General features: G+C 69.2%; 39 protein-coding genes and 7 pseudogenes. 22 read left to right on the forward strand and 24 right to left on the reverse strand.

All coding sequences use genetic code 11. The annotated features are described in order from the left end of the window. Positions 1 to 264: 264 nt before the first annotated feature. A pseudogene (locus AC07A4_RS19005) lies at positions 265 to 510 on the forward strand (ISKra4 family transposase); the annotation flags it as partial. On the opposite strand, the gene AC07A4_RS19010 reads toward AC07A4_RS19005, so the two are convergent. Further along, positions 479 to 928, reverse strand: a complete 450-nt coding sequence (locus tag AC07A4_RS19010; RefSeq protein WP_478599810.1) for a GNAT family N-acetyltransferase — start codon at positions 926 to 928, stop codon at positions 479 to 481. The pseudogene AC07A4_RS19005 and the gene AC07A4_RS19010 sit on opposite strands and share 32 nt — an antisense overlap. Positions 929 to 1,404: 476 nt before the next feature. Between AC07A4_RS19010 and AC07A4_RS19015 the strand changes: the two genes are divergently transcribed. Beyond that, positions 1,405 to 1,797 (forward strand): ASCH domain-containing protein, encoded by a 393-nt coding sequence (locus AC07A4_RS19015; RefSeq protein ID WP_478599813.1) that lies wholly within the window; start codon positions 1,405 to 1,407, stop codon positions 1,795 to 1,797. A 44-nt stretch (positions 1,798 to 1,841) separates the two neighbouring features. Here the strand turns inward: AC07A4_RS19015 and AC07A4_RS19020 are convergent, their stop codons facing one another. Then, the gene (locus AC07A4_RS19020; RefSeq protein ID WP_478599815.1) at positions 1,842 to 2,282 is read right to left on the reverse strand and encodes a hypothetical protein; all 441 of its coding nucleotides are present in this window, start codon (positions 2,280 to 2,282) and stop codon (positions 1,842 to 1,844) included. A gap of 573 nt (positions 2,283 to 2,855) precedes the next feature. On the opposite strand from AC07A4_RS19020, the gene AC07A4_RS19025 reads away from it, so the two are divergent. Next, positions 2,856 to 3,638 (forward strand): helix-turn-helix domain-containing protein, encoded by a 783-nt coding sequence (locus AC07A4_RS19025; protein ID WP_478599817.1) that lies wholly within the window; start codon positions 2,856 to 2,858, stop codon positions 3,636 to 3,638. Positions 3,639 to 3,783: 145 nt separating this feature from the next. On the opposite strand, the gene AC07A4_RS19030 is transcribed toward AC07A4_RS19025, so the two are convergent. The 3 genes from AC07A4_RS19030 to AC07A4_RS19040 form a co-directional block, all read right to left on the reverse strand. After that, complete coding sequence (locus AC07A4_RS19030; RefSeq protein WP_478599819.1) at positions 3,784 to 4,416, reverse strand: LysE family translocator; 633 nt, start codon at positions 4,414 to 4,416, stop codon at positions 3,784 to 3,786. Positions 4,417 to 4,450: 34 nt separating this feature from the next. Next, the gene (locus tag AC07A4_RS19035; RefSeq protein WP_478599822.1) at positions 4,451 to 5,260 is read right to left on the reverse strand and encodes an HAD hydrolase family protein; all 810 of its coding nucleotides are present in this window, start codon (positions 5,258 to 5,260) and stop codon (positions 4,451 to 4,453) included. A 176-nt stretch (positions 5,261 to 5,436) separates the two neighbouring features. After that, complete coding sequence (locus AC07A4_RS19040; protein ID WP_478599825.1) at positions 5,437 to 5,784, reverse strand: hypothetical protein; 348 nt, start codon at positions 5,782 to 5,784, stop codon at positions 5,437 to 5,439. Positions 5,785 to 5,965: 181 nt separating this feature from the next. On the opposite strand from AC07A4_RS19040, the gene AC07A4_RS19045 reads away from it, so the two are divergent. Together AC07A4_RS19045 and AC07A4_RS19050 are read left to right on the forward strand one after the other, a co-directional pair. Next, positions 5,966 to 6,199 carry a hypothetical protein gene (locus tag AC07A4_RS19045; protein ID WP_478599828.1) on the forward strand — a complete coding sequence of 78 codons (234 nt, stop codon included), beginning with the start codon at positions 5,966 to 5,968 and terminating at the stop codon, positions 6,197 to 6,199. Between the two features lie 145 nt (positions 6,200 to 6,344). Continuing rightward, positions 6,345 to 6,551, forward strand: coding sequence for a hypothetical protein (locus tag AC07A4_RS19050; protein ID WP_478599831.1), 207 nt, complete (start codon positions 6,345 to 6,347; stop codon positions 6,549 to 6,551). A 115-nt stretch (positions 6,552 to 6,666) separates the two neighbouring features. On the opposite strand, the gene AC07A4_RS19055 is transcribed toward AC07A4_RS19050, so the two are convergent. After that, positions 6,667 to 7,149 (reverse strand): SRPBCC family protein, encoded by a 483-nt coding sequence (locus AC07A4_RS19055; RefSeq protein ID WP_478599834.1) that lies wholly within the window; start codon positions 7,147 to 7,149, stop codon positions 6,667 to 6,669. A gap of 80 nt (positions 7,150 to 7,229) precedes the next feature. Further along, positions 7,230 to 7,325 (reverse strand): annotated as a pseudogene (locus AC07A4_RS19060) (IS5/IS1182 family transposase); the annotation flags it as partial. A gap of 615 nt (positions 7,326 to 7,940) precedes the next feature. On the opposite strand from AC07A4_RS19060, the gene AC07A4_RS19065 reads away from it, so the two are divergent. Next, positions 7,941 to 9,968, forward strand: a complete 2,028-nt coding sequence (locus AC07A4_RS19065) for a hypothetical protein (RefSeq protein ID WP_478599837.1) — start codon at positions 7,941 to 7,943, stop codon at positions 9,966 to 9,968. A gap of 290 nt (positions 9,969 to 10,258) precedes the next feature. Here the strand turns inward: AC07A4_RS19065 and AC07A4_RS19070 are convergent. After that, a pseudogene (locus AC07A4_RS19070) lies at positions 10,259 to 10,561 on the reverse strand (DUF7426 family protein); the annotation flags it as partial. A gap of 1,040 nt (positions 10,562 to 11,601) precedes the next feature. Here AC07A4_RS19070 and AC07A4_RS19075 point away from each other — a divergent pair. Beyond that, the gene (locus tag AC07A4_RS19075) at positions 11,602 to 13,302 is read left to right on the forward strand and encodes a hypothetical protein (RefSeq protein WP_478599840.1); all 1,701 of its coding nucleotides are present in this window, start codon (positions 11,602 to 11,604) and stop codon (positions 13,300 to 13,302) included. Between the two features lie 152 nt (positions 13,303 to 13,454). Here the strand turns inward: AC07A4_RS19075 and AC07A4_RS19080 are convergent, their stop codons facing one another. From AC07A4_RS19080 to AC07A4_RS19100, 5 genes are all read right to left on the reverse strand, one after another. Beyond that, positions 13,455 to 13,922: an aminotransferase class I/II-fold pyridoxal phosphate-dependent enzyme gene (locus AC07A4_RS19080; protein ID WP_478599843.1), complete on the reverse strand. Its 468-nt coding sequence runs from the start codon at positions 13,920 to 13,922 to the stop codon at positions 13,455 to 13,457. Positions 13,923 to 13,980: 58 nt separating this feature from the next. Further along, positions 13,981 to 14,676: an ATP-binding cassette domain-containing protein gene (locus tag AC07A4_RS19085; protein WP_478599846.1), complete on the reverse strand. Its 696-nt coding sequence runs from the start codon at positions 14,674 to 14,676 to the stop codon at positions 13,981 to 13,983. Next, positions 14,676 to 15,608, reverse strand: coding sequence for a zf-HC2 domain-containing protein (locus tag AC07A4_RS19090; RefSeq protein WP_478599849.1), 933 nt, complete (start codon positions 15,606 to 15,608; stop codon positions 14,676 to 14,678). The genes AC07A4_RS19085 and AC07A4_RS19090 overlap by 1 nt, the downstream gene beginning before the upstream one ends. A 336-nt stretch (positions 15,609 to 15,944) precedes the next feature. Then, positions 15,945 to 16,640: an RNA polymerase sigma factor gene (locus tag AC07A4_RS19095; RefSeq protein ID WP_478599852.1), complete on the reverse strand. Its 696-nt coding sequence runs from the start codon at positions 16,638 to 16,640 to the stop codon at positions 15,945 to 15,947. Positions 16,641 to 16,646: 6 nt separating this feature from the next. Next, complete coding sequence (locus AC07A4_RS19100) at positions 16,647 to 17,921, reverse strand: hypothetical protein (RefSeq protein ID WP_478599854.1); 1,275 nt, start codon at positions 17,919 to 17,921, stop codon at positions 16,647 to 16,649. A 533-nt stretch (positions 17,922 to 18,454) separates the two neighbouring features. On the opposite strand from AC07A4_RS19100, the gene AC07A4_RS19105 reads away from it, so the two are divergent. Continuing rightward, entirely contained in the window at positions 18,455 to 19,516 is a 1,062-nt protein-coding gene (locus AC07A4_RS19105) for a hypothetical protein (RefSeq protein WP_478599857.1), read from the forward strand. Positions 19,517 to 19,537: 21 nt separating this feature from the next. Here AC07A4_RS19105 and AC07A4_RS19110 read toward each other — a convergent pair whose 3' ends face one another. The 4 genes from AC07A4_RS19110 to AC07A4_RS19125 all read right to left on the reverse strand — a co-directional run bounded on the left by AC07A4_RS19110 (position 19,538) and on the right by AC07A4_RS19125 (position 25,001). Further along, the gene (locus AC07A4_RS19110) at positions 19,538 to 22,297 is read right to left on the reverse strand and encodes an ABC transporter substrate-binding protein (protein ID WP_478599860.1); all 2,760 of its coding nucleotides are present in this window, start codon (positions 22,295 to 22,297) and stop codon (positions 19,538 to 19,540) included. 136 nt (positions 22,298 to 22,433) lie between these two features. Further along, positions 22,434 to 22,622, reverse strand: a complete 189-nt coding sequence (locus AC07A4_RS19115; protein ID WP_478599863.1) for a hypothetical protein — start codon at positions 22,620 to 22,622, stop codon at positions 22,434 to 22,436. Positions 22,623 to 22,776: 154 nt separating this feature from the next. Beyond that, on the reverse strand, positions 22,777 to 23,235 hold the full coding sequence (locus AC07A4_RS19120; RefSeq protein WP_478599865.1) for a hypothetical protein: 459 nt from the start codon (positions 23,233 to 23,235) through the stop codon (positions 22,777 to 22,779). A 668-nt stretch (positions 23,236 to 23,903) separates the two neighbouring features. After that, entirely contained in the window at positions 23,904 to 25,001 is a 1,098-nt protein-coding gene (locus AC07A4_RS19125; protein ID WP_478599868.1) for an IS630 family transposase, read from the reverse strand. Between the two features lie 79 nt (positions 25,002 to 25,080). Between AC07A4_RS19125 and AC07A4_RS19130 the strand changes: the two genes are divergently transcribed. The 11 genes and pseudogenes from AC07A4_RS19130 (at position 25,081) to AC07A4_RS19180 (ending at position 39,174) form a co-directional block, all read left to right on the forward strand. Beyond that, entirely contained in the window at positions 25,081 to 25,515 is a 435-nt protein-coding gene (locus AC07A4_RS19130) for a hypothetical protein (RefSeq protein WP_478599871.1), read from the forward strand. Between the two features lie 567 nt (positions 25,516 to 26,082). Beyond that, a complete protein-coding gene (locus AC07A4_RS19135) occupies positions 26,083 to 27,084 on the forward strand; it encodes a terpene synthase family protein (RefSeq protein WP_478599874.1) in 1,002 nt (333 codons plus the stop codon). A 195-nt stretch (positions 27,085 to 27,279) separates the two neighbouring features. Continuing rightward, entirely contained in the window at positions 27,280 to 28,629 is a 1,350-nt protein-coding gene (locus AC07A4_RS19140; protein WP_478599877.1) for a cytochrome P450, read from the forward strand. An 893-nt stretch (positions 28,630 to 29,522) separates the two neighbouring features. Next, the gene (locus AC07A4_RS19145) at positions 29,523 to 29,702 is read left to right on the forward strand and encodes a hypothetical protein (RefSeq protein WP_478599880.1); all 180 of its coding nucleotides are present in this window, start codon (positions 29,523 to 29,525) and stop codon (positions 29,700 to 29,702) included. After that, a complete protein-coding gene (locus AC07A4_RS19150; protein WP_478599883.1) occupies positions 29,699 to 30,106 on the forward strand; it encodes a hypothetical protein in 408 nt (135 codons plus the stop codon). The genes AC07A4_RS19145 and AC07A4_RS19150 overlap by 4 nt, the downstream gene beginning before the upstream one ends. A 47-nt stretch (positions 30,107 to 30,153) precedes the next feature. Then, a pseudogene (locus tag AC07A4_RS19155) lies at positions 30,154 to 31,688 on the forward strand (ISKra4 family transposase). Between the two features lie 822 nt (positions 31,689 to 32,510). Further along, on the forward strand, positions 32,511 to 32,828 hold the full coding sequence (locus tag AC07A4_RS19160; protein ID WP_478599885.1) for a PadR family transcriptional regulator: 318 nt from the start codon (positions 32,511 to 32,513) through the stop codon (positions 32,826 to 32,828). Then, a complete protein-coding gene (locus AC07A4_RS19165; protein ID WP_478599887.1) occupies positions 32,825 to 33,574 on the forward strand; it encodes a hypothetical protein in 750 nt (249 codons plus the stop codon). Before AC07A4_RS19160 ends, AC07A4_RS19165 begins: the two co-directional genes overlap by 4 nt. Before the next feature lie 356 nt (positions 33,575 to 33,930). After that, positions 33,931 to 34,269: a hypothetical protein gene (locus AC07A4_RS19170; protein ID WP_478599890.1), complete on the forward strand. Its 339-nt coding sequence runs from the start codon at positions 33,931 to 33,933 to the stop codon at positions 34,267 to 34,269. 398 nt (positions 34,270 to 34,667) lie between these two features. Beyond that, the gene (locus AC07A4_RS19175) at positions 34,668 to 35,234 is read left to right on the forward strand and encodes a hypothetical protein (RefSeq protein ID WP_478599893.1); all 567 of its coding nucleotides are present in this window, start codon (positions 34,668 to 34,670) and stop codon (positions 35,232 to 35,234) included. 307 nt (positions 35,235 to 35,541) lie between these two features. Beyond that, a complete protein-coding gene (locus tag AC07A4_RS19180; RefSeq protein ID WP_478599896.1) occupies positions 35,542 to 39,174 on the forward strand; it encodes an nSTAND1 domain-containing NTPase in 3,633 nt (1,210 codons plus the stop codon). A gap of 450 nt (positions 39,175 to 39,624) precedes the next feature. On the opposite strand, the gene AC07A4_RS19185 is transcribed toward AC07A4_RS19180, so the two are convergent. From AC07A4_RS19185 to AC07A4_RS19195, 3 genes and pseudogenes are all read right to left on the reverse strand, one after another. Continuing rightward, positions 39,625 to 41,004, reverse strand: a complete 1,380-nt coding sequence (locus AC07A4_RS19185) for a hypothetical protein (protein ID WP_478599899.1) — start codon at positions 41,002 to 41,004, stop codon at positions 39,625 to 39,627. Between the two features lie 319 nt (positions 41,005 to 41,323). Further along, positions 41,324 to 41,818: pseudogene (locus AC07A4_RS19190) on the reverse strand (transposase family protein); the annotation flags it as partial. Between the two features lie 34 nt (positions 41,819 to 41,852). Then, a complete protein-coding gene (locus tag AC07A4_RS19195; protein ID WP_478599902.1) occupies positions 41,853 to 42,512 on the reverse strand; it encodes an HAD-IA family hydrolase in 660 nt (219 codons plus the stop codon). Between the two features lie 106 nt (positions 42,513 to 42,618). Between AC07A4_RS19195 and AC07A4_RS19200 the strand changes: the two are divergent. After that, positions 42,619 to 42,954 (forward strand): annotated as a pseudogene (locus tag AC07A4_RS19200) (ISAzo13 family transposase); the annotation flags it as partial. Between the two features lie 315 nt (positions 42,955 to 43,269). Here the strand turns inward: AC07A4_RS19200 and AC07A4_RS19205 are convergent. Beyond that, positions 43,270 to 43,606 (reverse strand): annotated as a pseudogene (locus AC07A4_RS19205) (transposase). A 161-nt stretch (positions 43,607 to 43,767) separates the two neighbouring features. Here AC07A4_RS19205 and AC07A4_RS19210 point away from each other — a divergent pair. After that, positions 43,768 to 44,592, forward strand: a complete 825-nt coding sequence (locus tag AC07A4_RS19210) for a VOC family protein (protein ID WP_478599905.1) — start codon at positions 43,768 to 43,770, stop codon at positions 44,590 to 44,592. 1 nt (position 44,593) lies between these two features. Here AC07A4_RS19210 and AC07A4_RS19215 read toward each other — a convergent pair whose 3' ends face one another. The 3 genes from AC07A4_RS19215 to AC07A4_RS19225 all read right to left on the reverse strand — a co-directional run bounded on the left by AC07A4_RS19215 (position 44,594) and on the right by AC07A4_RS19225 (position 48,208). Beyond that, on the reverse strand, positions 44,594 to 45,055 hold the full coding sequence (locus AC07A4_RS19215) for a hypothetical protein (protein WP_478599908.1): 462 nt from the start codon (positions 45,053 to 45,055) through the stop codon (positions 44,594 to 44,596). Positions 45,056 to 46,500: 1,445 nt separating this feature from the next. Continuing rightward, the gene (locus tag AC07A4_RS19220; RefSeq protein WP_478599911.1) at positions 46,501 to 47,502 is read right to left on the reverse strand and encodes an aldo/keto reductase; all 1,002 of its coding nucleotides are present in this window, start codon (positions 47,500 to 47,502) and stop codon (positions 46,501 to 46,503) included. 559 nt (positions 47,503 to 48,061) lie between these two features. Beyond that, positions 48,062 to 48,208: a hypothetical protein gene (locus AC07A4_RS19225; RefSeq protein ID WP_478599914.1), complete on the reverse strand. Its 147-nt coding sequence runs from the start codon at positions 48,206 to 48,208 to the stop codon at positions 48,062 to 48,064. Between the two features lie 1,043 nt (positions 48,209 to 49,251). On the opposite strand from AC07A4_RS19225, the gene AC07A4_RS19230 reads away from it, so the two are divergent. Further along, positions 49,252 to 50,097: an IS5 family transposase gene (locus tag AC07A4_RS19230; RefSeq protein ID WP_478599917.1), complete on the forward strand. Its 846-nt coding sequence runs from the start codon at positions 49,252 to 49,254 to the stop codon at positions 50,095 to 50,097. Positions 50,098 to 50,211: the final 114 nt, after the last annotated feature.

Here is a 50,211-nt window from a genome sequence, read left to right on the forward strand (position 1 = left end):
CCGAGGCGTACTCCCAACCACCGTCAGGGCTGCTCAGGAGTCGAGTGGGTCCCTCACGGCCGGTCAAGATGGCACGGGTCACGTGATCTCCCTCGAGAGTGGCGATGCTCCCCGGGGCCCGGATTACGTGACCGCTGCTCTCCTCTCAGACGGGAGTGCTGGCTTAGCCCCCGTGAGCTGGTCGTCACGCATCCAAGCAGGGGCGGGCCGCGCGAGGCAGGGGGAAGCGTACACATTGGCTGAAAGGGTGGTCATGACAGTCCGGCTGAGACCTTCGCCGCCGAGAAACTCACCGCGATCCTGCACGGACACGCCGTCCGCGTCGCCGAGGAATTGACCACTCAGGCCGATGCCGGACACCTCACCCACGCGAAACACGACACGGTCACCACCAGCATCAACTACGTCACCGGGCACCTCGACCAGCTCCACTACGACACCGCCCTTGAAGCGGGCTGGCCCATCGCCACCGGCTCCGTCAGAGCCGCCTGCCGACACCTGATCGGCGATGGATGTAGCTCAGCCGACTCGGTGATAGAGGGATGCACTCCGTTCCGAGGGCCAGGCCATCAAGGTGTCCAGGCGGTTCTGCCGTCCATTTGTGGACCACTTCTTCCAGCAGTGTCTTGCCAAGACCATGGCCGCGGTACTCGGGGCAGACGTAGAAGTTGGTGACGTAGCCGAGAGTGTCTGTGTCGGTGCCTGGCTCGGGGACCTTCTCCTCGTGGTTCACAAAGACGTGCCGCGCACTTCGTTGTCGGTCTCGGCGATACAGGCTGTTCACGAGTCGGCCAGACGGGTGTGCATTCACTGGGTGCACTCGCGCATGAAAGCTTCCTCCGCACCACTCGGTCGCGGCTGGGTGCGGTTCCTTTCGGGGGATGGGTGGGTTGAACTGGGAAGACGCTGATTGGCGTGTGGTCGGCACCGTCGTGCTTCAACCGTGCGTGGCGAGGTGGAGGTTGGGCGCTGTGGTCTCGTCGCAGCAAGAGCTTGAGATACGGGAGGCCGCAGCCCGGCGGCGGGTGGAGGAACGTCAGGCCGAGGCAGCGGAGTTGGCCGTTCGGCTGGAGAGGGCCCGGGGTTGATGGCGGAGCCGCCATGGCGGGAGGGTCTGGTGGCCCAGGTGTTGCCAGACGTGTACCGGGACATCGTTGAGATCATCACTGATGCCCCGGGTCCGTTGCAGGCCAAGCAGATCGTGCCGCGGGTCGGCCTGCCCACGACAACCGGGAAGGTCGAGACCACGCGGTCGAAGCTGAAGCGTCGCTCCAGAAGAAGAGCGGAGAAGAGCCCCGATGGAACCGCTGTGCCTGCGTGTCGGGTCCGTTCTGTGGAACGCTCGGGGGCTTCCAGAGCGGGAGATCGGGGCCGGCCCCGCAGACCGGTACAGGAGGAGGCGTCATGTGGTCGCGGATCGACGGCTTGCGGGTGCTGGAGCTCGGGACGCCGGGTGCCTTCCGGGACGAGCTGAACTCCTTGGTCCTGGCCGGGACGAAGCGCGCCACGGCTGGTCTGCTCGCGGAGTACACGGCCGCATCCGAGCAGTTGGAGCACCCGGGCGAGCGGCTCGTGGTGACCGACAACGCGGGGGCCCTGGTGGCAGAGGTGGAGGTCACCTCGGTCGAGGTGGTCCCCTTCGCCGAGGTGACCGAGGAGTTCGCGCACGCCGAGGGCGAGGGGTTCCGCTCGGCCGGGCACTGGCGCGAGGGGCACATCCGGTACTGGGGCGCGGCCGGGGTGCGGGTGCACGCCGGCACGCGTGTGGTCTGCCTCTGGTTCCGGCTGGCCGGCTGACCGGCGGCGGGCTGAGAGCGGACCGCCGCCGCTCGGCCGGTGGTTCAGAACGTCCGGGTCGTGGACCAGGTGGCCTCGCTGCCGGGATGTGCCAGGTCGGTGGTGACCCCGCTCAGCCTTCGGTCGCCGCCGAGGGAGCCGATGTAGCGGCCCTCGCGGCCGTCGTTCCAGACGACGACGAAGGAGATGTAGGTGCCGTCCACGAAGCCCTGTTCGAGAGTGCCCGCCGCACCTGCTTCCGCGGCGGTGCCGGTGAGTTGGCCCTGGGCGTCCTGGCTCACCGTGAGCGAGGGGTTGTGCCCGTTGCTCTGGTGGGCGGTCCAGGTCCCCGAGGCGTCGAAGGCGGGGGCTTCGAATGCGGACCCCGCTGCCTGCGCGTGGGCACCGGAGGCGACCGCGGCGACCGCGCCGGGGGCGAGTGCGACACCGCCAAGGCCGAGGGCGAGCACGGCGGTGACGGCGGGGAGGGCGAGGTGAGTGCGCATGTGGAACTCCTTTGTCCGTGTACGGATGGGGAAGACTCCGGTCCATGGCGACCGGTTCCGCCTCAGTCAGCTGCCCGGGGGAGTCACGTTCTGACTGGGTTCGCGATGTCGGTTGGTTGCGAAGTCACCCAGGGGCTTGCGGTGGGACGGCGGGGCGTGTGAGCGGCGACAGTCAGGTCTTCGCGCTGTTTCGACAGGGCGAGCAGGCTGGCGGGCGCGGTTTTCCCGGTCGGTGCGGCCTGCTGGTGCGAGTGGCCGGCGCCGGGGCAGTCGCGGCGAGCAGCGCTGCGATCGCGTGTGCGGTGAGGCCGACAGCATGTGGCGTGAGGGTCCGAGATCGTGCGCCGGGTGGGCTCCCGCTCCTCTGCGCTGCCCTGCGGTGCAGTTTCACGCCGTTGCCTCCTCGTATGTCATGGAGTGCAATTGATGGAGCGACCAGGTCTGACGTGAAGAAGGATCTCCGCGTACAGGCAGCACGGCCAGGGTTCGGTCCGCTGAGCGGACCGGCACGTGTCCGAGGCATCAGAGTGGCGGCGAGCACCGAGGCTGGGGCCCATCGAGGAGTGAGCGGCGATGGACAGCAGGCCAGAAGCATCCAGAAACGGCGGGCGGGCGGTGCTGGAGGGCGCGTTCGCGTTGCTCGACGAGCTCAGCCGGGTCGGGGAGGCGGGTCTGACGCAGCTGGCGGCCGGTGCGAACCTGCCCAAGGCCACCGCGCACCGGCTGCTGGAGCAGCTCCTCGCGCTCGGCGCCGTGCGCCGTCACGCCGGCCGCTACCAGATGGGTTCACGCATGTTCCAGCTCGGCCAGTCCTGGCAGTCCTCCGCGCGCACGCTGCGCCTGGCCGCGGGCCGCCCGTTGCGGCAGCTGGCCTCGATCGCGCCGGGCACCAGCATCGGCCTGACCGTAGCCGAGACCGACCGCACCATGATCATGTGCGGGATCCTTGGTGAGGTCGACGAGATCCTTGCCTGCGGCCCGGGCACGCTGCTGCCGCCTGGATCGGTGGCCGAGCAGATCATGTCCATCGACACCCCTCGGACGGAGCCAGCACCGCCGTATTCCACCCGAGAATGGGGGCGGCTCCTCACCCGAGCCCGCGACCGGGGCCTGGCCGTCGGCCACCTCGACACGCTGGGCGTGCACACTGCCGCCGCACCCGTGCGCGCACCCGACGGGACCATCGTCGCTGCGGTCGGCGCCTCCGTGCTCGATGCCGAGCGCCTCACGGCCCTGGCCGACAACGTACGCCGTGCCGCGGACATGACCAGCGCCGCACTGCTGCAGCTCAACCGCCGCACCCGCGCAACACGCTCCGCACCACCGCCACCACCACCCTCCCGCTCGCTGCCATGACCAGGGACATCGCAGACCTATGTGAGCCTGGGATCGAGCGGCAGCGCGAGCCCACCAACGGCGGCCTGGCCGCCGCGCGGGTCCGCGGCCGCCGCTCAAGGTCCACCCCTGAGCGCACGGAGCCGGTCTCGGGGGGAGGGGGCTGTCACAGGGTCTCTGCGGCCGTCCCCAGTCCGAGCGCCACCAAGACGCCGCCTGTGGTGCGCTCCATGGCCGTGTTCACCCGGGGGCGGCGCAGCCAGTTGAGGAGACGGGCGGCGAAGACCGAGACCAGGATCAGCCAGCCCGCCGCGATAGTGGCGTCGACGACGCCGAAGAGCAGCGTCATGGGCAGCGCGGAGCGGTTGTCGGGGAGGAACTGAGGGACCACTGCGACGAAGAAGATCCCGACCTTGGGGTTGAGGAGGCAGCTCAGCAGACCCTGCCGGAACGCGAGGAACGCGGTCGGCGCGGGCACGCCGCCGGCCGCGTCAGTCGCCGTGGCCGCGGCACCGCGCCGGTGGGCCCACAGGGCTTGGGCCCCCAGGAAGACCAGATACGCGGCGCCCGCCAACCGTACGACGGCGAACGCGGCGTCCCACCGTTGCAGGGCGGCCGCCAGACCCACCGCGGCGGCGACCGCCCAGGCCAGGGAGCCGACGGCCGCGCCGAGGGCGGTGGCGATGCCGGGCAGACGCCCGCCGCGCACACAGTTGCGCAGGACCAACAAGGTGTCCGGGCCCGGTACGACCGTCACCAGCAAGGCGAAGAGAGTGAAACCCGCAAGGGCTGTGAACATGGCTTCTTCCCGTCCTGTATGGCTTCTTGCTGCCCTATACGGATTCCGTCAGCACGGGCGGCGTCGCGTTGTACGGGGCGGCGAGCGCACCACGGGCGAGCAGGGCGATCTCGGCAGCGACGGCCTGCGGATCGGCGGCCACGGAGACATGGGCGACGTCGTCCAGGCTCGGGTGGGAGCCGACGCGCACCGCCCGGCGCGCATGGCGCAGCAGGTCGAGATCGTTGATGTCGTTGCCGAACGCGGTGTAGTCGTCCAGCCCCAGCGCGCTGAGGGCCTGCCACTTCGTCGTCGTACCGGGCGCGATGTCGATGATCGCTTCGTCGAGGTGGTGGTTGACCGTCAGCCCGAGCGCGCGGACGGCCTCGGAGAGTGCCGCCATGTCGGACGCGCCGACGACGAGGAACTTCACCACGTCGGGCAGTTCCGAGATGGGCAGGCGGCGGGCGAGTCCGCCCTGGTCCACGCGGTCCAGGATCGGGTGGTCGCCGGGCCCGGTGTAGGCGTAGTCCCAGGGCCCGTCGGCGAGGTACTGCCCGTCGTAGCGCTCGACCTCCCGTAGCAGGGAACCGAGTTCGGAGGGCGTGAAGGCGGCCCGGGCGCGGACCTGGCCGCCGACTGACACGAGGCTTCCGTTACCACCGATCAACGTGGCGGAGGAGAAGGCCCCGTCGAGCACCGGCAGGAGGTCACGGACCGGTCGCGCAGAAGCGAAGACCAGCTGGTGGCCGCTGCCTTCACAGCTGCCGATCGCCGTGAGGATCCGGCTGTCGATGGTCCGCCCGTCGAAGCAGAGCGTGCCGTCGATGTCGAACACGGTGGTACCGGCGAGAGAGTTGATCATCAGCGGATCATATCCAGGTGACGATCAGCCGGCCCCCATCGAGCAGGTGCCTCGGGAGCACCGCCGTCAGGCCGACATCTCCCACACCGCGGGTCTACGCCGGGCCCGCGGAACACGCTCGGCATCGAGCGGCGCATAGCCATACGCCTGCGGGCAGTCGTCCGGGCGACGGACCATCACGTGCTCAACAGGCCCGAACAGCGCGCCTCTACCGTGGTGCCCTTCCTCATGCTGGCCTTCTGCTTCACGCTGGGAGCCTTCACGGCCGTGACGGGCAACAAGGAGACTGGCGGGGTCTTTCCCGGCATCGGGGTATTCGCCGTCGTGGCTTCTCCCGCCGCCGCGCCCTGCGCCTGCACGCCCGTACCGTCGCCGCGCTCCTGCACCAGGCCGAGGCCCGCATCGACACCGAGTCCCGCGACGCGCTCCCCGCCATCGCGGAGCTGCCGCTCACCATCGGGGAGCGGTACTACGAAGGACGCCTCGGAGCATGCGCCGATCCGGACCGCCTTGAAGGCATCCATCCTGTGCGGGACGGGAGGCTGTGGCGTCAGATCGCGCTCACCCTCACGGGTGTGCTCTGGAATACGTCGCGTCCACCAGAGCGCCGTAGGGCGGCCGCCGCCTGGGCGGCATGGACGCCCCCTCCCGGGCCGAGTGACCCGGCGCTACGCTCCAGGCAGGCAGGGGTGGAGGGAGGCCGCCATGGGGTGGATCGACCGGGAGTACCTCCCCGATGTCGCCCAGGGCCGCGGCCTGCCCGGCCGCTACCCGGCGTGGATGTATCAGCGGCTCGTGCAACTGTCGGAACGCCGCTTGCGGCGCGACCTGCTGAACCGGTTGGCCTCCGGACTCGTCAGGCTGCGGGAGGCGCGCGGTGGCGACGTGCACCAACTGCGCGGGCCAGGGCACGATCACGGTGAACGGCCACACTGTTGAGTGCGGCGCTTGTGAGGGGAGCGGAGCGGTGAACGCGCCCGCCGACAGGCCCGATGACCAGGGCAACGGGCACCATTAGGTCGTTTCTGATGGCTTGGACGGTGTCGCGGAGCCAGATGACGATGGCTGCGATGGTCAGTGTGCCGTGGAAGATGTAGTCACGCTTGTCGTATCTGCTGGCGACCGCGCGGAACTGTTTCCACTCGCTGACGCATCGCTCGGCGGCACTGCGGCGCCGGTACTGGGCCTTGTCAAAGGCTGGCGGGCGGCCACCGGCCCGGCCCTGCTGCCTCCGGCGTTCACGCTGGTCCTCGGGCTGGGCGATGGTCGCTTTGATGTGCCGCTTCCGTAGGTAGTTGCGGGTGTCACGGCTGGATTACGCCTTGTCACCGCGCAGACGGGCAGGACGCACTCGTGGGCGTCCCCGGCCGCGTCGCTCGCTCTCTGCTGGTGCGCGCCCGCCTGGGTCAAGGCGACGACGTTGCTGCCCGTGCGATCCGGGTGAGGGTCGTGCGCATGCCGTGGCCGTTCACGGCGACGCGGCGCTCCGGGGTGGTGCCGGCGAAGACGGTGCCGAGGAGGTCGGCAAGACGGGCGCCGGGACCGGTGCGCAGGTCCTGCCAGGTCTCGGTGACACGGGTGCCTGTTCCTTCGGCGGCGAAACGATAGCTCCAGCGGGCGATCGGCAGCCCGAAGACACCGACGTCGAACGTGAACTCCTCGCCCACCCGTGCGGCTGAGACCCGCCCTGTCGTGAACCAGACGAACGGCCCGCGCCGGTTGAATCCGACGAAGCGTGTGCCGGTGCGCACGGGAGGGCGCGGCACCCAGACCCGGCGGCACTCGGGACTCCAACGGCCCATGTCGGGAAGGTGGGCCACCAGCCGATAGACGACCTCCGGCGCGGCGTCCATCACAACGGACTCCTCAAGGTGCCGCTGACGCCCCATCGGTGACCTCCCTCGTCGCTCCGCCTAAGGACCCTACTGGCGGGTAGGGTAGCCGACTTCGATCCATCGGACTCATTCGTCAGGAAGGCCAGGTAGTGGGATGGTTGGTGCTCGTAGCGAGAGCTAAGGCGGTGGTAGCCGGTCAGCCAGGACAGGGTCCGCTCGATCACCCGCCTTGACGCCACCGCGAACGGGCCCCGCGCGGCTCGATGTTGCGGCAGACTCGTTCCCCCCACGGCCTTTGTGCTGGTCAGTGCGTCCTTGGTCAGAGCACAGGTTCAGCCAGTGGCCGTGGCCACATCAGGTAAATCCACTCCTGGGTGATCAAGTGCGGGATGCCATTCGAAGTCGGTGGATACAGGGCAAGTTGATTGATGCCGGGCCGGATTTACTCCTTTCCGGCCACCAGTCTCACCTTTTCCTCATTGTCTTCACTCGGTCTTCTCATCCAGTGCCACACCTGCCACGCTCACCCCGGCTGCCGGACCGCCCACAGCGTGAGTACTGCCGCGTCCGCAGGCACTTCTCGTTTCGCGACCAATTTCGAGAACAGGGGGAGTCACGTGCGCATCCGTCGTACTGCTCTATCCGCCCTCACGGCCTTCCTGCTGCTGTCCACCGGCCTGGTGGTCAACGCGCCGACCGCCGCGGCCGCTTCTTCCAGCCCGGCCAGTGCCCCGGCGCTGAGTACACAGGGAGCGCCAGAAGCGGCCCAGGGCGCACAAGAAGCACCAAGACCCCGAGGCTCGGCCGACCCCTCAGGGGGCCAGTACGTCCCGAAGAGGGCCCGTGTGCTGGACAACGTCGCGGTGGAACCCGGCGCGACGCTGACGGTGAAGCTGTCCGGTTCCGCGGGACTTCCGGCCACGGGACTCGAGTCCGTCGCCGTGAACGTGGCCGCCAAGGGCGACAGCGACTCCGGGACGGTGGTCGTCTACCCGTCGGGCGAATTGGAACCGGACGCGGCCAGCGTGAGCTACGACAAGGCCCACTATGCGTCCACGACGTTGGTGACCGGGGTCGGCTCCGACGGCCAGGTCAAGGTCGTCAACCAGGGCACGGCCAGCATGCGCGTATACCTGGACGTTCACGGCTACACCCTGCGACAGGACGACAGTCAGGGCTCTTCCTATGTGGCTCTGCCGCCCCAGCGCGTCCTGACCCCCACCAGCCTCGGCGGCGGGGGCAACCTCGAACTCAAGCCTCTCGGTAAGGGCGGCGTACCCGCGGCTGATGTCACCGCCGTCGCGCTGACCGTCACGGCCAAGAGCACCTCCACGGGCACCATTCGGGTCTACCCCGCAGGCGAGGGCTGGCCTGCCGACGCCACCATCGACTACCCGAAGGACGTGGCCCAGCAGAACTTCGCCATCGTCAAAATCGGTGCCAACGGCGCGGTCAACATCCACAACCTCGGCTGGGGCAGCGCCGACGTCGCGGTCGACGTGGTTGGCTACTTCACCCGCTCCACCGGCACCGCCCAGCGCGCCGGCCTGCGCTCGGTTCCTCCGGTCAGGGTCGCCGAGAAGCTCGTGATCCCGGCAGGCGGTGACAAGGTCGTGGACCCGCGCGGAGTGGCGGGCGTCCCCGTCCTCAACACCACGGCCGTCGGCATCGGTGTCACTGCCTTCGGCACTGGAACGGGCGGTATACAGGTGCACCCCACTCAGACCGCCGCCGCGCCGGGCCCCACGGTCAGCTACGTCCCCAACACCGAGGCCACGGGCTTCACCCTCGCCAAGCTCGGCGGTGACGGAAAGGTTAACCTCCACAACACCGGATCGAGCCCGGTGACCGTCTGGGTCGACGTCCTGTCCTACGCCGAACTCGTCGACCGCAGCTTCCCCGCCCCGTCCACCGCCGGCGAGGCCATCGAGAACATCACGGGCACCGCGGACGTCAGCGGCACCACGGACAGCGACAGCGAGAACATCGCCATCACATCCAAGACCGACGACTCGGGTACGACGACGGTGAAGGTGCCCCGGGACCCGCAGCAGGGCATCAAGGTCAGCAACGACGCGGGGACCACCACCCTCAAGCTGCCCGCCACCGGTACAGCCACCCGCACGGCCGGGGGAACCGTCCTCTACGACGGCACCAGCGCCAACCACTCCATCGGCGTGCAGCCCACCACCGACGGCGGCTTCCGCACCTTCGCACACCTCGACGACGCTTCCGCCCCGACCAGTTACTCCTTCCCCCTGGACCTGCCCACCGGCACCCGGCTGGCCGTCGACGAACTCGACGGCAGTGCGCTCATCGTCAAGGAGCACGCCAGCACCACGGAACCCGCGGTACTCCTCGAAGAGGTGACCCGGATCCAGAAGCCCTGGGCCAAGGACGCCAACGGGCGCTCCTGGCCCACCAGTTATGCCATCGATGGCAACACCCTCAAGCTCAACATCGATCTCACCCCGGCCACCGACGCCTCCGGGGCCGCCGTCACGCCCCGCTTCCCCGTGGTAGCCGACCCCTGGGTGAAGAGGAACTGCGGCATCGTCACCTGCTCCTGGTACTTCAGCAAGGCCACCACGCGCTGGATCAAATCGAAGTTCGACAACCACGGCTGGAAGGTGGCCACAGCCAGCACCGTCATCTGCGGCAACCTCCCGCACCCTGTGGCCAAGGGAGCGTGCGCCATCGCCATCGCCTACTACTACAACAGCGCCTTCAACAACACCCGCGCCGCGTACAACCGTGGAGGGTGCCTGGTGGTGAGAGTCAACGTCCTGTGGGGCGCGACGCCCGTCACCGCGTGGAGAACAGTGAGATTCGACAACGTTCCGCTCAGCAACCGGTACTGCTACAGCAGCTGACACGGCACCCGGCCGCGTCGATGGACTCGCCCACCGCGCTCACCTTTGCGGGCCGCGACGGCGACCCCCCCAAGGCCTGTCGGCCGTTACCGATGATGTGCGCAATCGACCCATGACGATCACCACGGGCGCGCCACCCACGTACAACAAGCCTACCGACCTCGCTGTGGGGTTCCTGATGGGCGGGGCGAAGGCGTTCAGGAGGTGTGGGTTGGGCCGGGGCGAGAAGGACAGCGTCAGCTCGCCCTGGTCCTGACCGTCCTCGCACAGGGGGAGGAGTCGCTGCCAGGTCAGGGACGGCGCTCGCATGCGCGGGGCCTTGCCGGGCGGGTACTCGTACCACTCGTAGAGCCCGGATGCGGCGTCGTACTCGCCCCGCCCGATCGGCGCTGCTGCCGGTTGGGCGGGGTCAGTCGAGAAGAGTCGCCACCCGCCGCCCACACCTGCTCGGCGGCGGCCTTGTGCTGGACGATCCACACGACCGCGGTCCGAGCGGAGGCCTTGAGCGCAGGCCAGCTGACACGGTCACGGAGCATCTGCTCGTAGGCGGTGCCGAGCACGTCGCGGTAGAGGTCGAGTTCGTCGGCGTCGCCGAGTACGGTCGTGGGGGGGGGGGGAGGGGGGGGGGAGGGTGGGGGGGGGGGGGGGGGGGGGGGTGTGTGGGGGGGGGGGGGGGGGGGGGGGGGGGGGGGGGGGGGGGGGGGGGGGGGGGGGCGTACGNNNNGTCATTGTGGGGGGTGTGGCTGAGCGGGTGGTGGGGGAGGTTGTGATTGGGGTTTCCTCGCCGGTGCGGTCGTGGAGACCCCCCACCAAACGCGGCCACGGCGGCGGTCTGCACGACGGCCTGCACGCGCAGGCCGGTCTTGGCGGAGGGGGCGGGGGTGGTGTAGCGGCGACAGGATGGGGAATCGCCTTGCGGGGCTCTTCCCGGGGAGCGTCACCTTCGCGATGTCGAGGTCGTCGGAGGCTCCACCGTCGGGCTCCCACGTGACCAGGGCGCGGCCCTCGTACGCCTCGGGGCCGAACCGGGTCACTCCGGCCTCGGCGAGGGAGTCGAGCTGTGCGTCGAGGGACTGTGGGGCGGTCGAGGCGCGGGCGTAGCCGAGGCGGGCGTGCCCGACCGGTTCGGCACCGTCGCTCACCGGCCGGGGCAGCTCAGTCCAGACCGATATCGGTGTGCGTACGGCGGGGGGCGCAGGTGGACATCGGGCAGTCGTGCGCTTCCACGCGCTGGAAGTCGTAGCTCACGACCCCGGACTGTTTCATGAGTGGTTGCAAACTAGCGAGCTATTTGCAACAACCCGTGAAACACGGTTCGCCCTGGACGCGTCCGCCGGGTGATGCTGTGTGACAGGCGGCTGCCCATGAACAGCGTCCCGGGACGCGCGCCCGCGATCAGACCGACCGGGTCATGCCCCGGCCAGCACCCACCGTACGTGGTCCGCAGCTACTTCCACGTTCGCTACGCCCTCGAATGGTGGCAACTCAACAGTTCCGCTCGATATCCCAGTACGTTTTGGCCTCTTATCGAAAATCGCGCATTTGAGTGCGATATTACTTTTATGTGCGTATACGCACTGTGTGCGGGCAAGCCTTCGATAGCCATGCCTCACTGCTATCAAGGAGAGCTGACGTGCCCGTATCCCATCGTTCCCTCACCGCCGCGCTGGCCTCAGCCGCCGTGCTGAGCGGCGGCGTAGCCCTGGCGGCCCCGGCCCGCGCCGCCGCGGCCCTGCCGTCCGGCTGTGCCCAGATCCCGGACGCGCCGGTAGCCACGTATGCGTGCACCGAAGGGCTTGCTGAGGCTTGGACACTGGGTGGGGGTGATGCCAGGGTCACCATCGAGGCCAAGAATCCAGGCGACGCCGCCATCACCTCAGAAGGATCATTCACCTATAACGGGAACGGCTCGATCACGATCACGGCCACCGGTAAGGACGGCAAGAACGGCCAAAGCGGCGGCGAGGACGCCCAGAAGGGCGGCGACGGCAACGACGGCACCATCACCATCGAGAAGAGCGCCACGAGCGCCTCCATCACGCTCACCGGCGGCGACGGCGGCACTGGCACCGAGGGAGCCAACGGCACCAACGGCAGCGATGGTGCTACGTCCACCAACGGCGGCACCGGCAGCGCCGGTGGGAATGCACGCGCTGGCGCAGACGGCGGCGCCGGCAACATCGGCTCCGTCACTGTGGACACCGCGAGCGCGAAAGTGAGGGCGTACGGCGGCAGGGGCGGCACCGGCGGCAGGGGCGGCAAGGGCGGGAACGGCGGCGTCGGCGGAAACGCGCCCCTCCTCGACTTCACCATCGCCGGCACCCGCACCCGCATCCCCATTGGTCGCGGTGGCGACGGCGGTACCGGCGCCAACGGCGGAAACGGCGGCGCGGGCGCTAACGGCGGCGCAGGGAACAACGGTCAAGTCACTGCGAACACGGTCATTGTGGCTGGAGGCGCTGCCGGAGCCGGGGGCCAGGCCGGAAGCGGCGGCTTCGGCGGGAACGCAGGCGACGGCGCCCCCACCTTCATTATTTCCGGCGGCCCCGGTACCGGCGGGAACGCGGGGACCGGCGGGATGGGCGGCCAGGGAGGGATCGGCGCCAGCGGCAACTCCGCATCGGGAACCATCAAGGCGAGCAACGCCGTGGAGGCAACCGGCGGTGACGCCGGCGACGGTGGCACCGGCGGCGACGGCGGCATGAACGGTGTCGGCGGCAACAACTCTTTCACCGGCAATCGCAACGCTCCCGGTAGCGCCGGTATCGCAGGGGCTGGCGGCACCGGCGGCAGGGGCGGTCATGGCAACTTCAACAACATCACCGCGGCCAACGGCGTCGAGACAGCCGGCGGCGACGGCGGCGACGGCGGCCACGGCGGCATCGGCGGCAACCGAGCAGGTGGGGCCTCGGGCGCTGTCGGCGGCGCGGGCGGCACGGGCGGAGACGGGACCCAGTCCGGGACCGTCACCCTCACCTACACGAAGACCAACGAACGTGTGAGCCTCAACCGCGGCGGCAAGGGCGGGAACGGGGGCACCGGCGGCAAGGGCGGCGCCGGCCGGTCCTTCGTCCAGGATTCCGTCACCGTGACGGTCAGTGGCGCCCCGTCGGGGCAGTCCGCCACCCCGGGCGGCAAGGGCGGGAACGGGGGCAACGGCGGGAACGGGGGCAACGGCGCTTGCCCGGCGAATTCCGTGCCTGACGATGCGGTCAACCTGTTCGGCCTCGGAGGCGAGGGCGGTGCCGGCGGTGCCCGGGGAGACAACAACACCAACGCCAGCGACGACGGCCGCAAGGGCAGCGAAGGAGCCGCCGGCAACCCCACCTGCTGAACCCTCCAAGAGACCACCTCGCTCCGAGGCGGCCCGTGTTCTTGAGGCTGCGGCCAGGCACCGACCGGTGCCTGGCCGCAGCCTCAAGAACACGGGCCGTGCCGCTGCCGGAGCGTACGCTGCCCGCGTACCAGTGATCGTGGCTTGAGGTCTCACATGATGCCGATGACGAGGCTCTCCGGGGCGGCTTCGACGACTTCTTTGGCCACAGTGGTCATCTGGTTGAAGTCCAGAACGTGTTCGATCTGGCAGCTCGACTCGAAAGTATCTCGGCAATATGGCAGCCCTCTCAGGAACTCCTCTGCGAATCCATTGCTGTCCCAGATCGGCAGTTCCGCGCGCATACGCCTGGCCCATTCAAGATCGGCCGTTACCGCGTACCCGAGGCGTATTCCGCCGACGCCGTACACCTTGCTGATGCTCTTGAGGACGAGCAGGTTTGGATGCTCGTCGAGGTGTGGGACGAGAGACCCCTCCGGTGCCTGGGCGAAGTCGACAAACGACTCGTCGACCACCAGGAGTACATCGGGGCCCACGCGTTCAGCGAGCTCGCGCAGTTCGGTCAGGGGCACGCCGACCGACGTGGGGTTCTTGGGCGACACCACCGCCGTGGTGTCCACGCCTCTCTCCGCTACGAACGCGGCGTACTCCGCGACTGCAGGGCGGACGCGCCCGTTCTCACGCCAGCAGGGCCGCGTATCCGCCCACTGCCGTCAGGGTCTCCACCGTGCCGTGGAAGCGGATCCTGCCGTCTGTGAGTACGAGTACGTCGTCGCAGGCGCCGGTGATGTCCTCCATGAGATGAGTGGCGACGACGATGGTCGCCGACTCGCCGATGGTGCGCAGCAGGGCGTGGAGGCGCTCACGCTGGGCTGGGTCGAGCCCGGTCGTAGGCTCGTCGAGGAGGAGCAGGTCGGGCTCGTTGACGATGGCCTGCGCGATGCCGACGCGCTGTTTCATGCCGCCAGAGAGGGTGCGCAGCCTGTCGTCGATGCGGTCGCTGAGACCGACCCCGCGTGTGGCGTCCTCCACAGCTGTGTGGATCCGGGTGCCTGGCACTTCCCGTAGCCAGGCGGCGTATGCGAGGAACTCGCGCACGGTGTAGCTGCGGAAGACCCCGAACTCCTGGGGGAGGTACCCCAGTCGACGGCGGATTTCCAGGCGCTGGGCGGGGACGCGAGGGCTCCTGCCCAGCAGTGTCAGGGTGCCTTCGGTGGCCGCCGCCGCGGTGGCGAGGACGCGCAGGAGCGTGGATTTCCCAGCACCGTTGGGACCGAGCAGACCGTGCACGCCGGGTCCCAGTTCGAGATCGACACCATCAAGGACAAGGCCTCGGCGGCGGTGTCGCACGCAGAGGCGCTCCGCTCTGATCATCAGGACTCCGGACGGCTGAAGGCGTGGCGGCGCAGGATCAGGAGTTCGGCCAGGACGGTGGCGGTGGCACTGAGTACGATCACGACCAGGTAGTCAACGAACTTCATCTGGACCTGGTTGAGGCTGTGGACCACCCGGTGGGTGAAGTCGCCGCCCGTGTCTTTCATGAATGGCTTCGCCAGCACGGAGACGAGCAGTAGCCAGCCGCAGCTCGTTGTCAGTGCGGCGGCCCAGCTGCCCACGTAGGAAGTGAGCAGCAAGGTGGCCAGGGTCACTGTCAGGCAAGGCAGCAGCCACCCTGCGGAGGTGTAGAGCGGGAGTCCTCCCCGAGGCATAAGTGCGGCGGTAGTGGTCAGCAACGGCACGCACAGCGCGAGGACTTGGCTGGTCCGGACGAGCAGCAGGCGAAGGCCTCCAGCAGGGGTTGTTCTCGTGACTTCCGCGAAAGGGTCGGCTTTTCCGCCGTAGCTGCCCGCGACACAGAGCAGGGGCAGGAGGGGGGCGAAGAGGAGAAGCATCAGGCGCGGTGCCGGTGATCCCCGCCAGTTGGCGAGGATCACGCCCACCGCGCACACGGCGACGATGGCCACGAGCCAGGGCAGGCGCAGCCCCTGTGTTACGCCCAGCCAGGGCAGTCGCCCGGGACGCCGCGCTGGCGGGGAAGGCGGGGGCTGGCCAGGGAGCCCGCCGACACGATCGAGCAGCGAGGTGTGGGCGGCGTCGAGCAGCCGCCCATGGGGCCCCTGTCGCACGGCCGTATCGACGGCGGCCGCGCACCGGCGGCACTGGCGCAGGTGCAGTTCGGTGTGGTCCAGGAGTGGGGGGTCCAGGACTCCGCGGGCGTAGGCGGTGACCCAGTGGCTGGGCAGGTGCCGGTCGTCGGCTCGCAGGGCGGCTGAGTGCGGGCTCGTGGGGGGTGCGGTGTCGTTCATGGCGCTGCTGCCTTCGTGCTCGACGGGAGAGCGGGGAGAGTGTCCCCGGCACGGACCGCGTTGAGGTGGTGCGTCGGCCAGGCGGTGTCGGCCTGGATGAGGTGGGTGTCCCGGGGGCTGTCGCAGGTGGCGCGTTGGGGGCGAAAGTGGGCGGTGGTCCACGCTGGGAAGGAACGAGGATGGGTGCGGGTGTGGTGGGCCACTGTGGGGGGTGCCTCCACGGCCGGGCCTGTTTCCCATGGGCTGGTTGTCAGGCAGGGCAGCAACTTATGCCCCTGCCCTGCGAAGGATCTCTCCCTTGCGCTGGGAGGTCGGTCTTGTTCCGCGGAGCGCCGCTCAATGCCGCGGGCGGGGAACTCTGAGGCCGGGGCCGTCATCGTCGTCACCTCCTTCTACGGGCCTGGTGCTCTCGGCCTCCTGTTGCGCGAGGAGCCACGCACGCAACTGTCCGCAGCCTCGCGCGGCCCGGGCTTTGACCGTGCCTTGCGGTACTCCGAGGTGTTCCGCGGTCTGGCGGACGCTGAGTTGATGGACGTAGCGCAGCTCGATCACCTCGCGATACGGCGAGGAGAGGCCGGCGAGGGCAACCGCAAGCGACGTGTAGCGAGTGGAGGACGCGAGCAGACAGTCCTCCGCGGACGGGGCAACCGCCGCATCCACACGCGTCTGTTCGCAGACCCTTTCGAAGCGGGCTCGTTCACGGCCCTGGAGCCGTTCGACGTCGATGGCGCGACGGAGTGCGATGCGGACGAGCCAGCCGATCGCATTGCCTTCGTGAAAGCTGGACGCGCTCTTCCAGGCGGAGAGGAATGCTTCCTGGACGGCGTCCTCGGCGGTATGTGTGAGGAATCCGCGGTTGAGGAGATGGGCGAGTACGTTCCCCGCGTGCCGGGAGAACAGTTCAGAGAGCGCTTCCGTACTGCCGTCGGCCATCGCGCGGACGAGATGGCTGTCGCAGAGCGCCTGGTCCTCGGGCGGGGGTGGAGCGGGCGGCGGGTCCGTGCAGGACCGGCACCCCGGATAGGTGGTCATGCGGCCTCAGGAATCGTTCGCGGTACGGGCCGCCAGATCCCCAGGGGCGGCCTTTCGGAGGGCTTGCTGTGTGTACATCGGCGCGTGAGGCAGATGCGGTTGCACGACGTCAACTGCCCTAGGGGGCGGGGGAAGGCTGCCGCCCTCCTGCGTCGCCTCGAGGCATCGGCTGAGCCATGCGGTGCGCGCCGCGGCGGGCAGGGCATTGATACGGCGCACAGCGCCTTCGTACGCCGGATCGCGTAGGTCTGCCGGGAGCATCCACTGGACCAGAGCGAGTTGGTGGGGTGGGACGCTCTCGTCGAGAGCCGGCGTGAGGAGGCTGTGCACGACGTCGTCGAACATCTGTCGTCGGTCCAGGTGCAGGTCAAGGTCGACCGTGTGGCCCGGCTCGTCGTCGACGGGACTGTATGAGGTGCGGTCGTTGCGGCCGGTGGTCACCTCCACGGAAACGTAGTGGGTCGGGCGGTTCCTGACGCCTCGGAGGCGGTGCTGCACATGCCGAGCCATCGCGAGTAAGCCGGCGGGAGGCCGCCGGGCGTCCCCTCCCGGCCAGCACACGACAGGCTCGCGCCCCGCGCAGAGCACAGTGACTCGCGCCTGGTGATCCGAGCGGTAGACAAGTGGCATCTGCCCTGCCCAGAACACGCCGACCGCGACGAGCGGGGCGACCACGGACACCCAGCGCCACCGACGGGCGTCGACCAGTACGGACAGCGCGGCCGCGGCGGCGAACAGCATGGCCAGGAACAGCAGCCGCCCGGCCGCGTCGGTGGAGCGCCACCAGGCGAACTGGGGGATGGCGGGGCCGGCGTACACGCCGGGGTTGCTTTCGATCAGCAGGCCCTGGTCCACGGAAACAAACTCCGAGATCATCGCGGCGACGACGGCCAGAAGCACGATGACCCTGTAGGACAGCAACCGCCCCAAGCCGTACGCCAGGCAGGCGTAGGCCGTGAGCCGTCCCAGGTCGTGGGCGAGCGAAGCGAAGGGCGGCGTGCCCGAGTGGGTGGACAAAAGGGCGCGGGTGTACAGCACCGTCGCGGCCAGCACGTACCCGGCCAGCGGCCACAGCACGGCAGGGGCGGTGTCCAGGAGTGTGCGCGCGAGGCGGCTCCGGGCGGCAGTCACGCCCAGCCACCGAGTCCCGCTGCGCGCGTGGAAACTCCCTTCCAGACAGGCGTAGCCGGACAAGATCGGTATCCCGACCACGTGCAGGCAACCGCTGACCCGAGCCCCCATGTCCGCCCAGTGAGCAGAGCCGAGGGCGGTGACCAGCACGGAGACGCACAGGAGCGCTGCCGCCCAAGGCCCAGCCCCGTGCCGCATCCGAGCGTGCAGGGGCACGGCACGCGAAATCGGCTTCATCACGCCGAGTACAACGGCGCGCGGCCCGGCCTCATCACCCCGCAGGCCAACCGCCACCGGCGGCCGGGAGCGCGCCACCACGACCGGTGCGCTCCCTGGCGCGTTCGGTGAGGTCCCCACCCTGAGCTACGGCCCGCGGGGCGCCGGAGGCGTCGTCACGGGATGCGCCACGGAGCAGGATGTCTACACAAACAGAATCTGCCTGCCCGAGCGAAGTCGAGTTACCGTGCGCCCTTGACACCTAGCAGACGAGGCACCAGAACGGGCCGTCTGACGGCGTCACCTGGCTGACGCTCGAACACGCCCACGAGCCCGAGCCGGACCGGCCCCATCTGACCCGGGACGTCCTGCGCCAGGCCGCCGAGGGCCTCCCCGGCGCACCCGCGCTGCTCACCGCCGACCGGCTGACCGAAGCGGCCGCGCGGACCTCACCGGCCACCTGGTCCGTGCGCACCGCGGTCCTCGCACACCCCGACGGCACCGTGCCCGCGCTCGCCCGCAACAGGGCCGCCACACCACAGCCCCGGCGCACCGCACCGGACGCCTCGGTGACCCGGACCCTGGGGCGGGTGCGCGAGGAACTGGGCCTCGCGGAGACGGAGCGCGAGAGCACGGCGGAGGCCGAGCAGGTGCTCGACGCGTTCCTCAGGCTCCTGGCCGACCGCATCCGGCGCCCCCGCCGGGACCGGCGCTTCCCCGACGGCGCGGCGGGCGGCACCTTCCGGGCCGAACTCGCCGACTTCCTGGGGACCCACGGAGTGACGGCACGGGCGGCACCGGACTTCGCCCTGCTCTGCCAGCCCCCGCACGCCACTGCCGCCCCCGCCGCGCCGGTCGAGGTCCGCAGCTTCGGCGACCCCTCCCGCTGGGTCAGACAGCACGCCGCCGAGGCGCGGCTTCCGCCCGAGAGCCTGACACCCCGCGCGCTGCTCGTGGTCCTCGACTGGCGCTGGGACACGCCGCGCCAGACGCTCGCCGAGCGGGTGACCAGCACGCGCGGCGTCGACGGCGTCGGCGTGGTGACCCTGCGCTTCCCGGGGACGCCGCCCGACCCCGGGCGCCCGAAGTCCGCGCGGGTGACGCTGACCGAGCAGATCGGGGAGGCGGTCGCCGCGTTCTGCGCGCAGGCCTCACAACCGGGGCCGTGGCGCACCCGACGCACCCTCGACGAGCTGGTGCGCGTCGGCGGCGGCATCCTCCCGAGAGGCCTGTCGGACCCTCAGATCCTGTCGGTGCGGCCGGCCCTGACGGCGCTGCGGCTGGCCCCGTACGGCCAGGAGACCGGTGAGGTGGACGTGCCCGTGACCCTGGAGGCGGTCGGACTGCTCCCGCCCCGGCCGTCTCCCGTCGCTGCGCACCGTGCGGGTCCTGTCCGGCTCGGCGGACGACACTGTGTGTTCGTGGCGATCCCGCTGCCCGTCGTCCTCACCTTCAGCTGGCACACCCCGCCGTCGAGCGGGCCCGTGGTGGAGCCGCGACGGGTCGAGGTGGTCGCCGACGGGGTGTGACGGGTCCGCCGGGCCGGCCGGTCAGGGGGTCGGGCACGGGAAGCGGCCGCCCCACTTCGCGGGGCTCAGCCGCTTCGTCAGCGCTCCGCACACCGCCTCGGCCCGCCCCTCGCCGCCCATCACCAGCACCAGCTTGTCGGCGGTGAACCGGCCGCCCCCGGCCGCCCCCGCCGAATCGACGCGGCCGGTGGCACCGTCGAAGCCGCCGTCGCCGAGGCCCTGGTAGAGCACGGCCTGCACCTGGGCGGGGCCGAGCCGGTCCTCGTCGCCGCCGAGCGCCGCCCGCGCCTCGTCCACCGCCTCGGACAGATAGCGCAGCGCGTCCCAGGCGAGCACGGGATGCCCGTCCGCACGCATCCGCGCACCCCACCGCTGCCGGGCGCTCACCCGGTCGTACGCGCGCAGGAACTGCCGGGCCTCGGTGGCCGACCGGCCCGCCGCCCGGTCCAGCAGGGGGGCGCTGCCGTGCGCGACGTAGTACAGGGTCAGGCCCGGGAAGCGGTCCTCGGGGTGCTCGCCCTGGAGCAGCGAGTTGGTCACGTCGTCGCCGCCGAGCACGGTCAGTCTCTGGCACGCGCCGCTCAGCCGGTTCATCTCGTCAAGGAAGGACGTGAACTCGTTGGCCCGCGCGGTCCACACCACTGCCGTGCGCGGTGTCCTCTCGACGGCCCGGCACACCTGCCGGGCCAGGTCCGGGGCGCTCGTCGCGAGCGAGCCGCGTACGGCGTTGGGCAGGCGCGTACCGTCGGAGTCGCCCTGCGGAGTGTGCTCCCACACGGTGGTCGGGGTGCGCCCGGCGGACCGCTGGAACTCCTGGGTCAGATCGTTGCTGTAGAGGTCCGTGGGGTCGGTGATCAGCTCGATCCGCTCGGCGGTGGCCCGGCCGTCGGCCACCGTTCTGCCGTGCCGCAGGAAGGACGCCATGACCTGGGCGATCCGGGCGTTGGTGGGGGCCAGCTGGTAGTAGTACGGGCGGCCGGTGCGCAGCAGGTCCACGGCGGTGCCGGACGTGCCCACCATGGGCAGGCCCGCCTCGTTCAGCACCTCGATGGCCTTCAGGGTGCCCGGCCTGCTCTGCCCGAGTCCGACGACGCCCACGATGTCCGGGTCGCGCTCGGCCAGCTGGGCGATCTGCTCGGCCACCTCCTCGGCGTCCTGGAAGCGGTCGCCCGCGTTCGCGATCAGCACGCGCAGCGGCACGCGGTCGTGGCTGCCCCGGGTGAGTTCATTGATCCGGGCCTGGGCGAGGGCCAGACCGCGCAGCTCGGGCAGGGTGCCGCCGCGCACCGGGTCCTCGGCTCCTTCACCGCCGCTGAACGGGCCGAGATAGACGACGGTGCGGTGCCGCGCGCCGCCGCCGTCGCGGTCCTGCCGGTCCCGCGTCGCCGCCTCGACGGCGCTGTTCTGTGCCTCGATGGCCTCCAGGGCCTTGCGGACGGCCTGCTCCTCCTTGCTCTTCTTGAACCCCTTGGCGGCCTCCGCGACGCCGATGCAGGCGCCGTCGGTGCCCAGGAACGTCTTGCCCTCGCAGGCGTCCCGCTCCGGGTCCCGGTCGAGCGGCGGCAGCGTGAAGAGGGCGGCGAGGACGACGAGCGCCAGGGCCAGGGTCCCGGCCGCTCCCACCACTTCGGTGCTCGGCGAGAAGCGGTGCTCGGGCGGTACGAGCCGAGGGTTGTGCCGCAGCCAGTACGCCGCCTGCTCGTCGGGCGGCGTGGCCTCGGCCGGTACGGGTACGGTCATTCCGGTCGGCAGGTCCGGTGGCGTCCCCCTCTCCCGGATCAGGTCCAGCTCGGCGCCCGCGTGGGCCAGATCGGACGTCTCGATGTCCGGGACGCGCTGGGCGAGCGACCGCACACCGGCCGCCACGACGAACACCGACGTGATGCACAGGTCCTTCGTCGCGGTCCGCAGCTCCCGTACGAAGCGCTGCGTACGCGAGTCGGCGTAACCGAGCTCTTCGAAGAGCATGACGAACCGCGTCATACGGCGCCGCCGCCAGGGGTTGAACACTCGTGTCCGGGCCGCCGTGTCCAGGTCGGCGAGGAGCGCGTGCACCAGGACGCGGTCGCTCTGCTCCGGATCAATCGCGCCACCGCCGCCCGAGCCGTTCGGCACGAGGTCCAGTGCGGAGCGGAAGAAGTCCGAGGGCGGGGTGCCGTGCTGCTGCCGGTACCACTGGGCGTACCAGCGGCGGTTGCGGCCGCTGCCGAGTATGCGCCGGGTGGCGCGCATCCCGAACAGCATGCATGGCAGGCGCTGGAACAGGGGGCCCGAGAAGAGGTTCCACAGCACCCCGATGACCCCGGCGCCGCCTGTCCTGTCCTGGTCGCCACCGCCGAGCTGCCACAGGGCGTTGGACACCGGCGACCACTGGCGGTGCACGGTGTAGCAGTGCTCGCGCAGCGCGCGATGGCGCTGTGCGAACTGCCCCTCGAAGTGCGGGGCGCTCAGGACGGCGTGCAGCAGCCGGTAGCCGGGCAGCTTGAGCCGTCCCGTGCCGGGCGGCATGGAGTCCACGAGTTGCTGGGTGAGCTGCTCGAAGAGCTCCAGCGGATCAGGGCCCTCGGGGACCGGTTCGACGTACGCGTGCGGCGCGAGCATGACGTCGTCGCCGCGCAGTCGGCCGCGCAGCCCCGTCACGATCCGCCGCCCCGCGAACCCGTCGCCCTGCTCGGTGAGCAGCACGGCGGGCAGGCGGCCCCGGTGGCGCCGCGGCTGCACCACCAGCTCGTCGAACGCCTCGATGAAGCGGTCCATGCCCGCGTACGACGGAATGTCCATCGATCCCCCATGCTGTGCCGTCCGCTGTGTCCCCCGGTAGCCAGCGTGTGCCGAGCGTAGTCCAACTGCACTGAACCCAGGGGCAGTTGGTGTAAGTGGGGTGCTGGTTGTCTGGTGGTGGTCGAAGGTCTTTCTCTCAGGTCGTGTAGATGGACCGCATCTTGTCGCGGAGGTAGTCACCCGCGCGGACGGGGGCGTAGGCCGTGCGGGCGGACGAGTCGGCGATCAGATCGCGCAGTTCCTCAACCGAGCGCATCTGACCGGTGCCGGGCGTCTGCTCCGCCTCGTCGCGACGGACCAGTGCGCTGAGGATGCGTTCGGCCATGGGGCGGCGACCGGGCCCGAGCTCAGCTAGGAGACGGTTGAGGTGCTGGGGTGAGGCCATACGGCGCTTGTGGCCGCCGCCACTGACAACGGGCCCCTACCGGACGGGCAGACGGGGCTCGGGGCACTGCCCGCCACCGCGGTGGGGAGAGTCCTCAGGATCCCTTCAGCTGGTACTCGCAGCCGCCGTCCTCACCGCCGGCGCTTTTGTCGACGACCTTGCCGTCGACGGTGATGGTGCAGGGCGGGAAGACATGCTGCAGCCCCTCGGCGGCCGGGACCGACTGAGGGCTCAGGGACAGCAGTCTGCCGGACTTCAGTTCGGCTCGCTCCAGCGAGACCGTGATGATCTTCTTCCAGGGCAGAGTGATCTGGTTCTCAAAGTGGTTGGTGTCCGCGGACCAGCCCAGCGACGGCTTGCCCTTCCCGCCGACCTCCAACGTCACCTCGAAGGACTGCGACGCTGCGTCGTCGCCGCTCTTGTCCTTGCGCGCCGAGGCCTTCGACTGCTCTGTGCTCTTGCTGTCCTTCGCCTTCCCGCTCTCCTCATCGCCGCACCCAGTCAGCAGCACGGCTGCCGTGACCACGGCTATTCCAGCGATCCTCTTGCGCATGCACTCACTCCACTCAGCTCACTGCGGCCCCGATACCTGCGGACCAGACGTTATCGCCTCACCGCTCTCCTCCCCGGACCCGGCAACCTCACGCCTATCGCCTGCAACCCAACAGCACACGGGAGTTGACACCCACGCGATGCGACGGCGTGGTGCCTGCCAGGGGCGGCGGCGCAGGCCCCGCTCAGTGCCACCAGCTGCCCAGTGGACCGATGATTCGGCGCGCCCGGTGGTCGAGGTCCTGGCGGGCACAACGCGGCATTCCACGGCCACGGTGGCCCGGTGTCGGTCCGTGTCCTGAACGGACGCTCCCCGGCCACTGGTCTGGACCGTGTCTCCGTCGTCGTGAGGCGGGCTCGTCCGCCCGGCTCCCCGCCCTGCGCGGGTCGTATGGCATCGCCTGCGGGACGAGGAGCGCGATCAGCAGTGCGAGTTGCGCCGCGATGACGGTGGCGGCGATCAGGCGCCAGATGCGGATGCCGCGGCCAGTGAGGTTGCCCAGGTGGCGGCAGACGAGAGCGGGGACGGCGTAGTGGCCACGGCGGTGGGGGAGACGGTGTTTGACCTGGCTGTAGGTGTGAAGCCAGCGCGGGCACGGCGGCATCGGGCCAGCACGGCGCCATTACCCACCCTGCAACTCCGCCGCTCCCGCGGGTACTGATGAGGATCTAGTGATCTGAGTCGGAGATTCGTCGGCAGTGGGTGGCGACTTTGTCGAGGATCTCGTCGGCGGTCTTCGTCCAGGCGAAGGGCTGGGGGCGCTCGTTCCAGTTGGTGAGCCAGCTGCGGATGTCGCGTTCGAGGGCTTGGACGGAGCGGTGGACACCGCGCTTGAGCTTCTTCTGTGTGAGTTCGGCGAACCACCGTTCCACCAGGTTCAGCCAGGACGAACTTGTCGGTGTGAAGTGCAGGTAGAAGCGGGGGTGTGCCAGCAGCCATTGCTTGATGGCCGGCGTCTTGTGGGTGACGTAGTTGTCGAGGATCAGGTGCACATCGAGGTCGGCGGGGACTTCCCTGTCGAGCTTGGTGAGGAACTTCTTGAACTCGACGGTCCGGTGGCGGCGGTGGAGGGAGCCGATGACCTTGCCGGTGGCGACCTCCAGGGCCGCGAACAGGGTGGTGGTACCGGCGCGGACGTAGTCGTGGCTGCGGCGTTCGGGAACCCCGGGCACCATCGGCAGCACGGGCTGGGACCGGTCCAGGGCCTGGATCTGCGACTTTTCGTCCGCACACAGCACCAGTGCCTTCTCCGGCGGGTCGAGGTAGAGCCCCACCACGTCACGGACCTTGTCGATGAACAACGGGTCGGTGGACAGCTTGAAGGTCTGTGACCGGTGCGGGGCGAGGGCGAACGCCCGCCAGATCCGCGAGATCGCGGACTGGGACATGCCCGTGGCCGCGGCCATCGACCGGGTCGACCAGTGCGTGGCGTTCTTCGGCTTCTCCTCGAGTGTCTTGACGATGACCCGCTCGACGTCCGCGTCGGTGATCTTCCGCGGGACACCGGGCCGCGGCTCGTCGGACAGGCCGTCCAGGCCCCATTCGAGGAAGCGTCGCCGCCAGGTGCGGACCGTGTCAGCGGTGACACCGAGCCGCCGGGACACCTCCATGATCGAGTGCCCCTCGGCGCACTCCAGCACGATCCGGGAGCGCTGAGCCAGGGCCTGGGCCGTCGAACGACGACGCACCCAGCCCTCCAGCACAGCCCGCTGGGCATCAGTGACCGACAACGGCGGAATCTTCGGACCCGGACGACTCACACCCAACCAACGACGAACCTCCGACTCAGGTCACTAGGACTTGTCCGGCCGATCATGGTTGTGGGCTGTCGGGCATGATGCCCGGGTGAGCATCATCGTGAAGTTCTTCCTGGCGCCGGACGATACTTCGGCGGGTCTGGCTCTCCGGACCGGTCCGGGACGGGCATTCGAGTCGCTCTCCTTCGGGAACTTCGATCCTGAAGAGGTTGTGGTCGAGTGGGAATGCCTTCTGGTTGGCGGCAGTTTCGAGGAACTCGTCGAAGCCGGTGAGCCTCGCATCGTCGTCGGCCAGGAGAATGACGGGTGCGTCGTCTTCGCGATGTCGCCTCGCCTGTTTGCTGCACTCACGGACGCTGGGCACTCCAGGTTGCGTGACGTCTCTGCCGCGTGGGCACAGTTGCGTGCGGAGGACGGCGATGCCATCGACACGGAGATCGCGGACGCGATCGTGAGTGATCTGGCTGATCTCGTCAGCAGCGCCCGGCGCCAGAACCAGGGCGTCTACTGCTGGGTCGGGTAGGAGCTCCTGTGCGGAGCCAGATGGCGACGGCCGCCGCGGTGGCGGTGCCGAGGAAGACGTAGCCGCGCTTGTCGTAGCGAGTAGCGACCGCTCGGGACTGCTTGAGGCCGTTGATCGCCCGTTCGACCGCTTGGCGTTTGACGTCTCTGATCGAATAGACCCCGACCTCTTTGGTGCCAATCAGAGTGTCCCGCGAGACTCGAACCGCCAGGTCACCGTGCCATCAGGTTCCAGCTACCGAGTCAGGGCACAGTCAGGTCGTTGAGAGCAGCCGAAGGCAGATAGGCGGGTCCCGCCGCGGAAGTCGGGCCGCATCCACACCCATTGGAGATTCTCCGCCACGGCGGACGTTGAGTGCTCCGTTCACGCCCCCGCGCTCTCTCGGGGATCCCGCGCGCCCAGGTTGCCGTTCAATTGGGATGGGTACCATCAGTACGGACGTATGGTGCATGCGTTTTGTGAAGTGATTCTCTGAACCCGCTGTTCCAGGGAGTGCGACGTCTCCGAGCGGGTCAGGGCACTTCCTCGATTTCCTTGTAATTCCACCGTCCAAAAAGGAATCGCACCATGCCACTTACCCGGTTCGAGTTCCCGTTCGACCTCCTCGTCGCTCCCGACGACGAGATCGAGGACGCGCAGCAACGCAGCTCCCTCTGGCTACGTGAACGGGGCCTGTTGGCCGGCGCCGAGATGGCCTCCTGGTATGACCGGTGGAACGTCGCTCGTCTCGCGGGATTGATCTACCCCCGGGCTCGCGGGGATGACCTGCTGTTGAGCGCGCAGGTGCTCGCCGTCCTGTTCCTCGTTGACGATCAATTCGACGGGCCCCTCGGAAGGGACCCAGCCCGCACGGCGCGGTTGTCCGAGGAACTGATCAGCGCCATCCACGGCGGCACGGAAGGGGCGGCGAAGTCGCCGTTGTACCTGGCGGTTACAGAGCTCTGGGCGCAGGTCGCCACCGGCATGTCGCAGTCCTGGAAGGGGCGCGCCGCCCAGTACTGGGAGCTGTTCTTCGCCACATACATCTACGAAGCGTTCTACCGGCGCTCCTCGGCCCCAGCGACCTGGGAACTGTTCCGGATCATGCGCCGGTTCTCGGGTGGCACAGACTTCCTCATCTGCCTGGCAGAGCGAGTCGAGCGGTACACCATCCCGCCAGTCGTTCACTGCAGCCCTCAGATCCAGCAGATGCTTCGCATCGCGACCGAGATTCCGGTCTTCACGAACGACGCGAACTCACTGGAGAAAGAGGGGGACGGTGAGGTGAACAATCTTGTGGTGGCCGTTCAGTACTATCGTGGATGTGCCCTCGACACGGCAATCGCCGAGGTGACCAGCATCATCACTGGACAGGTCCACGAGTTCCTGGATGCGAGACGGAGCCTCCTCGAAATATGTTGTCAGATGGGCCTCACCCAGGAGGAAATGCAAGGAACGATCCACTACGTGGACACCATGCAGAGCATGATGCGCGGATATCACGAATGGGAGGTGCAGACCGCTCGGTATCTGGAACCGCGTGCACGCGGACACCCTGATTGCTTCGAGGACCTCTTCGGTGCCGGGTAACCGGGCCGAAACCCGAGGCGCAGGACGGGCCGGAGGGCTCCGGACGGACTGTCCTCGAGCCGAGGGCCCAGGCCCCATGGGCGGCGCTTTCGCCGACAGACGCGGGCGTGTCGCAGCCATCAGTTGTCCCTCCTCAAGCACGTCGAGAACGACACCGCGCAACGGCCCGCCGTGGCACCGGAGGTGACATCCACCGTGGACCTCGCCTACACCCTCGCGACCGCCCCAGGCGCACTGCCCCTGGTCGGCCACACGCTTGCCTTGGCTCGGAGGCCCTTGGATTTCATCGCAGCACTGCCAGCTCACGGCGACCTGGTGCGCATCAAACTGGGCCACCACCCGGCATATGTGGCGTGTCATCCAGACCTGGCCCATCAAGTTCTGGTCGAGGACCGCATCTTCGACAAGGGCGGACCCTTCTTCGACAAGCTCCGGGCGGTAATGGGCGATGGAGTCGTATCCTGTCCGGCCCAAGCACACCGTCGACAACGCCGCCTGGTCCAACCGGCATTCCACAGCAGCCGACTACCCGGATACGCCGCGACGATGAGTGCCGAGATCGCCGAGGCCACCAAGTCTTGGCGCCCTGGCCAGGTGGTCGACGTACCCGCCGCTATGCTCCGACTCACCACGGCCGTCACGGCACGCTGCCTGTTCTCAGTCGACCCGGACGCGGCCGACGTCTCAGCCCTGGACCAGAGCATCGACGCGTTCGCCCGCGGTGTTACACGGCGGGTGCTCGTACCACTGCCGATGGCGGACAAGTTCCCGACCCCGGCGAACCGACGTTTCGATCAGGCGCGAACCTATCTACGCCAGCTCACCGATCGCCTGATCAGCACCTATCGAGCCCGAGGCGTTGACCACGGCGACCTTTTGTCGATGCTGCTGGCCGCCCACGACGAGGACGGCCAGGGCCTGGCCGATAGCGAGATCCACGATCAGGTCGTCACCTTCCTCATCGCCGGAGTGGAGACCACCGCAGATCTGTTGTCCTGGGCCCTGTACCTGCTCGGCACCCACCCCCGGATCGAAGCGCAGCTTCAAGCGGAAGCCGACAGAGTCCTCAACGGCCACGCCGCACAGCACTCGGATGTGCCCGAATTGGAAGTGACCCGCCGCATCGTCACCGAGACCCTGCGCCTGTACCCGCCAGGGTGGATGTTCACCAGGACCACCACCACGACCACCAACCTCGGCGGCCACCCGCTGCCTGCCGGTGCCACCGTCATCTACAGCCCCTACCAACTCCATCATTGTGCCGACCTCTACCCGGACCCCGAAACCTTCGACCCTGACCGCTGGTGCAAGGACACAAGGCCGCAACCCGGAACGATGGTGCCCTTCGGGGCTGGCGCCCGCCGGTGCGTCGGCGACGCCTTTGCCACCATGGAAGCGACGCTTGCCCTCGCCTCCATCGTCGCGCGATGGCAACTGCGGTCGATCACCGACCAACCCGTGCGTGCCGCTCGGCGGGCCGCACTGAAGCCCCACACGCTCATCATGAGCCTGACCGAGCGCCACCCAGCACGGCCGCATCGATGACGCCTGTGCCAATCCGAAGCCACTGCGCTCTCCGCTGGTCGGGGGGCGACACGAGGCCGGTACGGCTGACCCGGCGTCGCGATGCGTGGCCTGGGTGAAGGGCGGGATGCGTTGCTGCTGCGCAGCGCCGCCGACGATTTGCAGTGAAAGCGGTGGCAGTGGCGATTCACCGACCGGGCCGCCGTCCCTGGGCCACCTCGCCCCATGCCTCACCAACCGGAGCGTCCAGCCTCACCGGATTCCCGTCATGGACCTCCAGCGGCTCGTTCTTGTCCGCGTACCGAATGCGTAGTAGTCCGAGCACGCGAGCGGCGCGTGTACATGGCGAAGGAGACCAGCAAGTCAGCAGTAGACGTACTGGCAGGTCAGGAGGCTGTCGCCGGTGAATACCGGCGAACTTGACCCCGTTCTGTTCGGAGCGGAGGGTAGTCAAGATCCAGACCTGGGAGCCAGTGCCTCCCGCGCATGAAGGCATGGCCGTCGCGCTTCCCGAGTCGAGCCGATCTGACCGGGGGCGGCAGATGCCACCCCGCTCGCGTGATCTGCCGCATGCCCGTCAGGAACCCCCGAACGGCACCAGCCCTTCGACGAGTACACCCCCGGGCGGGGGAGAGCGCTCCCGTCTCGGCATGCCACTGGCCGGTACCTGCCAGTGGCACGTCATGCTCATGACGTATGACCCGTCAGGCTTCTATGGTCCTCGGCAGCCGCGAGTGACGTCGAGTCACCCTCTCGACATCGCTCATGCGTTCCCCCACACCGAGAGGACGCCATGAGGCGCAAGCTCATATGGGTGCGCCTCTTTCTCAGTGAGCTGGTGATGCCGTGCGCCGTTGCCGTGTGTGCGCGGAGGGCGGATCGTCGTGTCCTGAGGCGTGGTCTTGGAGGCGGCGATGGTGTCGTGGCTGGAGGAGATCGAGTGGCGGGAGGCGGCTGCCCGGGCCGAGATCGGTGAACTTCGCTCGCGGATGGAGGAGTTGGCTGGTCGTCTTGCCGAGCGGGAGGCTGTGCTGTCCCGGCTGGAGATCACACGGGAGACGATGACGGAGATCCTTTCCGGGGAGGGGCGGTGACGGTGTCCGTGGACGAGGCCGCGGAGGAAGTCCCGCTGCCGGTGGACCGGAGCCAGGCGGGATCGCCGGTCGGGGTGCGGCTGGTGCCGCAGTGGGAGCCGGGGGTTGAGGCGGATGTGCTGCCGCGCTCGTACCGGGACGTCGTCGAGGTGTTGCAGGACGCGGTGCATCCGATGCGGGCGCATCATCTGTGCGCCGCGCTGGGGTTGTCGACGGACAAGAACAAGGTGGAGGGGTTCCGTTCGAAGCTGAAACGGCTGGTGGAGCGGGGCTGGCTGGCCGAGGACGAGCCGGGCCTGTTCGCGTGGGGTGGTGCGCGGCGGGCGGGCGCCGGTGCGCCGGAGCGGGAAGCCGCGGCCGACGGGCGACGTCGCGCCGGTGTGGGGCCGGGCTCTCGTCCCTAGCGTCGATGGTGCCAACCAGATCGCCACTGTCCGAAGACGAGAGCCCGATGAACGCAGCGTATGAAACGGCCGCGGCGGCTGACCCCTTTGCCCGCGTGCTTTCTTCCCTCACTTTGCTGGCCACCCGCCTCTCCAGCCCCGAAGCACTCACCGCGACGCATGAACAGGCTGAGGCCGACGTCGAAGCGGGTTCCCGGGAGTTGGGGCGACTGCTCCTGCAGGCCCATCTCGAGTGGCGGGCCCGCCATGAGGAGGACCACCTGTCCGCCCTCGGTCCCAAGGAGCGGGCTGTGCTCGCCGGCGGCCGGAGCCGGCTGGAGACCGGCCATCATCGGCAACTGGCCACCGTGCTGGGGCCGGTGACCGGGACCCGGTGCGCTCTGCGCGGGGTGGGCATGGCCAACCTCTACCCCGCCGACGCCATGCTGGGCCTGCCCCACGGGCGGCACAGTCTGGGACTGCGCCGCCTCGCGGTCCTCGAGGCGGCCCGCGGTTCCTACGACACCGCGCTGGAAGCGATCGACCGCAGCTGCGGGGGCCGGGTGGTGGGCAAACGCCAGGTGGAGGATCTGGTGCGGGCCGCGGCCGTGGACGTCGCCGCGTTCTATACGGCCCGCACTCCCCACCCGGCCGTGGCCGGGACGCTGCTGGTGATCAGTGTCGACCAGAAGGGAATCGTGATGCGCCCGGGCCACCTGCGCGAGGCCACCGCGAAGGCCGCCGCCAGGGCCCGCACACCTTCCGCACCCGGCTGTCGACCGGGGAGAAGTCCTGCCGCAAAAGGATGGCCACCCTCGCCGTCGTCCACGACGCCGAGCCCGCCATCCGCCGCCCGCACGACATCATCGCCCCGCCCGGCGGCCGCACCGGAGTCCGCACCGTCCGCAAAGGACCCATCGCGCGGGCGAAATGGCTCACCGCCTCCGTCCGAGAGGACGCCGAAACGGTCATCGCCGCCGCGTTCGACCAGGCCGAAGCCCGCGACCCCGAACACCACCGGACCTGGGTAGTACTGGTCGACGGCGCCACCCACCAGCGGGAGTTGATCCAGACCGAGGCCGCCCGGCGCGGCGTCACGATCCACATCGTCCTCGACATCGTCCACGTGATCGAGAAGCTGTGGGCGGCCTCGCGGTGCTTCCACACCGCCACCGATCCCGCAGCCGAGGACTGGGTCGGCATGAAGGCCGCCCGGATCCTGGTCGGCGCCGCCCCCGGCGCCGCCCGTGACATCCGCACCGAAGCCGACCGCCACCACCTCAGCAACGACCAGCGCGCCTCCGCTGACAAAGCGTGCCGATACCTCGAGAACAACGCCGACTTCGTCCACTACGACCAGGCCCTGGCAGCGGGCTGGCCGATCGCCAGCGGCGCCGTCGAAGGAGCAGCCCGCCATCTGGTCGCCGACAGACTCGACATCACCGGCAGCAGGTGGACCGTCCCCGGCGCCGAAGCCGTCCTCACCCTCCGCACCGTCATCAGCAACGGCGACTTCCCCGACTACTGGATCTTCCACGCGCGGAAAGAGCACGAACGGCTCCATCCCTTACCCGACCAGCACATATACGCACTTCAAGCCTGACACGGGAACTCACTCAGACGGAGCCACACCCAAGCAGTTCTGCGACCGCGGACACCGGGCGCTGCACCTGGACAAGATCAACAGCGGCGGCCGGAGGAAGGAGCCGATCCCGCCGGCGGCCTGGGACGCGCTGCAGGCCTACCTCGACAGCCGCGGCAACCCCACCACCGGGTGGCTGTTCTGTGCGGCCAGCTCGACAAGGCGGCCGTGTGGCGGCTGTGCCCTTACCCGGCCCGGCGCGCCGGACGGCCTGTGCGCGGCCCACACGGAACCAAGGGCGACGCCATTACCCACGCCCTGGACGGCCGGACGCCCGCCCCGACAAGATTCAGCGGCGGACCGAGCACAAGTACAACCGCACCACCCATCGCTGCAAGCGGCACCAGGATGTCCTCGACGGCAGCTCCGCCTACGGCACCGGCGCCCACATAGTCGGCGCCCTCCCCCGCCCTGAAGCCGAACCTGCCCCGCACCGAGCGGCCGGTACAGGCGCGGTTTCGGGTGATGCCACAGGTCTGCTCGCTCAGCCGGTCGATGGTGGCGGTCAGCCCGTCGTGGTCGTCCAGGACGGTTTGGTGGAGGGCGGGGTCAGCTCGAGGGTGGGGGGCTGTGGAGGTGAGGTCCGTGATGGCGATCTCGATGCTCAGCGTTTGGCGCGGTCGGTGAGCATGGGGTCGCCGGGCACTTGGCCTGACGAGCAACGTCCCGCCAACTCTACCCAGACGTCGGCGAATACCGAGAGCACAGGGAGGGTTGCCGTCAGCGCCCCGGCCAACGAATGTCGTACTCGACACATGGTGGGTGAGATGCTTCACTCGTGATATGGCATCAATTCGCCTTACGCGCACAACACTTGAGGTCATCAAAGTCTTGCTGACGTCCACCGCCGACGATCCAGCATGGGGGCTGAAGATCTGCGAGGAGGCCGACCTCGGGTCCGGGACGGTGTATCCCATCCTTGAGCGCCTGGTCGACGCAGGATGGGCCACCCGGTACGAGGAGACGGGTGAGCACCCGGGGCGGCCGAAGCGGTACTACTACGAACTCACGGCCGTCGGTCAGAGCGCAGCCCTGCAGGCCAGGAAGCGAAAGCCCCGGCTCTTCGGACTGCACGCAGTGACCGAGGGGGGCACGGCATGAGCACCGACGAGCGCCCCGCTGAGGCCCCTCGTGCCGGGCTGGTGGCTGTTGTCGCCGTGCTGGCACCCGTGCTGTCCGGCGCGCTGGCAGCAGTACTGCTGCTCGGCGGCTACCTCCTGAAGACGCTCGACCCCGAACCCGCATCCGCGGACACCCTGCTCACTTCCGGGTGGCTCTTCGGCGCGCTCACTGCGGGCGCCATTCTGGTCGCCGCGGTCACCTCGCTGCTCACTGCCCTGCGCAACGGCACGCAGGCGGTGGAGGAGGAGCCTGAGCCAGCCGCGACGAGCACCCATATCCCGAGCAGCAGGGCTGGCCTGCGGACTGTGAACTTCGCTTCCTTTGTCGCCGGAGGCCGCAGGGCACACCTCCGCGAGGAGTGGGCGGCAGTCCTTGCCGGTGACCCCGGGAACGGCATCGTTCTCTCCTCGCACCGCAGGATGCGCTACGCGATCGGCTTCCTCTGGGCAGCGCTCCGGATGCGGATCAGCGACCTGGCTGCCCCCCTGTGGATGCCGGTGGACTGGCTGCTGTCCGCGGAGTCGCGTACGCATGGGTTCATCGCGCTGGCCGTCGGTGCACAGATTCTGTACATCCGGCACGAGGATGGGCTGCATGCGCTTGTCACTGAAGGGTGGGGCTGGTGCGCCGGGTGCGGAATCGCGCTGCGGCTGTTCATGGGCTGGCTTCGCAGAATTCGCGGCGTCGAGCTCGCGCCGACAAGCGGGGAGTCCACAGACCAGTAGCAACCTCCCACGGTGCGGGTGAATCGGGCCTTCGCACGGCGGTGTTCAACACAGAGGAGCCCGTCGATCGCCAGCAGCACGACGAGCTGCCACTCGCGGCTGTTCACAGCGCTTCCCAGAGGACTACAGGGCCTGCTGCGTAGCCTCAGGAAGAGTCGCGCTCTGCGCCGAGCGGGTGAACGGGCCGAGATCTGGCACGCTGCGGCTCGCCGATTTGGCCAGGTGGCGGGTGTTGTCTGTTGCCGGGCCTGAGGGACAACAGACAACGCCTTCAGCGAGTGGTCGGGAGGTGCGAAATCTCTAGGGCAGGCCGACGGACAAGGCGTCGGCCACCCGGGAGACGGAGGACAACCACCATGAACGCCATCAGAGGGAAGCTGAAGCGAAGCCTTGCCGGCGTGCTGTTCGCAGGAACAGCCGTCGCTGCCCTGGGACTTGCGGCACCGGCCCAGGCGGCCGACGGTGTGCAGTCCGCCTCGCCTGCGTCCGTCCAGTTGGTCTCGCCGCGCGACCCCGGCCACAGCCCCGAGTGCGGCAACGCCAGCCCTCCGTGCTGGAAGTACGAGACCTGGTATTTCAAGCTCGCCCACTGCAAGGCCGACGGGAGGGCATTGGTCGGCGCGGGGCCCTGGGACGCTTTCGACTGCGCACCCCATGGCCTGACCTACTGGCTGTGGCTGCACCGCAGCAGGTGAGACCGCCAGCCAGGGCTGACGGTAGGACGGTTCGGTAACCGGCCCGCGGCGCGTGTGCGCCGCGCTCACGGTGTTGCCGCAGTGGATCTCGCCGCTGCAGTGGCCGCGGCCACGGCTGTGACGGCGTCGCGGCCACTGCCGGCGCCACACAGAGCGGCTTTCCCGCACATGCGTACACGTCGGCCTGTAGCCCCCGATTCGGGGACTACCTGTCTCGAAGAAGTCGTACCTCACCAAGACGTAACACCGCCGCGGGCTGGCGAAGCTCATAGACCCCTGTGGGACTCCTGCGACTGCAAGGGCCGGGGAGGGCGTACTGGTTGGGGATGTACCGCAGTGCGTCCCAGCCGGTGACGGCCTGTGAGCTCCCGACTCGCGGCTCCAAGAAGGGAGATCATATGTTCACGTCGGGTATCCGAGGCCGTGTCCGCCGCGCGCTGGGCGTCGCCGCGGTCGCCCTGGCCGTTCTGTCGGCGGCTGGTACCGCCTTGGCGTCGACAGAACGGTCGGCGTCGTCCGTGGGCCGCGTGTGCCTGTTCAGTGCACCGGGCGAGCCTGCTCCGGCGGGCCACGTCGGCTGGGGCTATCGCTGGAACGACGGAAGCGACAAGTGGGACTTCGGAGCGACGCTCGGTCAGGGCAACGGCTGGGCCCGCAACGGCTCCACCCAGGCGATGCTCGACGCGTTCCGGAACGCCAGCGACGCCGGTGGCTACAAGTTCTTCCGGTGCGTCGACACCGTGGGACAGAACCAAGGCGCTGCCTTCCGCTTGATGAAGTCGATCAATGGCAGGGACTACAACCTCGTCACCGACAACTGCCTCACCAAGTCCATCCGGATCTTCAAGGCGTACGACAGCTCCGGTGGCCTGAATAGGTTGCCGGCCGGGAAGTTCACCGCGCCCAACGACTACTTCCACGAAACCCTCGACAACGCCCGCTGGGGCGCGATCCGCGCTCTGTAAGCAGTCCGCTCCACGAAAGGGCCGGCCGTTTCCAGCGGTCGGCCCTTTCGTGCGCGGTGCCCGCGTCCACGCCGGGGGGCGGACATCCGCCCCGTCTTGTCAGGGGGCAGTCATGCAAAGCAGGGCCGCCTGTCGGCACTGCCGCCGGCCACTACCTCCCTACCTCCGGTTCGGCGGCCCGCGTGGGGGCAACTGCGGTGCTGTCCGGTCACCCGATGGGACGGCCCAGCGGCGTTCGGGCCCCTTGCCGCGTCGGCGGGTCGGACCATGGCGGCAGGAGCGGGCGAGTGGCGAAAGCGGGCCTGGCGTGGGAGCAGATCGGGGGGAGCCGGCCTTCGGTGAGGAATTGCGGCGGTGGCGGACGGAGCGGGGACTGTCTCTGACAGGGCTGGCGGGGATCATTCACTACAGCCGTGGTCACATCAGCCGGGTGGAGCGCGGGGAGAAGTCGGCGACAGAAGAATTCGCCCGCCTGTGTGACCAGGCCCTCAAAGCGGAAGGCGAGTTGCTGGCGCTGGCGGTGCGGGCCGTCGCCGCGAAGTGTCCCTATCCGGGATTGGCATCGTTCGGTACGGAGGACGCACCCTGGTTCTTCGGGCGTGACCGTGCAGTGGCGGAACTGCTGGGCCTGCTCGCTGACCCCGAGTCGGCGGGGCATCCGGCGGTGGTGATCGGGCCCTCGGGGATTGGCAAGTCGTCGTTGTTGCGGGCCGGACTGGCCGTCGCGGTCGTCGGTGGGGCGCTGTCGGCACGGCAGCCCGGAACGCCGGGGGTCCTGTACATGACGCCCACGGCGCGGCCGGTTGCGGAGTTGCACGCTCATGATGACCGGCGGGAGCTTGCGTCGTACGCGCTGGTGATCGTGGACCAGTTCGAGGAGTTGTTCACCCTCTGCCCGGAGCAGGCCGAGCGGGAGGCGTTCATCGACGGCCTGTGCCGCAGAGCCGCTGATGGTCTGCCGGTCGTACTCGGCGTCCGTGCCGACTTCTACGGGCACTGCGTGACCCACCCTTCGCTGCTGGCCGCGCTGCGCGCCAGCGCTCTGCCGCTGGGGCCTATGACCGTTCCCGAACTGCGGCAGGCGATCACCGGGCCGGCGGCCGCGGAAGGGCTGACCCTGCAGCCGGGACTGGTGGAGGTGCTGCTGCGGGACCTGGGTAACGCGCCCGGCACCGAGCAGTGCGCCGCAGGGGCGCTCCCATTGCTGTCCCACGCCTTGCGCGCCACTTGGCAGCACCGTGAAGACGGTGTCCTCAATGTCGCCGGCTACGAGCGCACGGGCGGCATCCACGGCGCCGTCGCCGCCACCGCCGAACGCGTATACATGCAGCTCAGTCCCGAAGGGCAGGGGGTGGCCCGGGGTGTGATGCTCAGCATGGTGCGGGTGGGCGAGAACGAGGACGACGTCCGCCAGCCCGCCGATCGGGACGCCCTGATCCAGCACGACCCGGCAGCGCAGGCGGTCGTAGAGGCGTTCACCCGGGCCCGGCTGCTGACCGCAGATACCGAGCACGTGCAGATCAGCCACGAGGCCCTGCTCCGGGCCTGGCCCAGGCTGTGCGAGTGGATCGACGCCGATCGTGTCGCACTGCGCGCTCACCAGCAGCTCACCGCCGCCGCCCGTACCTGGACGGCGGAGGGCCGAGACCCGCACCTGCTGTACCGGGGCGCGCCTCTGGCCGCCGCACTGGAGCTCACGGCCTCGCGCCGCGTGGGCCCCCAGGAAACGAAGTTCGTCCAGGCCTCGGTCCAGCAGCAGGACGCCGACCGCCGGGCCGACCGGGCCAAGCTACGGCGTCTGCGGCTGCTCACGGCGGCCCTGACCGCCCTGGTTGTGCTGGCCGTCTCACTGGCGGCGTTCGCGGTCCATCAGCGGTCGGTGGCCCGTGACCAGACGGCGCATGCCCAGGCGCTGGGCCTGGCCGCGGCAGCAGCGGACGCCCGCAGCCGGGGCCTGCCGGAAGCCGCCCAGCTGCTGGCCGTGGGAGCGGTACGGCTGGACGGTGACGACCCGACAGCCCGCGGCGCACTGCTGAGCGCACAGGGCGACCTGCTCAAGGAGCGCCTGCCCGCGGCCCCCCGCGAGCACCAGCGAATCACGCACGTCCTGGCCGCGAACGGCCGCACGATGGGCACCTACGACCGCAAGGATCACGTTCAGCTCTGGGATCTCACCACCCGCAAGCCCGTGGGTACTCCCCTCCACACCGGTCACGGGTCGCTCTTCCCGCTGTCGTATCCGAGGTACTTCACCATCAGCGGCGACGGGGACACCGTCGTGGTCGGCAAGGAGCGCCGTCTCTGGGTTTGGCGGCGGGGAGCCACACGCACCATCACCCTCTCCGCCCCGGTGACCGCCGTGGCGCTCAGTCCCGACGGCCGTCGTATCGCCGTGGCCACCGACCAGAAGTGCCTGACCGTCACCGACCTGGATGCCAGCAACGGCACCGCACCTGCGCCCACCTGCGACAAGGAGGTCGCCCAGGGCCTCGCCTTCAGCCCGGATGGCACCCGCATCGCCACCGCCGGCCAGAAGGGGACCCTCACCTTGCGTGAGGCTTCGGACGGCAGCGTGAAGGACCGCTGGCCCCTCCACGAATCCGTTCCCAGCGCCAACCTGCTGTCCGTATCCTTCAGCCCCGACGGCCGCCGCGTCGCCGTGGTCGGGCACGACAACCTGGCGGCGCTGTGGGACCTCGGTCAGGACCGTAAAAAGGTACTCACCACCAGGGTCACCGGAAGCGCGCTGACCGCCGTGGCCTTCAGCCTTGACGGCGCGGTGATCGCCACGGCCGGAGACGACGTTCAGGTCACGCTGTGGAGCGTGGCCCGTGAACTGCCCCTGGTGTCGATCACCGGCCACACCAAGCCAGTCCGCGGAGTCGGCTTCACCGACGACGGCCACACCCTCGTCACCACGTCCGAGGACGGCAGCACCGCCCTGTGGGACCTCACCCGCGGCCCCCTGCCCGACGCCCGCGGCCAGCCGGAGGAGACGGTGACCTTCGTGCGCGGCGGACGCGCCGTCGTCGCCAGCGGCGGCGCAAGCCCCCGCATGTGGACCGCCGATCGCAGCCGCTCCTATCTCGGTGCCTTCACCGCTCGGCAGGGCAGCGTCTACCGCACCGCCGCCGACGCCGACGGCAGCCTGCTCGCCACCGCCAGCTGGGACGGCAGCGTACGACTGTGGAACACCACCCACCGGCGGCAGGAGCTGCTGCCCGCCCCACCGTCCAGCAGCGGCACCTGCGGCCTGGCAGTCAGCAGACACGGCCGCGTCATCGCCGCAGGCTCCTCGGACGGCACCCTCCGCGTCTGGGACCGGTCCGGCCGACCGCTGCGCTCTCTTTCGCTCCGCCATGGCGCCATCTGCGCGCTGGCCATTCACCCCGACGAACACCACATCGCCTTCGGCAACGACGTCAACGAGATCCACCAGCTCGATCTCTCCAGCTCGGCCCCACCGGCCCTGGTCGGCCGGCACGCCGACTCAATCCGCAGCCTCGCCTACAACCACACTGGCAAGCGCCTCGCCTCCGCGAGTGACGACCACGAGGTCAAGGTCTGGGACATGACCGCCCTAAAGCCCCGCCTGGCTCGCACCCTGGCTGAGTTCACCGCGGCCGTGCGCACAGTCGCCTACAGCAGCAACGGCACCTTCCTAGCCGCCGCCGGCCGGGACACCACCATCCGCATCTGGAAGACCACGACCTACGAGCCCTACGCCACCCTGACCGGCCACCAGAACATGATTGAAAGCCTCGCCTTCCATCCGCACCGCAAACAGCTCGCCAGCGCGGCCGTCGACGGCACAGTCCGCCTCTGGGAACTCGACCCGCACACCGTCCGCGCACGAGTGTGCGACAGGCTCCGGCACGCGGGCCCCACTCACTGGAAGCACCACGTCCGCGACATCCCCCAGCCAGACCGATGCGCATAGAAGGTGTGCTGCGCACCCGGAGCCGTCGCTGCCGAAACCCGGCCACAGGCCAAGGCAAAAAGGAGAGCTCTGCGATCGTCGGTAGGAAGCCGGACAGACGCTGCTCGCCGGAGGTACGGACAATCATGTCCAGGTCCGGCCGACCGGCCAACTCCCCTTGCCCCAGCGCGGTGTCAGCACGAACAGGTCGCCGCTGGCCGGGCCCACCTCACCCCACCCGGACGGAAGGGGCACATTGGTCGTGGGCTGATGGACGGCCTACACGCTGTCATCCGTACCGCCGACGCCCTGGACGCACGGCTGGCCCCTACCGTCGGGGGAATGCCTGACTGCTCTGCCCGCTTCCGCTGCGCGGTGCCGGGCACGCCACGTGGCGTGCTTCGGAGGCCGACCGACCCGTGAGCACCTCGTACACGGTGTTCATGGGGAGTGGCCGATCGCTGCACTGGGTCAGGTGAAGAACCATGCCGTGACCGCCCAGCCGACATCGCTCAGTACCCACATGCGGCGGGGTGACAGCGCGGCGACCGCGAAAAGGAAGCCGTACAACAGCCCGGCCAGCACCAGCATGGCCACACCGTCATTGGCCTCCGTCGACGCACTCTCATCGCTGAAGCCACTGACCTGCATGCCGAGGCGTACCAAGATCCGTCCCACTCCACCGGCGGCCACGAGGAGGGTGGAGCCAAACGCCAGCGAGATGAAGCTAAACCCCTCGAGGCGGTAGGCGTGGCCGAGCGCGGCAGCGACGGGGATAGATGCGGCAGCGCCGAGCAGGCCGATGACGAGAAGGCCGAGGCTGCGCCAGAACCCGTGTCGCCTCATCGGGCGCGGGGGCGGCGGTCTGAAGGGAGTCAGGATGTCAGCTACGCGCGCCGCGTCGAGGCGGTAGGACTCGGCCAAGCTGGTGGGCATGTCCGGGGCCGAGGGATTGGTCATGGGTACGTTCCCGCTGGCTGGACCATTGTTTCGATTGACTTCGGAGCCAAAGTCAATGTCGGCGAGGTCATCGTCAGGGGTGAGCACTTGTGAGGGGCGCACGGGGCCCGGTGTGATGCGTTCGCGCAAGGCGGCCAAGTCGGCCCTTTGAACGTCGAGCTCGGTGCTGGAGCGTTCCAACAAGTGATCGACTTCCCAGAGATCGGGAAGATCCGGGATGAGGGTGGTGCTGACGGGCGTCTCGTCTTCTTGCCGGGCCGCGGCGACCGCGCGTTCTCGCCGGCCGGCGGTGGACTCGGCGTCCAGGCGAATCTCCTCCGCCTCGCGCCGTTCACGGCGGGCCTGCTCCAACAGGCGCTCGGCGCTGGCGAGCCGCTGCCGAGATTCGCGAAGTTCCTGTTCGTCCCGGCCTTCGTTGAGTTCTTCAAGACGCTGGCACCTGTCCTGCAACGAGGTGACGAGCCGTAGCAGTGTGTGAACGAGTTGTTGCATGCGGAAGAGGGCGCGTTCTGCTTCCAGTTGAGCCTGGCGTGCATCGTCCAGGCGTGCCGCCAGATCGTTTACGGGTGGGGGCGCCAGTAAGACCCCCCGTCCCTGCTGGGCCTTGCGGGCGAGTTGCAACAGCCGTCGGCCTTCGGACAGGTGCCGCTCGCGCACGGTGGTGTCGCGTATGCACCGGTCCACGGTCGTCTGCAGCAGAGAGTCGGGAGGCAGCTTGGCACCGTTGCGATAGTGGCCCCACTGCGTGCGACTTACTGGATACACGTCAGCGAGCCGATTCAAGGTCCAGCCGTGCGTGACGCTGCGTAACCACATGGCGAAGGCGTTCGCCTCGGGTGTCTCGCCGCGTAAAGGCCCTTGTTTGCGCCCAGCCCTCGTCATCTCGTCCATCTCTCATTGGCCATGGACAACCCATGGTTTGACCACAGTTGACCTGCACGTCCCGACGAGACAATCAGAACGCGGTCCACCTTGTTGCCCGGATCGGTAATCACCCGACGAAAGGCCGGACCATGCGCATGCCCTCAGCTTCTTCTTGGCCGTATGTGATCGTCGCGATCGTGATCCTGTCCGTGGAGGAGGGCTGGCGCCCGGCGGACGTCGTACGCCTGACCGCTGTCCTGCTGGCGCTCGTCGCCGTTGTCGTCGCCGCCGGCGGAGGTAACGCACGTGACTGACGGTTGCACCCGGCCGCTCTGCTGTGGTCGCTGGCCGAGGATTGCTCCCACGCCTTGCAGTCGTTGCGGTTGCCCGGCACGGGGTGGCCGACCACGACGACCCTGCGGGTGTCGGCGTTGATGACGACCTGGTGGTTCGTGGAGTAGCGATAGTTCTTCGACTGCTCGGCCACGGCATGGTCTCGGGTGGGCACGAGGGTGCCGTCCACGATCAGCAGGGTGTCCTTCGCGAACCGCTGCCTGGGCTGGAGCGCGGGCTTGGGCCCCAGATGGTCGATGATCCGGTCGGCGGCGGACTTCGAAACACCGAAGAGCGGGGCGAGTTGGCGAAGCGTCAAGTTCGTGCGCCAGTAGGCCGCGATCAGAAGCACCCGGTCTTCCAACGGCAGACTCCAGGGCCGTCCGCGCCGTGGCTCGTCGGGGACCTGGCGCCGCACCACGGTCATCAACTTGCCGAAGCAGCGCGGGCTCAGCCCGGTGAACGGGGCTGTCCAGGACGGCTCGGACGCCGTGATCACACCAGCCACAACAAGATCATTCCATTGGGGCTTCGGCCTCCAGTCAGTCAGGAGCGGCCCCGGATGTGAAGGCAAGGATGTCTCGGACCGCCTCCCGCAGACTCCCGAAGTGACGGTGCACGCCGTCGACTAGCGCAGGGTTGTTGATGCCCCACACCGTCATCCCGGCGCGCAGCCCGGACTGCACCCCGGAGGGGGCATCCTCGATGACCAGGCAGTCCTCCGGCGCGGCACCGAGTTGTGCGGCCGCCTGCAGATACGGCGTCGGTGACGGCTTGCCCTCCGCCACGGCAGCTGCATCCACGACAACCGTCGGGACCGGCAAGCCCGTCCGTGCGAATCGTCCGCGTACCCGGTGCTCGTAGTTCGAGGTCACGAGCGCCCATGCCCCGGGCTCCAAGGCGTTCAGCAGTTCAGCGGCGCCATCGAAGGCAGAGTATGAGCCGGCTCGAACGTCCTCGTCCTCCAGCTCATGCAATGCGGTCAGGCACTCCCCGGGGTCCCGGTCAGAGGCAACCTGCGCGAACGTCTCCATCGGCCTCGTCCGCAGCGCCACTCGGTAGACCTCATCAGGGTCCAGTCCGTACCGCTCCGCCCACGTGTGCCAGACCAGACGCTGGTTGTCCACAGCGTCGATCAACGTGCCATCGACATCAAACAGGACACACCGCATCACGCCGGGACGGCCGGGTTCACTGATCACGCCCCGATCATGCCATCAGGCCCTGAGCAGGCAGTTTGCGGGACAAGCCTTAGGGCTTGCAGATCATCAAGGTGTTGCTTCCCGTGCTGGGGCTCGTTGGTGTGGTATGCGCATCCCGGACGAGGTTTGCACTCAACTCGCTGTGAAGTTTGCTGTGTTGTTCCCGCATCTGGACGAGCGGCAGCGGCGTCTGCTGTTGGACGCGGAGGCCCGGGTACTGGAGCATGGTGGCGTCCGGGCCGTGGCCCGGGCGGCCGAGGTGAGTGAGACGACGGTCCGCAAGGGTGTGTTCGAGCTCGAGGCTGGTGAGGAACCCTTGGGGCGGGTGCGGCGGCCGGGTGGAGGACGCAAACGGGTCGCGGATCTCGACCCGGGACTGCGGTCCGCGCTGCTGGCGCTGGTGGAACCGGACGAGCGCGGGGATCCGATGTCGCCGCTGCAGGAGCCGTGTTTTCCCGGCGCCGGGCGGTCTGAAGGGGAGGCGAGCGGGTCACGGCGCGTCATCTCCCATCAGGTCGAGGACATCGACGATGGCCAGGGCGAAACGCAGGACGTACCGGCACTCATGCTGAGGACGCGGCCTTTCGGCACGCGGCTCGATGAGGCACTGCATCGCGTCGACCGGGTACGGCTTGACGGTGTGCGGCACGAGCTCGATCAGCACACCCGTCACCTGACCGAATCGGTCGGCCAGTCGCCTGGCCTCCGCCGCGGTGGGGCGTGCGCGCTCGTCGAGCACGGCGTCTAAGACGTTGTTTCAGTTGGTGAGCCTGCGGTAGCTGGTGAGGGCTGCGGCGATAGCGACGAAGGCGAGGAAGTGGTCGGCCTTGCGTTCGTAGCGGCGGTGCAGTCGGCGGCATCCGGCCAGCCAGGACACCGTGCGCTCGACCGCCCAGGGCCTGGCTCCACTGGGCGAAGCGTCGGCAGACGGTGGGCCAGGCCGGGCCGAAGACCGGCGGCAACTGCCGCCAGGTACAGCCCGAGGTGGCCACGAAGATGACTGCCGCCAGCGTCTCGCGGTCACCTGCCCGGCGTCGGCCGCGGCCCTGCGGACGCTTGATCTCCGTGGGCGGCGCCACCCGCCGGAACAGCACCCACTACTCCTCCGGAACCAACCGCTCCACCAAGTCCGTCATGAGTCACTCAACGACCCACAAGCACCCAAAGAAGCCACGTCTAAAAGGCTTCTAGCGTGGGATTCATCCCCGGAAGAGATCCCTCCTCTTCCTCCTCTGTGAGTGTTGAGGAGCGTGTCATGGAAGCGCCCCCGCTGGACATGGTCTTCGGCTTCGAGATCGATACGATTGACGTCCAGGCGGTGAAGGACTTCTACGGCCCCTGGCTGGGCTGGGCCTTCACACCGGAGCCCGCCCCCGGCGCCGGCGGGGCCGCCCTCACCCGCGTCACGGCCCCGGGCGCCCCTGCCCCGATGGGGCAGATCCGACAGCACGCTGCCGGCACCGTGGAGGCCATCAGCCTGCGTGTCGCGTCCGCCGACGTAGTCGCCGACTCGGCCCGGCTCCAGCAGCTGGGCGCGACGGTGGTCACCCCTGCGGCCGAGGACGGTGACGGCACGGTCCGCGCCCGGATCACCGACCCGCGCGGCAACCTGCTGACCCTCGCAGCTCCCGCCGCCGGACTGTCTGCCCAGGCCCCACGGCCTGGCGCGATGGCCCAGTTCGAGCTGTCCACCACCGACCTGGCAGCGACCCGGGCCTTCTACGCCACGGCATTCGGCTGGGGCTTCGACTACGACCCCGGCTCGGTCGGCACGGCGTACCACGGCATCCGGACCCGTGGCCGCCAGCCTGTGCGTGGAGGGCGCTGCGGGCCTTGGGGTCCAGCGGCGCAGCGGGGTCAACAACAGCAGCTCGGCCAGGGAGTTGACGGCGATGGCGGCCACGACCGCGACAGCGCCGGCGAGGTCCAGGCGCGCGTCACCAGGCCAGGTGCCGGGCGAGCACGGAGGAGGGCCCGGGGCAACCGCGGAGTGTCTCTGGCCGCGTTGCGGGTGGGCCGCTCGTACATCAACACCGCGGACGGCATCACAGTGGATTCAGGTCGCAGACGACTCTCCTGAATCAACTGCCTGAGGCGTAGTCATGAGGCAGGATTCTGTCCCGCAGATACCGCGCACGGCTCAGTTCCCAGCGGTAGGCGAGGGCGACGAGTGCGGCATGAACGACGAGGAACCACCAGGAAAGCACCGTCAGCCCGAGCGCCAGGCCACCCGCCATGAGACAGCCGACGAGGACACTCCAGCCCATGTCATAGCCCTGATAGCGGCCCTGCGTGCTCCTTAGCATCACGTACCAGACCGCCGCCCTGGTGGCACATCCCACCGCGAGCCAGCCGAAGAACATCACCATGCTCAGGCTTTCCGCCCGCCCGGGACGGGCATCCAGACACTGCCTCAGATCAACGCAGCCAGGCCCCTGGAAGACCAGCGTCAAGACCACCGCGACAAAGATCCCGGAGACAGCCGTCCATACACACAGCCACACCCGGCTCCACAGCAGCGCCTTCCGCTGAAAGCTGTCCATCCCCTCACCATCAGCCACTGCTCCGGCGAGGGCAAGGGGCGCACCCTCTCCGGAGCGCGGAGGTCACATCGCGCACAGCAGCGAGGTGCCGAAGGGCCAACGGCCTCTCGATGGTGGCCCTGTGCCACATCCCGTGAAGGGTGCGGGCCAGTTGGCCACGTGATCGTTCACGGAAAGTGTCGAAGAGTCGGTCTTTTCCCATGCATGGCCGGGCAACTCCCCATCAGCGGCCCCCAATCGGCGGCCAGTTCAGCTCCCCGCCTCCGGCCCCGCAGGCACGGAGCGTCACCGGGGTCGTTCGTCCTCAGCGGCGCGGCATCGGTTCATCAGCCATGCTCCGGTAACTGTTCGTCTATGGGGCTCTTGCCCGTGACCGGATCAGACTCCCGGAATGGGTCGGAGCCCGTACACCATGTCCGTGGGCTCACCCGTACACCATGTCCGTGGGCTCAACCGCCTTGTGCCAGAGTGGTCGCGGATCAGGCAAGATTTTCGTGAGGACGATCACTGGGACGGGTGACGGCGGCCAAGACCGTTTACCTGCGTACGGCCAGGTTCTCCCCACGGGCGGTCCCCGCAGACGGCCAGTTGAGTTCCCCGTGCACGGCGGGTTGAATACGGAACGTGATCGCCATGGTGATCGCGCTTGGCTGGTATGGGGTTTCTGGATTCCTGGGCGCAGCAGTCTTTCGGCCAAGATCCCCAAGGGGTGTTTCCGGTTCGCTGTGTAGCGGTAGCTTCACCGTCTGTCGCGTGCGGGAGCTTCGGCGCGACGTCCAGCGCGACCTGGCCTGCGACGATGTGCGTGCCGTCGAGGGCAAGGGAGGCACGGGCGGACGCCGTCCTGCCGTGGCGGGCGCGCAGGCCGACGCCGTGCGTACCGCGTATTTGGATGGCTGCTCTGTCGCCGCTCTCGCACGTGACCGCGGCGGCAGCCGCGGTGCGATCCGCACGGCGGTCGCTGACCGCATGCCCGGCCGCGCGGCCATCGAGGAGGGCGGCCCCGCCCCGGAGTTGCCGGGCAGGGTCGTCGGCTTCCTTGGCGCGGCTGGCCTGGAGCCCGCCGAGCGGGCCGTGCTCGGCCAGGGAGGGGTGACGGTGCGGCGCGGCCAGGGTGCCCCCCTGTGCGTCAGGGCCGTCCGGCCGGGCCCTGCCAGCTCCGGCCCGCTGTCGGCCGCTCGACGGTGCCCAGGGTGTCCCGGCGGTCCCGGCCCAGCGCACGGCCCGCCGCGAGTACGAGAACAGGGGCAGCATCCGCGCGCCGACGGAATGTGATCAATCTCCGCGCCAGCCAACGGCTGCAGCGATGGTCCAGGCGCCAGAACTGGCGACACTTGGATACGCGAGCCCACCCGTACCAAGGCCGAAGACCGCTGTCAGGAAGCCCTGAAAGCTACTGGCGGGTTGCCTGTTCCATGGCGTCAGGCCCCGGCTCCGGGGCCGTATCAGCCGTGCCATCCCGCGATGCGTTGGATCATCTGGTACGGGTAGTTCGGTGTCAGCGGAGCGCTGACTTCGGTGAGTCGGGTGAACGCCTTGTCGTCAAGGTGCAGCGTGGCCGCGGCGAGTGACTCGCGCAACTGCGCTACGGTACGTGCGCCAACGATCGGGGCGGTGACGCCCGGGCGGTCGGCGACCCAGGCCAGGGCCGCCTGGCCAGGCGTCACGCCGTGCGCGTGCGCGACGGTGCGGAGCACCTCGATGACCGACCACACCTCCTCGGTGTTGCGTCGGTGCCACGCTTCACTCGTCTGTTCCCCGGCTCGGGCGACCCGTGTGCCGGCCTGTGGCTGCTGGTCGCGCTGGTACTTCCCGGTGAGCCACCCCTGGGCCAGCGGGCCATACAGCAGCGTGCCCAGGCCAGCGTCCACACCGGCCGGAATGACCTCCCACTCGACCGCCCGGGCCAGCAGGTTGTACTGGATCTGCTGGGAGACCAGCGGCGGTCCGCCCCGCTCTGCCAGCAGCCGCGCGAGCTTGGCGACCTGCCACCCAGCGAAATTGCTGACCCCGACGTGGCGGGCCTTGCCCGCGGTGACGATCTCGTCGAGAAACTCGACGATCTCGTCGATTGGGTGCTCGTCGTCTGGGCCGTGCAACTGGTAGAGGTCGACCTGATCGACGCCGAGCCGGGAGAGGCTGGCGTCGATCGCGGTGCGCAGGTACGCAGGCGTCAGGCTCGCGCCGGGGTATCCGAAGCGGCCCTTGGTCGCGAGCAGGACGCGCTCGCGCACGCCCGGCCGGGCGCTCAGCCATCGGCCGACGATGCGCTCCGACGTGCCGCTCCCGTAGTTGTCGGCCGTATCGATCAGCGTGCCGCCCGCGTTGACGTACACATCGAGCATCTCGTGGGCCGCCGCCTCGTCCGTGTCACCACCGAACGTCATAGCCCCGAACGCGAACCGGGACACGGCTGGCCCGGACCTGCCTAGCTGACGCATCTCCATCTGCACTCCTTGTTCCGTCGCTGCCCGATGCTGGCAGTTGGAGTGCACTCAAGGTCAAGGCCGGACCAGCTGCCAAACCTCGAACTGCCAGATAGCCGCACCCTCAACGGACACTGCCGGCGCCGGCTGCTGGCCGACGTCCACCGCGTCGGCCGCTCTGCCGAGGCCCAGGACTTCGCTGCCCAACGCCAGGCCCTGCCAGAAGTCCCCGTCGCAGGCGTGGCATTGTGCGGGCAGGCCGAAGCGGACGGCGGCCTGGCAGACGGCGCTGTCGCACTCCTGGGGGAGAGGCGTCCCGGTCGGGGTGGCGCCGGGCCTCCAGGCTTGTGATGCCTGGCCCCAGCGGGAGTCGCCCAGCTCGTGTACGGATGCGGCGAGGTCTCTTGAGGTGGTCGGCGGTGGCCGCGCACCGGCGCTGGAAGGCGTCGGCCTCGGAGAGCGGCGGCGGGAGCGTCCCGGCCAGCACAGTGCTGGGCTGCCAGGAGGTGACCAGCGGCGGCATCGCGTAGCCCGCCGGCCGCCACGGCAGCCGGGTGGCCGATGGCGGTAGCGAGGTCCTTCATCTCATCGGCGCCGACGGGAAGTTGCCGCGGCCGGCCTCGCAGGCAGTCCTCGCCGGGGTGTTCGGCGTCGGCACGTACAGGTCCAGGAACCGCACCAGCCCGGCCCTGGTGCCGTAGCAGGAGTCGTCCTCGGTGGGCAGCACCACGAGGGTGCCCAGAGCGCACCGTCGTCGAACCAGTGCGCCTCGACGTCGGCGAGCACCTCATGGACCAGGTGCTGCAGCGGGCTCCCATGCGGCCACGCAGGTGGGTGGCCCAGCAGGCGCACGCTCTCGCCGGGCGCCATGACGGTGGCGAGCTGTCCAAGGCGGGCGGAGGCCAGCAGGGCCATCTCGACGTATGCCTGGAACCTGCACAGCCGCAGCGCAGCGCCGAGGTGGTGAGGGTGGTGGGGAAGCCGCTGGCGAGGTAGTGCAGCCGGCAGGGCCTCGTGCGGCTTTGGCGGCTCGGAGCGCTGTGGGGAGTCAGCGGTCCGGCTGCGTCACGGAGTATGCGCCGAAGGACGTCGTCTTGGGAGGGCGGAGTTCCCTCCTCCCCCCGGGCCATCGGAGGAAGGAGGGGAACCCGCGCTGAGGTCGCGTCCTTGCCGCGCCACTGGCCAGGCCGGACCTTCACGTTCTCAGAGAGCTAGAAGTGCTCGATGGACACGCTCTCCACGTTGCCCCAGTTGCAGTACGCGTTGGTGCGGCCGGCTCCGGTCAAAATGCTGCTCGACCCCCAACCCCCCAGGGTGCAGTCGACGTTCACCTGCCACTTGTAGCTTCCCGCGCCCCTGCACTGACCCCACCCGTTGGTCAGGTTCTTGCCCTTGGTGCACACGGGCGCGAGAGCGTCAGCACCTGCGGTGGGTGCGGTGGCCTGTGCGGGGACCGACGCACCCCCCAGTACGAGCGCTGTTCCGAGTCCCAGTCCTGCGACAGCCGTACGGAAACGCATGGTTGCTCCTTCGATTCGGTGAGGGACACGGGGTCCCCAGGGAACGCGTGAGCGTTGCGGGGCAGCGAGGGCCGGTTCCTCAGGCGCCCTGCCGCCGGGATTCGTGTAGGAACAGTGGCAGTACCGTGCTGTGGGGAAGCTGAGGGACCCTGAAGTCCTTTCAGGGAAATCCCGTTAGAGGGCGTCTGAAAAGCTTGTCAGCGGGCAAGTTGCCTGGTGGCGTGGTGGTGGCGCGCTTTCGGGAGCTGAGGTGTGCGGGCTGCGTTCCCGTTACTCGACGGATCTGTCCGATCCGGACTGGGCGGTCCTCCGCCCGCTGGTTCCGGCGGTCAAGCCCGGTGGACGACCGGCGAAGCACCCGCGGCGGGAGATCCTCAACGCGTTGGCGTACTGGCTGAGGGCCGGCTGTGCCTGGAGGCTGTTGCCGCACGACCTGCCGCCGTGGCAGACGGTCTACCACTACTGGCGGAGATGGCAGCAAGAAGGCGTCTGGGAATGGATGCTGACGGTCCTTCGCGAGCGAGAGCGGGTGCAGCTCGGCCGTGATCCCACGCCCAGTGCAGGCATCGTGGACAGTCAGAGCGTCCGGGCCAGTGAGCGCGGTGGCCTGCACGGCTACGACGGCGGCAAGAAGGTCAGCGGCATCAGACGCCACCTGCTCGTCGATACCCGCGGCACCGTCCTGGTGGCCTGCGTGAGCCCGGCCAGCGTCGGCGACCGTGACGGCGCCGCGGTGCTGTTCTCCCGGGCTGCCGATGCCTTCCCACGCCTTCGGCATGTGTGGGCGGACCAGGGCTACCGCGGCGCCGACTTCCATGCCTGGGCTCAGGAAGCCACCGGCATCACCGTGCAGGTCGTCCAGCGCCGCGACGGAGGATTCCGCTCGATCTGGGCCCGAGCGGATGCGCAGCCTCCCGCAGTGCCCCTCTTCGCGGTGGTCCCTCGGCGTTGGGTGGCAGAGCGGACGTTCGCCGGGCTGGGACGGTGCCGCCGCCTGTCGAAGGACCACGAGTACCTGCGCGTCTGCTCGGAGAACGTCATCTACCTCACCATGGCCATGCTCCTCGTCCGCCGCCTCTCAAGATCAGCCCGCTGACAGGCTTTCCAGACGCCCTCTAGGCCCTGTCGTCAAAGTGATCTTGGGTTGTGGATCATGGGGTGGTGATACGCCGCCATGAACTGTCCGATGCCGAGTGGGAACTCGTGCAGC

It is taken from the genome of Streptomyces sp. NPDC043996, from assembly GCF_056435225.1.

What these genes read in the sequence shown, in the direction of transcription:
- AC07A4_RS19015 (WP_478599813.1), top strand. Translation starts at nt 1,405, where the DNA reads ATGTGGTCGCGGATCGACGGCTTGCGGGTGCTGGAGCTCGGGACGCCG.
- AC07A4_RS19020 (WP_478599815.1), bottom strand. Translation starts at nt 2,282, where the DNA reads ATGCGCACTCACCTCGCCCTCCCCGCCGTCACCGCCGTGCTCGCCCTC.
- AC07A4_RS19025 (WP_478599817.1), top strand. Translation starts at nt 2,856, where the DNA reads ATGGACAGCAGGCCAGAAGCATCCAGAAACGGCGGGCGGGCGGTGCTG.
- AC07A4_RS19030 (WP_478599819.1), bottom strand. Translation starts at nt 4,416, where the DNA reads ATGTTCACAGCCCTTGCGGGTTTCACTCTCTTCGCCTTGCTGGTGACG.
- AC07A4_RS19035 (WP_478599822.1), bottom strand. Translation starts at nt 5,260, where the DNA reads ATGATCAACTCTCTCGCCGGTACCACCGTGTTCGACATCGACGGCACG.
- AC07A4_RS19040 (WP_478599825.1), bottom strand. Translation starts at nt 5,784, where the DNA reads ATGGATGCCTTCAAGGCGGTCCGGATCGGCGCATGCTCCGAGGCGTCC.
- AC07A4_RS19045 (WP_478599828.1), top strand. Translation starts at nt 5,966, where the DNA reads ATGGGGTGGATCGACCGGGAGTACCTCCCCGATGTCGCCCAGGGCCGC.
- AC07A4_RS19055 (WP_478599834.1), bottom strand. Translation starts at nt 7,149, where the DNA reads ATGGGGCGTCAGCGGCACCTTGAGGAGTCCGTTGTGATGGACGCCGCG.
- AC07A4_RS19085 (WP_478599846.1), bottom strand. Translation starts at nt 14,676, where the DNA reads ATGATCAGAGCGGAGCGCCTCTGCGTGCGACACCGCCGCCGAGGCCTT.
- AC07A4_RS19090 (WP_478599849.1), bottom strand. Translation starts at nt 15,608, where the DNA reads ATGAACGACACCGCACCCCCCACGAGCCCGCACTCAGCCGCCCTGCGA.
- AC07A4_RS19095 (WP_478599852.1), bottom strand. Translation starts at nt 16,640, where the DNA reads ATGACCACCTATCCGGGGTGCCGGTCCTGCACGGACCCGCCGCCCGCT.
- AC07A4_RS19110 (WP_478599860.1), bottom strand. Translation starts at nt 22,297, where the DNA reads ATGGACATTCCGTCGTACGCGGGCATGGACCGCTTCATCGAGGCGTTC.
- AC07A4_RS19115 (WP_478599863.1), bottom strand. Translation starts at nt 22,622, where the DNA reads ATGGCCGAACGCATCCTCAGCGCACTGGTCCGTCGCGACGAGGCGGAG.
- AC07A4_RS19120 (WP_478599865.1), bottom strand. Translation starts at nt 23,235, where the DNA reads ATGCGCAAGAGGATCGCTGGAATAGCCGTGGTCACGGCAGCCGTGCTG.
- AC07A4_RS19135 (WP_478599874.1), top strand. Translation starts at nt 26,083, where the DNA reads ATGCCACTTACCCGGTTCGAGTTCCCGTTCGACCTCCTCGTCGCTCCC.
- AC07A4_RS19145 (WP_478599880.1), top strand. Translation starts at nt 29,523, where the DNA reads ATGGTGTCGTGGCTGGAGGAGATCGAGTGGCGGGAGGCGGCTGCCCGG.
- AC07A4_RS19160 (WP_478599885.1), top strand. Translation starts at nt 32,511, where the DNA reads ATGGCATCAATTCGCCTTACGCGCACAACACTTGAGGTCATCAAAGTC.
- AC07A4_RS19165 (WP_478599887.1), top strand. Translation starts at nt 32,825, where the DNA reads ATGAGCACCGACGAGCGCCCCGCTGAGGCCCCTCGTGCCGGGCTGGTG.
- AC07A4_RS19170 (WP_478599890.1), top strand. Translation starts at nt 33,931, where the DNA reads ATGAACGCCATCAGAGGGAAGCTGAAGCGAAGCCTTGCCGGCGTGCTG.
- AC07A4_RS19175 (WP_478599893.1), top strand. Translation starts at nt 34,668, where the DNA reads ATGTTCACGTCGGGTATCCGAGGCCGTGTCCGCCGCGCGCTGGGCGTC.
- AC07A4_RS19185 (WP_478599899.1), bottom strand. Translation starts at nt 41,004, where the DNA reads ATGGACGAGATGACGAGGGCTGGGCGCAAACAAGGGCCTTTACGCGGC.
- AC07A4_RS19210 (WP_478599905.1), top strand. Translation starts at nt 43,768, where the DNA reads ATGGAAGCGCCCCCGCTGGACATGGTCTTCGGCTTCGAGATCGATACG.
- AC07A4_RS19215 (WP_478599908.1), bottom strand. Translation starts at nt 45,055, where the DNA reads ATGGACAGCTTTCAGCGGAAGGCGCTGCTGTGGAGCCGGGTGTGGCTG.
- AC07A4_RS19220 (WP_478599911.1), bottom strand. Translation starts at nt 47,502, where the DNA reads ATGGAGATGCGTCAGCTAGGCAGGTCCGGGCCAGCCGTGTCCCGGTTC.